General features: G+C 38.5%; 46 protein-coding genes and 2 tRNA genes. 40 read left to right on the top strand and 8 right to left on the bottom strand.

The window, feature by feature from the left end; translation table 11 throughout:
* The 24 genes from AC973_RS03980 to AC973_RS03865 all read left to right on the top strand — a co-directional run.
* Nucleotides 1-564 (top strand): ATPase, T2SS/T4P/T4SS family (locus AC973_RS03980; RefSeq protein ID WP_048727587.1); only part of this gene is annotated, 564 nt, incomplete at its 5' end.
* On the top strand, nt 503-1582 hold the full coding sequence (gene comGB, locus AC973_RS03975; protein ID WP_048727560.1) for a competence type IV pilus assembly protein ComGB: 1080 nt from the start codon (nt 503-505) through the stop codon (nt 1580-1582). The genes AC973_RS03980 and comGB, both read left to right, overlap by 62 nt.
* Before the next feature lie 12 nt (nt 1583-1594).
* Nucleotides 1595-1912, top strand: a complete 318-nt coding sequence (gene comGC, locus AC973_RS03970; RefSeq protein WP_048727556.1) for a competence type IV pilus major pilin ComGC — start codon at nt 1595-1597, stop codon at nt 1910-1912.
* A gap of 39 nt (nt 1913-1951) precedes the next feature.
* Nucleotides 1952-2401, top strand: a complete 450-nt coding sequence (locus AC973_RS03965; RefSeq protein ID WP_048727553.1) for a prepilin-type N-terminal cleavage/methylation domain-containing protein — start codon at nt 1952-1954, stop codon at nt 2399-2401.
* Nucleotides 2367-2687 carry a hypothetical protein gene (locus AC973_RS03960; RefSeq protein WP_048727550.1) on the top strand — a complete coding sequence of 107 codons (321 nt, stop codon included), beginning with the start codon at nt 2367-2369 and terminating at the stop codon, nt 2685-2687. The genes AC973_RS03965 and AC973_RS03960 overlap by 35 nt, the downstream gene beginning before the upstream one ends.
* A 43-nt stretch (nt 2688-2730) precedes the next feature.
* Complete coding sequence (locus AC973_RS03955) at nt 2731-3183, top strand: hypothetical protein (RefSeq protein ID WP_225968927.1); 453 nt, start codon at nt 2731-2733, stop codon at nt 3181-3183.
* A 2-nt stretch (nt 3184-3185) separates the two neighbouring features.
* The gene (locus AC973_RS03950) at nt 3186-3809 is read left to right on the top strand and encodes a hypothetical protein (protein WP_048727544.1); all 624 of its coding nucleotides are present in this window, start codon (nt 3186-3188) and stop codon (nt 3807-3809) included.
* 158 nt (nt 3810-3967) lie between these two features.
* Entirely contained in the window at nt 3968-5047 is a 1080-nt protein-coding gene (locus tag AC973_RS03945) for a M24 family metallopeptidase (RefSeq protein ID WP_107069892.1), read from the top strand.
* Nucleotides 5048-5145: 98 nt separating this feature from the next.
* Nucleotides 5146-5706, top strand: a complete 561-nt coding sequence (gene efp / locus AC973_RS03940) for an elongation factor P (protein ID WP_016897019.1) — start codon at nt 5146-5148, stop codon at nt 5704-5706.
* A gap of 23 nt (nt 5707-5729) precedes the next feature.
* Nucleotides 5730-6104 (top strand): Asp23/Gls24 family envelope stress response protein, encoded by a 375-nt coding sequence (locus tag AC973_RS03935; protein ID WP_026466155.1) that lies wholly within the window; start codon nt 5730-5732, stop codon nt 6102-6104.
* A 21-nt stretch (nt 6105-6125) separates the two neighbouring features.
* Nucleotides 6126-6767, top strand: coding sequence for a transcription antitermination factor NusB (nusB, locus tag AC973_RS03930; protein ID WP_048727540.1), 642 nt, complete (start codon nt 6126-6128; stop codon nt 6765-6767).
* A 160-nt stretch (nt 6768-6927) separates the two neighbouring features.
* Nucleotides 6928-7779 (top strand): bifunctional 5,10-methylenetetrahydrofolate dehydrogenase/5,10-methenyltetrahydrofolate cyclohydrolase, encoded by an 852-nt coding sequence (locus AC973_RS03925; RefSeq protein ID WP_048727538.1) that lies wholly within the window; start codon nt 6928-6930, stop codon nt 7777-7779.
* The gene (gene xseA / locus AC973_RS03920) at nt 7772-9133 is read left to right on the top strand and encodes an exodeoxyribonuclease VII large subunit (protein ID WP_048727536.1); all 1362 of its coding nucleotides are present in this window, start codon (nt 7772-7774) and stop codon (nt 9131-9133) included. Before AC973_RS03925 ends, xseA begins: the two co-directional genes overlap by 8 nt.
* On the top strand, nt 9134-9379 hold the full coding sequence (locus AC973_RS03915) for an exodeoxyribonuclease VII small subunit (protein WP_026466152.1): 246 nt from the start codon (nt 9134-9136) through the stop codon (nt 9377-9379).
* A complete protein-coding gene (locus AC973_RS03910; protein ID WP_048727533.1) occupies nt 9379-10272 on the top strand; it encodes a polyprenyl synthetase family protein in 894 nt (297 codons plus the stop codon). The genes AC973_RS03915 and AC973_RS03910 overlap by 1 nt, the downstream gene beginning before the upstream one ends.
* A gap of 20 nt (nt 10273-10292) precedes the next feature.
* On the top strand, nt 10293-11108 hold the full coding sequence (locus tag AC973_RS03905) for a TlyA family RNA methyltransferase (RefSeq protein ID WP_048727530.1): 816 nt from the start codon (nt 10293-10295) through the stop codon (nt 11106-11108).
* Between the two features lie 39 nt (nt 11109-11147).
* Nucleotides 11148-12842, top strand: coding sequence for a DNA repair protein RecN (gene recN / locus AC973_RS03900; RefSeq protein WP_048727527.1), 1695 nt, complete (start codon nt 11148-11150; stop codon nt 12840-12842).
* Nucleotides 12843-12861: 19 nt separating this feature from the next.
* Entirely contained in the window at nt 12862-13812 is a 951-nt protein-coding gene (gene miaA / locus AC973_RS03895) for a tRNA (adenosine(37)-N6)-dimethylallyltransferase MiaA (protein WP_048727522.1), read from the top strand.
* Nucleotides 13813-13841: 29 nt separating this feature from the next.
* On the top strand, nt 13842-15074 hold the full coding sequence (hflX, locus tag AC973_RS03890; protein WP_016897029.1) for a GTPase HflX: 1233 nt from the start codon (nt 13842-13844) through the stop codon (nt 15072-15074).
* A 69-nt stretch (nt 15075-15143) separates the two neighbouring features.
* A tRNA-Arg gene (locus AC973_RS03885) sits at nt 15144-15217 on the top strand.
* A gap of 629 nt (nt 15218-15846) precedes the next feature.
* Nucleotides 15847-16575 (top strand): hypothetical protein, encoded by a 729-nt coding sequence (locus AC973_RS03880; RefSeq protein WP_048727519.1) that lies wholly within the window; start codon nt 15847-15849, stop codon nt 16573-16575.
* Between the two features lie 172 nt (nt 16576-16747).
* On the top strand, nt 16748-17728 hold the full coding sequence (locus AC973_RS03875) for a YihY/virulence factor BrkB family protein (protein WP_048727517.1): 981 nt from the start codon (nt 16748-16750) through the stop codon (nt 17726-17728).
* A gap of 14 nt (nt 17729-17742) precedes the next feature.
* Nucleotides 17743-19032 (top strand): FtsW/RodA/SpoVE family cell cycle protein, encoded by a 1290-nt coding sequence (locus AC973_RS03870; protein ID WP_048727515.1) that lies wholly within the window; start codon nt 17743-17745, stop codon nt 19030-19032.
* A 28-nt stretch (nt 19033-19060) separates the two neighbouring features.
* Nucleotides 19061-19420 carry a glycine cleavage system protein H gene (locus AC973_RS03865; RefSeq protein ID WP_048727512.1) on the top strand — a complete coding sequence of 120 codons (360 nt, stop codon included), beginning with the start codon at nt 19061-19063 and terminating at the stop codon, nt 19418-19420.
* An 86-nt stretch (nt 19421-19506) separates the two neighbouring features.
* Here the strand turns inward: AC973_RS03865 and AC973_RS03860 are convergent, their stop codons facing one another.
* Nucleotides 19507-20043, bottom strand: a complete 537-nt coding sequence (locus AC973_RS03860) for a TetR/AcrR family transcriptional regulator (protein ID WP_048727510.1) — start codon at nt 20041-20043, stop codon at nt 19507-19509.
* A gap of 161 nt (nt 20044-20204) precedes the next feature.
* On the opposite strand from AC973_RS03860, the gene AC973_RS03855 reads away from it, so the two are divergent.
* The gene (locus AC973_RS03855; protein WP_048727508.1) at nt 20205-22541 is read left to right on the top strand and encodes an ATP-binding cassette domain-containing protein; all 2337 of its coding nucleotides are present in this window, start codon (nt 20205-20207) and stop codon (nt 22539-22541) included.
* Between the two features lie 423 nt (nt 22542-22964).
* Here AC973_RS03855 and AC973_RS03850 read toward each other — a convergent pair whose 3' ends face one another.
* Nucleotides 22965-23726, bottom strand: coding sequence for a gamma-glutamyl-gamma-aminobutyrate hydrolase family protein (locus AC973_RS03850; RefSeq protein WP_048727507.1), 762 nt, complete (start codon nt 23724-23726; stop codon nt 22965-22967).
* A 199-nt stretch (nt 23727-23925) separates the two neighbouring features.
* Here AC973_RS03850 and AC973_RS03845 point away from each other — a divergent pair, with 199 nt between their 5' ends.
* From AC973_RS03845 to AC973_RS03835, 3 genes are all read left to right on the top strand, one after another.
* Complete coding sequence (locus AC973_RS03845) at nt 23926-25002, top strand: iron-containing alcohol dehydrogenase family protein (protein WP_165702984.1); 1077 nt, start codon at nt 23926-23928, stop codon at nt 25000-25002.
* A 419-nt stretch (nt 25003-25421) separates the two neighbouring features.
* Nucleotides 25422-27122 (top strand): arginine--tRNA ligase, encoded by a 1701-nt coding sequence (gene argS / locus AC973_RS03840; RefSeq protein WP_048727505.1) that lies wholly within the window; start codon nt 25422-25424, stop codon nt 27120-27122.
* A 325-nt stretch (nt 27123-27447) separates the two neighbouring features.
* Entirely contained in the window at nt 27448-28746 is a 1299-nt protein-coding gene (locus AC973_RS03835; protein ID WP_048727503.1) for a uracil-xanthine permease family protein, read from the top strand.
* A gap of 87 nt (nt 28747-28833) precedes the next feature.
* Here AC973_RS03835 and AC973_RS03830 read toward each other — a convergent pair whose 3' ends face one another.
* Nucleotides 28834-30045 (bottom strand): O-antigen ligase family protein, encoded by a 1212-nt coding sequence (locus AC973_RS03830; protein WP_225968926.1) that lies wholly within the window; start codon nt 30043-30045, stop codon nt 28834-28836.
* 205 nt (nt 30046-30250) lie between these two features.
* On the opposite strand from AC973_RS03830, the gene AC973_RS03825 reads away from it, so the two are divergent.
* Nucleotides 30251-30958 (top strand): hypothetical protein, encoded by a 708-nt coding sequence (locus AC973_RS03825; RefSeq protein WP_048727501.1) that lies wholly within the window; start codon nt 30251-30253, stop codon nt 30956-30958.
* Nucleotides 30937-32289, top strand: a complete 1353-nt coding sequence (gorA, locus tag AC973_RS03820; protein WP_048727499.1) for a glutathione-disulfide reductase — start codon at nt 30937-30939, stop codon at nt 32287-32289. Before AC973_RS03825 ends, gorA begins: the two co-directional genes overlap by 22 nt.
* Nucleotides 32290-32405: 116 nt before the next feature.
* On the opposite strand, the gene AC973_RS03815 is transcribed toward gorA, so the two are convergent.
* From AC973_RS03815 to AC973_RS03805, 3 genes are all read right to left on the bottom strand, one after another.
* Entirely contained in the window at nt 32406-32753 is a 348-nt protein-coding gene (locus AC973_RS03815; RefSeq protein WP_016897042.1) for a hypothetical protein, read from the bottom strand.
* Nucleotides 32731-34044: a DUF1576 domain-containing protein gene (locus AC973_RS03810; protein WP_048727497.1), complete on the bottom strand. Its 1314-nt coding sequence runs from the start codon at nt 34042-34044 to the stop codon at nt 32731-32733. Before AC973_RS03810 ends, AC973_RS03815 begins: the two co-directional genes overlap by 23 nt.
* Before the next feature lie 199 nt (nt 34045-34243).
* A complete protein-coding gene (locus tag AC973_RS03805) occupies nt 34244-36958 on the bottom strand; it encodes a cation-translocating P-type ATPase (RefSeq protein WP_048727495.1) in 2715 nt (904 codons plus the stop codon).
* Nucleotides 36959-37307: 349 nt separating this feature from the next.
* Between AC973_RS03805 and AC973_RS03800 the strand changes: the two genes are divergently transcribed.
* From AC973_RS03800 to AC973_RS03790, 3 genes are all read left to right on the top strand, one after another.
* Nucleotides 37308-39455, top strand: a complete 2148-nt coding sequence (locus AC973_RS03800) for a Tex family protein (RefSeq protein ID WP_048727493.1) — start codon at nt 37308-37310, stop codon at nt 39453-39455.
* A gap of 363 nt (nt 39456-39818) precedes the next feature.
* Nucleotides 39819-41030 carry an ABC transporter substrate-binding protein gene (locus AC973_RS03795; protein WP_048727491.1) on the top strand — a complete coding sequence of 404 codons (1212 nt, stop codon included), beginning with the start codon at nt 39819-39821 and terminating at the stop codon, nt 41028-41030.
* Nucleotides 41031-41114: 84 nt separating this feature from the next.
* Nucleotides 41115-41750 (top strand): CBS domain-containing protein, encoded by a 636-nt coding sequence (locus AC973_RS03790; RefSeq protein WP_016897047.1) that lies wholly within the window; start codon nt 41115-41117, stop codon nt 41748-41750.
* Nucleotides 41751-41927: 177 nt separating this feature from the next.
* Here AC973_RS03790 and AC973_RS03785 read toward each other — a convergent pair.
* Nucleotides 41928-42010, bottom strand: a tRNA-Leu gene (locus AC973_RS03785).
* Nucleotides 42011-42042: 32 nt separating this feature from the next.
* Nucleotides 42043-43020 (bottom strand): YIP1 family protein, encoded by a 978-nt coding sequence (locus tag AC973_RS03780; RefSeq protein ID WP_048727489.1) that lies wholly within the window; start codon nt 43018-43020, stop codon nt 42043-42045.
* A 148-nt stretch (nt 43021-43168) separates the two neighbouring features.
* On the opposite strand from AC973_RS03780, the gene AC973_RS03775 reads away from it, so the two are divergent.
* From AC973_RS03775 to glgA, 7 genes are all read left to right on the top strand, one after another.
* Nucleotides 43169-43606 carry a DUF1801 domain-containing protein gene (locus tag AC973_RS03775; RefSeq protein ID WP_048727487.1) on the top strand — a complete coding sequence of 146 codons (438 nt, stop codon included), beginning with the start codon at nt 43169-43171 and terminating at the stop codon, nt 43604-43606.
* A 113-nt stretch (nt 43607-43719) separates the two neighbouring features.
* Nucleotides 43720-44094, top strand: a complete 375-nt coding sequence (locus AC973_RS03770) for a VOC family protein (protein WP_016897050.1) — start codon at nt 43720-43722, stop codon at nt 44092-44094.
* A 344-nt stretch (nt 44095-44438) separates the two neighbouring features.
* The gene (locus AC973_RS03765) at nt 44439-45725 is read left to right on the top strand and encodes an alkaline phosphatase family protein (protein WP_048727485.1); all 1287 of its coding nucleotides are present in this window, start codon (nt 44439-44441) and stop codon (nt 45723-45725) included.
* Between the two features lie 97 nt (nt 45726-45822).
* The gene (gene glgB / locus AC973_RS03760) at nt 45823-47718 is read left to right on the top strand and encodes a 1,4-alpha-glucan branching protein GlgB (protein WP_048727579.1); all 1896 of its coding nucleotides are present in this window, start codon (nt 45823-45825) and stop codon (nt 47716-47718) included.
* Between the two features lie 68 nt (nt 47719-47786).
* On the top strand, nt 47787-48950 hold the full coding sequence (locus AC973_RS03755; RefSeq protein WP_270371694.1) for a glucose-1-phosphate adenylyltransferase: 1164 nt from the start codon (nt 47787-47789) through the stop codon (nt 48948-48950).
* Between the two features lies 1 nt (nt 48951).
* On the top strand, nt 48952-50151 hold the full coding sequence (gene glgD, locus AC973_RS03750) for a glucose-1-phosphate adenylyltransferase subunit GlgD (RefSeq protein WP_048727482.1): 1200 nt from the start codon (nt 48952-48954) through the stop codon (nt 50149-50151).
* A 34-nt stretch (nt 50152-50185) separates the two neighbouring features.
* Nucleotides 50186-51622: a glycogen synthase GlgA gene (glgA, locus tag AC973_RS03745; RefSeq protein ID WP_048727481.1), complete on the top strand. Its 1437-nt coding sequence runs from the start codon at nt 50186-50188 to the stop codon at nt 51620-51622.
* Nucleotides 51623-51751: the final 129 nt, after the last annotated feature.

Here is a 51751-nt window from a genome sequence, read left to right as displayed (position 1 = left end):
TTTATGATAATGGAGATTCCTCTTTTTTTGAAGTCATCAGTCCTATATATTGTAGAGCCAATTAAAGAACCTACTTTCTTACAAACAGAAGTCAATGAAAAGGCGGATATTACTTATGACCGTTTGCTGACCGCTAGTTTGCGTCACCATCCGGATATTATTCTAATTGGCGAAATCAGAAGTGAAGAAACAGCGAAAATGGTGATTCGCGCATCACTGACTGGTCATCTGGTATTAGCCACCGTTCATGCTAAAAATACTTTTGGTGTAATTGGACGCTTGAAAGAATTAGGCATCACTAACGAACAATTGGTCCAAACCTTACTATTAGTTGTTGCCCAAAGGTTGGTTCCTCGTGTCCCTGATTCAGAAATTGTTGCGACTGAGAAATTAGCCTTATTTGAGTTACTACAGGGTGACCAGCTGAGTAGTTTCATTTTAAATCAAAGCTATCCAAATGATTTTAAATCACTAAATCTACTATTAAAGGAGGCTTATGATCATGGCTACATCACCCAGTCCAGCATGGAAGAATATCAACTGGAAACAATTAGCGAAAACTGAAATTACTAGCACTTGGCAACCGCAATTACAGGCGACTGTACTTTTATACATCGCAGAAATGCTTCAAGAAGGGTTTCCTATGCTTGAAATATTTTCTTTTTTAAAGACTATTTTTCCTAAGCAAGAAGTGACTTTTGGCAAAATGGCGACCGGTTTCTCAGCTGGTCAGTATTTTTATCAAGTTATACATGAAATGAAAATTAAGGGTAATGTAGCTTATCAAATTCAAGTGGCAGAAGCTTATGGCAATTTTGGTTTAGGGCTAGAAACGATTGCTAAGTACATTCAAGAACGTGATCAACAGATGCAAAAGCTAAAAGGGGTAATGCTTTATCCAATTGCTTTAATTGTGTTGATGATTGGCATGTTATTTGGCTTGCGCATATTTCTTTTGCCACAATTAGCTTCTATGTCAATGGGTGAGGGACAGGGATTACTGAGCTATTTATTGATTTTCTTGCAAAAGCTGCATTGGATAATGATAGGGTTCTCAATTTTGTTGTTAGTTATACTCATCATCTATCTTATATGGAAGAAGCGGACTAACCCATTAGTAAGGGCAAGGTTATATGTCAAATTACCAGTGGTTGGAAAATTATTTAGATTATATTACACCCAGTTTTTTGCTTACGAATTTAGCCAACTATTTAAAATAGGCTATTCAGTACGGCAAATCACTGAGTCGTTAATTAAACAAGATGAAGTTGCATTCTTACAAGCTTTCGGTGAATACTTAGACGAAAGATATTATCAAGGAGTGTCATTTGCAGATAGTTTAACAGCTGCCGATGTGTTCACCCGTGAATTTCCAGCAATAGTTATTCAGGGGGAATTATTAAATCAATTGGCGATTAAGACAAGGTTATATAGTCAGAGGGTTCTAAGACTTTTGTATCAAACGATTGATCGACAGATAAAAATAGCTCAATCCATTTTGTTTTTGAGTGTCGCAATCTGTGTGGTCATGGTCTACTTAATTTTAATGTTACCAATGTTAACTATGCTAGAAACAATCTAAGGAGGAATTATTATGAAAGAAATGTTGCTTAAGTTCATTCAAAAGTGTCGTAGAAAAAAAGGGTTTACGCTTATAGAAATGGTTCTGGTCCTATTTATTGTGGCAGCCTTGTTACTGCTAATTATACCAAACGTGTCCAAGCAAACACAAAATGTAGAAACTAAAACTAACGCTGCTTTAATCGAAACTGTTGAAACGCAGATGGAATTATATTTACTAGAACATGATGAAGCAAGTGTCACGGCGGAAGTACTAGCAAACGAAGGCTATATCACCACTGATCAATTAGAAAAATATAATGCCATTCCAGCTGGAACTGTTACCCCTTAGGAATTATTAACATCACCATTTTAAGAGGAGTAGATTTTGATGAAAAAACATAAAAAGAAGTCAGGATTTACTCTTCTAGAAATGATACTTGTTTTATTTGCGCTGTCATTATCATTAATACTTGCGGTCCCATATGCAAAAGACGCTATTATCCGCTATGAATCAAAAGTAATGATGCGTAATGTCATGCAACACTTTGAATACGTGCATAAAATGACAATAGTTAGGAAAGGTATTCATTTTGTGACTTTTTCAGGTAATACAGTGGAATTTCGAGCTGATCTATTACGACCTTCACCAGTAGATACGACGTTTGTGTTTCCAAAAGAATCTAAGTTTGTCCATTATAAAAGATTTGAATTTTCTACGTCAGGAACTGTTGGGCCACAAACGATAACCTTAAGAACACCAACGAAGGATTATGCAATTGTTTATCAATTTTCTGGAGGGCGTTATGTTATTGAAGAAAAAAAGCCAGTTGATCCATAATTCCAATAGTAAAAAGGGGAAACAAGGGTTTATGTTCATCGAATCTATTATTGGACTGTCTTTAATAGGGGCTATGGTCTACCTCCTTGTCATAAACCAGCAGGTGCAACTTGAAAACCTAAGGCGAAGTGAAAGGGCCTTAAGTCAAAGTCGTGAACAGTTTCATCAATTAAATGCTGTTCAATTTGGGGCAAGTATACATGAAGGGATAGAAATCAATCTGGAAAAAGGCAAATTGGAGGATCAACGGGATGGTCATTTCACAGAATTTAAGATTCAAGAATAAATTAAATAGGCGAAAGTTAAAGCTGACTAAGTTAAATCTAACTATGTCAAATATGATTAATACAAGATCAGGATTTACCTTATTGGAAATGATTTACGGACTATTTTTCTATGCCCTAATTCAAATTACCTTTTTGGCTGTGATGGGAACAGAGATGAATATATATAACAGATATGAAGCAATGGCCTACGATGACTTTGATATCTTCTCCAACCAATTTTTGACAGATCATACACAAACGGAACTAGTTAGATATACTGCAGATACCCTTTCTCTCAAAGAAAATAATAAGGTCGGTATTTACCGGTACTATAAAGATAGCAATGGGAACTCCTGGATTAGATATTCTTTAAACGGAGGATACGAGCCACAAATTCCAAACGCTACAGGTCTCACGATCCAAGAATTAGATCATGGGAACTTCCTGTTTAAAGTGAGGCTATTCGATGGTAAGGATTATAAAATCCTTTTACCTTTAGTAAAGAAGGGTAAATAATAATGAAGAAAAGTGGTTTTGTCTTATTTACCGCATTAATGTATATGTCGATCCTAACCTTCATCTATTTAGTTAACTTAAATATGTACAGTAGCCAAGTTAAAATGAATGAAGAAATTAAAATATCCTATCAAGCACAAATCATGTCTCGCCTGGCGGTGGAGAAAGTGATCGCTGAGAAGGAGAAAGTAGTGACTAGCCAAATAAGTTCAAAGGATCAGCCGTCAGAGCCTTCAGATAGTAAAGAATTGGATACATCCCATTCTAAAGAAGAAAGTGATGTAAAACCTTTGCCGAATGAAAGCAGTGTAATCATAAATAATCCTGATCAAGCTAGTGTTTCAGAGATTCAGCCAGATGCTACCGTTGGATCGAGCAATCAAGAGGATATAGAAAATAACGAAGCAGCTGTTAATTCAGCAACTTCAGATCAAGTAAATGAAGTTGCGGCTGCCACTCAATCGTCAATACCATGGACAGATGGTAATTGGACTATGACCTTTAACCAGGGACATGTGTCAGTTGAATTAAAAAATAAGGTCTTTAGCACGACTGTATTCATTGTAGAAAACGGACGGCAATATAAATATAATAATGTCCCTTATGATCAAAGAACTCGGGAGTAAGTAGCTGTGGGTAATGGGTAAAAAGTGAGCAAGAATGTTGATAAAGAGCACTATGGATAAAGCTAAGTTTCATTGAAGACTGATATATGCTATACTAATTGGGCTATAAAAAGTGACTCTATTTAGAGAGATAGATTAGTCAATATGAGGTGAAAAGTTTGGAAAAGAGAATAAGTGCTTTGCAAGAAAGCATGGCAGCTGAAGGTATTAATGCATACTATGTCACTGACCCATTTAATTTAAGATATATTTCTGGTTTTACTGGCACAAGTGGTACAGCATTAATTACAGCAAATAATGCGTACTTCATCACAGATTTTAGATATCGGGAACAAGCGAAAGCACAGTGTGCTGGCTATGAAATTATCATTGCTGGCGGATCTGCAGCGCATACTAGTCCATTGCGATTCGTTCAATCCGCAGTGGTTAACGAAAATCTAGGTCAACTTGGTTATGAAGAAGAATATATGACAGTTGCTAAATTTGATGAGTTAGAAGATATCGTTTCTGCTCGCTTAATCCCAGCATCTGGAATGATTGAAGCCTTACGTCAAACCAAAGACCAAGAAGAAATTACGACAATTCAACGAGCATGTGAAATTGCAGATGCAGCTTTCGAGCATATCTTAGGCTTTATTCAAGTCGGTATGACTGAAATCCAAGTTGCAAATGAATTAGATTTCTTTATGAGAAGCCAAGGGGCAAGTGGTGTTTCTTTTGAAACAATTGTTGCATCAGGTTATCGTTCTGCAATGCCACATGGCGTGGCCTCTGATAAAGTGATTGAAGCAGGCGATATCGTGACTATGGACTATGGTTGCTACTATAAGGGGTATGTTTCTGACATCACAAGGACTATCGCTGTTGGAGAACCATCAAGCAAGATGAAAGAAATCTATGATGTTGTTTTCCAAGCAAACCAGCTGGTGAATGAGCAAGCGAAAGCTGGCATGACTGGTGAAGAAATGGATGCTATTGCACGTGATTTTATTGCTAGTCATGGTTATGGGGATGACTTTGGACACTCACTTGGACATTCTATTGGTTTAGATATTCATGAGTCACCAAATGCAAGTATGCATAATAAACAACCACTAAAAGAGTACACTGTTATTACAAATGAGCCAGGCATCTACTTAGAGGGTATTGGTGGGGTTCGTATTGAAGATGACATCATTTTGACAGAAGATGGGAATAAAGTCCTTACACATTCTCCACGTCACTTGATTATCGTGTAATTTTACGTAGATGATAGAATGCATCCGTCTTTTTGAGCCAGGATGCATTTTAATGTGTTATAATTTTGGTATGATTAAATTTTTTAGGAGATGTAAATATGATTACAACAAACGATTTTAAAACAGGCTTAACTATTCAAGATAATGGTAACTTATTCCGTGTTGTTGAGTTTCAACATGTTAAACCAGGTAAAGGGTCTGCTTTCGTGCGTTCAAAATTAAAAAACTTACGTACAGGTGCATTATTAGATAAGACTTGGCGTGCAGGTGAAAAAGTAGAAACTGCTCATATCGAAAACCGTGACATGCAATACTTATACGCTGATGGCGATACTCACGTATTCATGGATAACGAAACTTATGAACAAACTGAAATTCCTGCTAACCAAATCCAAGACGAATTAAAATTCATGTTAGAAAACATGGAAGTTAAAATCATCACTTTTGGTGCTGAGGTATTAGGTGTTGAATTGCCTAAGACAGTTGAATTAGTTGTTAAAGAAACAGAACCTGGTATCAAAGGTGATACTGCTTCAGGTGGTTCTAAACCTGCTACTATGGAAACAGGTGTAGTTGTTAACGTACCATTCTTTGTTAACGCTGGTGACAAATTAGTAATCAATACTTCTAACGGTGGAGAGTACATTTCACGCGCGTAATTTGAGATAAGGAGTGAACGACAATGGCTGATAAAATTGAAGCATACAAGCATAATCAAGTGCAAGCTACCGGTGCAATTGAAATTGCTCCTCAAGTAATCGAAAATATTGCCGCAGCGACGGCCTTGCAAAGCAAAGGTGTTCGAGCAATTAAACGTGCTAACAAGACAATTCAAGATGTTTTCCAACGCGATGCCGGAGTAATTCTTTATCAAAATAATCGAAATGAAATGGTATTAGATATGTCTGTAGAATTATATTTTGGGACTGCTGTAATTGCAGTTGCACAAAATATTCAATCACAGGTAATTGACCAAGTGAAGTACATGACAGATATTACGATTGATGTCGTAAACGTACATGTAACAAACTTGTATATGGAAAAAGCAAGTAAATAAATCGTATTAAGGGGAACAAGTATGAAATTAGGGTTATCACAAATTAGAGAACTCGCTGTATTAATATCTTATGAACAAGAGTTCAATCCACAACTTTCTTTGGAAAGTGCCTTCAATCATATCCTACAAAACCACAAGAAATTGGGTCAAAAGGTGAATTTTGAGGAATTAACTGAAGAAGAATTTATTGAGTATGAAAATCATGCAATCAAGTTGAAAGATAGTATTGAGAATTTTTCAGCTAAAAATCATTTTGATAAATTACCGGATGTTACTGAAGATGTGACTGTTCCCGCTTATTTACGTACATTAGTAGAAGGTGTTAAAGCAAATCGCTTTGAGATTGACCAAATGATCGATAACCATATCCATGGTAATTGGTCAGTGCAACGACTAGAATTAGTGAATCTACAAATTCTACGAGTAGCTGTGTTCGAATTACTATTTACCGATGAAGAAACGGTTCCCCGCGTAGTAGCGGTTAATGAAGCAATTGAATTAGCTAAATTATATTCGGACGACCGTGCACGTAAATTTATTAACGGGATCTTATCAAACGTCCTAGCTGAATTAAAAGCCAACGCGAATGGCGATGTTAAACCAGTAGAAACTGTTGATATTGATACTATTGAAGAGGGCGAAACAGACTTAGACATTGAATAGTCAGCTGAATAATCGTTTTGTGTGCAAGAGACCGGGACCTGAGTCCCGGTTTTTTAAATGTATATAGGTATAATTTAATTATATTGCCACTACAATACTGTTAATATGGCTCAACTTTCGATATACTTGTTACATTACATTATGGATAAGGTGGGCAATTATGATAGAAATTCGTTCCAAAGAATATGTTAAAGTTCAAACTGAGTTATTGAAACAAAGAGTAAGTGAATTAAAAGATAAAGGCATTCACCCTAAAATAGTCATTATTCTTTGTGGTGATGATGAAGCGAGTGCATCATATGCACGAACTAAAACTAGATTTGCTGACAAAATCGGCGTGGCAAACGAATTAATTTCTTGCCCAAGTAATACAACAACAGAAGAATTGTTGGCGGTTATCCAACAATATAATGAAGATGAAACAGTACAAGGTATCATGATTGAGATGCCTTTACCAAAACAAATTGACGTACAAAAAATTAATATTGCGATTGATCCAGATAAAGATTTAGATGCCATTCACCCAGTACATTTAGGAAACCTATTAGCCGGTAATCAAAGTCGGGTACCGAATACACCACTTTCTGCTATCACCTTGATGGACGAAGTAAATACGACTTTTAGAGGGAAACGCGCTGTTATGATTGGCCGGTCTACAATCGTTGGAAAACCACTAGCAGATTTGATGTTACAACGTGGGGCTACGGTAACGGTTGCCCACAGTCAAACGGAAAATATGGCTGAATTAACGCGGTCTGCTGATATTATTTGTGTTGCCGTTGGTATTCCGAAATTTTTAACAGAAGATATGGTTTCACCAGGTACAACTGTAATTGATATCGGGACTACATATGATGAAAATGGTAAAGTTACTGGTGACGTAGATTTTGAAAATGTCGCTGAGAAAACCCATGCCATTACACCGGTGCCAGGCGGTGTTGGACCAGTCACCAAATTAATGGTATTTAAACAGATGATTGATAGATTAGAGGAAGTGACAGGTATTGTCTGATAAGAATTATTTAACCGTTAGCCAGTTAACGCAATATATTGCAACCAAGTTTGAAAAGGACCCTTATTTACATCAGGTCTACGTAACAGGTGAAGTATCAAATTTTAGAAAACGCGCTAAGCATCAGTATTTCTCCTTAAAGGATGATCATGCAGTATTATCTGGGGTCATGTTTGCCAATGCTTTTAACCAGATGAAATTCGATTTAGAAGACGGAATGAAAGTCTTAGCAATCGGTCGTATCGGTGTTTTTAATGCGACTGGGCGTTACCAGTTGTATATTGACCACCTTGAGCCAGATGGTGTGGGTGCTCTTTACCAACGCTATGAGCAATTAAAGAAACAGTTAACTGAAGAAGGCCTTTTTCATTTTGATCCGAAGCCGATTCCAAGATTTCCAAAAAATATCGCAGTCATTACTTCGCCATCAGGTGCTGTAATTAGAGATATCATTACAACCGTTAAGCGTCGGTACCCGATCGTGCAATTGACCTTGTACCCAACCGCAGTCCAAGGCAAGCATGCTGCCGACGAACTGGTGAAGAATTTAGAACGGGTGTCCGCACACGGTGACTATGACACAGTGATTATCGGCCGTGGTGGTGGATCGATTGAGGACTTGTGGCCTTTCAACGAGGAGAAGGTCGTTCGTGCCGTCCGCAAAATGGACATTCCTATTATTTCATCAGTCGGCCATGAAACGGATACAACCCTCGTTGACTTTGCCAGCGATCAAAGAGCAGCCACACCAACAGCTGCTGCAGAAATTGCTACACCGGTATTGTCAGAGGAGTTGATTCGCATTCAAGAATTGCAAGCGCGATTATATCGAGCACAAGTTAATCGTATACAATATTTAAATCAGCGATTACTAGAATACCAAAATGCTTATATATTCCGCCAACCATTGCGGTTATATGAAGGCCACCAATTAAAATTAAAGAACCTACAGGCACAACTGGTTCAGTCGCAAGAAAGCCACTTGAAATCTCAAAAAGTTGCCGTACAGCACTTAGACCAAAGGTTAAACCAATCTTCTCCTGCAATTACTTTAGGCAATTACCGTACAAAATTACAATACATGCAGCGCCAATTGATTAATAGCCAAAGCCAACAGGTAAGGTCTAAGGAATATCAATTGCAAAAAGCGATGTCACAACTGGATCTTTTATCACCCCTAAAAAGGATGAGCAAAGGTTTTGCTTATGTGACAAGTAAACAAGAACCAGTAGATTCCATTACAAAAGTGAATATTGGTGATCCACTAGCCATTCAATTAGCAGATGGCCGTATTACCGCGCAAATTACTGGAACAGACAAGAAACAATTTTCTAAATTAAAAGGAGAATCATAAATGGCTATCGATACCTCAAAATTATCGTTTGAAGAAGCGTTAGAAAAACTAGAAGCAATTGTCAATCAATTACAATCTGGCGATATCAAATTAGAAGAATCAATGGACGCTTTTCAAGACGGCATGATTCTAAGCAAATATTGCAGCCAAACTTTAGAAAACGCTGAAGAAACAATGACAAAATTGATGACAGAAAGTGGTCAATTAGAAGCATTTGAAGAACCAACGAGTCAAGGTGACCAATAATGGATGCAACTTTTTTTATGGAAAACCAATTACTAGCCTTAGACGAAGCTATTCTGAAGTCTGTTGACCAATTCGGTCACGCCCAGCCTGGTCAATTGAAAGAATCAATGGTTTATTCATTAAATACAGGTGGCAAACGCATTCGACCAATGTTATTGTTGGCTACTTTAAAAGCGCTGAATGCTGACATTGAAACAGGGTTAAATACAGCTATTGCCTTAGAGTATATCCATACGTATTCTTTAATTCACGATGACCTACCAGCAATGGACAATGATGATTACCGCCGGGGTAAACCGACTAACCATAAAGCCTTTGATGAAGCGACAGCTATTCTTGCTGGCGACTCATTGCTAACGGATGCATTTGCTTTAATTGCAGCTGACTCAAAAATCGAAAATACAGAAACAAAATTAAAATTAATTGCGGAATTGTCAAAGGCAGCCGGTTCTACCGGTATGATTGCCGGGCAAATCATGGATGTTGAGTCAGAAGGCAAGCAAATTAATTTGTATTCACTACAAAACATCCATAAGCGCAAAACTGGTGAATTGATCCGCTATGCTATTTTTGCAGGGGGACAAATCGCTGAGGCTTCGAGTGAAGTTGTTGCCTTATTAGATGACTTCGCTTGGACATATGGGATTGCTTACCAAATCCAAAATGACTTGCAAGAAGTGATGTGGACGGATCAAGCGCGAGGTAAATTGAACCATTCAGATGCAGATCTAGATAAAAATACTTACCCGTCAATAATGGGTACTAATGGTGCCTTGACGGCATTATCTGATAAAATAGAATCATGTAAAAGTATTTTAAATCAAATTCAGGCAATTCAACCAGCATTTGACGTAGAATTATTAGCTGGCTTCTTAAAATACTTAAAAATTTAATTGAAAAAAGGGGTGAATTAATGGAGAAAGAAAGAGCGGATATTTTAGTTGTTCGCCAAGGATTAGCGGATTCGCGTGAAAAGGCCAAACGATTTATTATGGCGGGACAAATTTACACTGAAAAGGCCTTACGGGTGGATAAACCGGGTGAAAAGTTACCGGTAACGACTCAATTGACTTTAAAAGGGGAAGATGTGCCATATGTATCTCGTGGGGGCTTTAAATTAGTTAAAGCCATGGAGTCTTTTGATATCGACTTTACCGAGAAGAAAGTGCTAGATATTGGCTCATCAACTGGTGGATTTACAGATGTTGCCTTACAAAATGGAGCCAGCATGTCTTACGCCCTAGACGTTGGAACCAATCAGCTTGACTGGAAACTACGTTCTGATGACCGAGTTGTGGTGATGGAACAAACAAATTTCCGTTATTCAAAGCCTGAAGACTTTGTAGCCGGACAACCAGATATCGCAACAATTGACGTATCCTTCATTTCATTAGATTTGATATTACCGCCTTTACGCCCTATTCTTCAAAGCGACGGACAAGTGGCTGCTTTAGTGAAACCACAGTTTGAAGCCGGTAAAGATAAAGTCGGTAAAAAAGGGATCGTTCGAGATAAGAAAGTCCATAGAGACGTGATTGAACATACTATGCAAACCGCAATTGGACTTGGTTACGATGTTTCAGGTTTAACCTATTCACCGATTACTGGTGGTACTGGGAATATTGAGTTTTTAATGCTACTAACGAATACAGAAGGTGAGCCTGGCCAAATTGATCCCGCAATAGATATTGATGCGGTCATCGAAGAGGCACATTCAGTATTTCATTAACGAGGGTATCTATAGGGTTAGATAAGGGGAGAGATGTAAATGCTTCAGCATCTTACAATTAAAAATTTTGCAATTATAGAAGATTTAACAATTGATTTTGATACAGGCATGACTGTCCTAACTGGTGAAACAGGTGCCGGGAAGTCCATTATTATTGATGCTGTTGGCTTGTTAGTCGGTGGTCGTGGATCAACAGACTTCATTCGCTATGGTAGCGATAAATTTGACCTTCGAGGGATCTTTTACATGCCTGATTTATCTGAAGAAGGTCGCAATATGTTGGCTGATAATGACATTCCTTTCGATGATGCCCAATTAATGATTGTCCGCCAGTTAGATATCAATGGGAAAAATACAATCAAAGTTAATGGTGTATCCATGACTGTTAGCATGCTCAAAGCTTTAGGTACGCACATTGTAGATATCCATGGGCAAAATGAGCACCAGTCTTTAATGAACACAAGCAATCATATTCATTTGCTAGACCATTTTGCTAAGCATGAAATAGCTCCTAAACTAGCTAGCTACCAAGAAGCTTATGTAACTTATCAAACTGCGAAAAAGCAATTGGATAGTCAAAATCTAAACGAGCAAGAAGCTGCCCAACGCGTTGATTTATTAAAATTCCAAATCAATGAAATTGAATCGGCGAATTTGCAAGCGGGTGAAGACCAAGCTTTAAATAGTGAACGTGATCAATTGCAAAATTTTCAAAAAATTGCTGATGCCTTAGGTGCCAGCAATAATTTGCTGTCTAATGCTGATTTGAATATTATCGATTTAGTCGGTCAGGTTATTGGTGAACTTGAAACCATACGTGACTTTGACACGACCTATAGTGATTTTTATGAACAAACAACGGGAACTTATTATGCCTTACAGGATTTGGCCTCAAGTATTTCAGACCAGGTAGATCAACTGCATTATGATCCGAATCGTTTGGATGACATTATTGAACGATTAGCTGTATATAAAAATCTGACTCGTAAATATGGGGACGATACTGAAGCCGTTCTAATCTATCTGGATAAGGCGAAGGAAGAGTTGAAGCAAATTGAAAACCGTGAGTCGAATCAACAAAAATTAAAGGATGCAGTAAAAAAAGCGCAAGCAAATGCATTAGCATTGGCAGAAGATTTATCTAAGAGTAGAAAATCTGCAACAGCAGGTTTAGTGACGGCCATTGAAGGACAGATGCAGGCGCTCTATATGGAGAAAGCCAAGTTCCGCGTGGATATGTTAACCCTGGATGAATTAGGACCCTATGGGATTGATGATGTCGCCTTTATGATCGCCACTAACCTTGGTGAGCCATTTAAGCCGCTTGTTAAGGTCGCATCAGGCGGGGAGTTATCTCGATTGATGTTAGCAATGAAAACTATTTTCCAAAATGCATCAGGGGTAACAGCAATTATCTTTGATGAGGTGGATACGGGGGTATCTGGACGTGTGGCTCAGGCTATTGCGACCAAAATGTTTGAAATTGCCCTTAAGGCTCAGGTATTATGTATCACGCATTTACCGCAAGTAGCCTCGATGGCAGACCACCAATTGTTCATCTCTAAAGATGAAAACAGCAACCGTACCTACACAAATGTACGATTACTAACAAATGAAGAACGGATAGACGAAGTCGCAAGAATGCTGACGGGCTCTAATATTACGGCAGTTGCAAAGCAAGCAGCGGCTGAACAAATTGAAGAGGACCGACAATTTAAAGCGAACCTTCGCTAATAACAGGAGGAGTGGGTGGATGAAGCCTAAGATGATAGTAATAGCTGGGCCTACGGGTGTAGGGAAGACCAGTTTATCTTTAAAATTAGCCACAGCATTTAATGGTGAAATTATTAACGGTGATTCCATGCAAATCTACCAAAATTTAAATATTGGAACGGCGACCCCGACTGAAAGTGAGCAAGCTGTGGCAGTGCATCATTTAGTTTCCTATGTTAGAGTGGACGAAGAATATTCAGTTTCCCGCTTTAAAAAGGACGCTACGTCGGCTATGGAGGCGATTTTAGCAAAAGGAAAAGTCCCTATATTAGTTGGGGGGACGGGTTTATACCTAGAATCCTTTATATATGACTTATCCTTAGGTGGTAAAGATTTGGAACATCCTGGATTTCGTGCGCAAATGGAAACGTTAGCGCAAATGGAAGGGAATGAAGCAGTCTACCAGAAATTGGTTGACTTAGACTCTAAAGCAGCAGACCAAATTCATCCCAATAATTTACGTAGAGTCATTCGGGCTTTAGAAGTTGGGACTTTTTCGGACCGGTTATTTTCAGACCAATCGGAAACGCATGCAAATCATGTGTCGCCTTATGATTTGTTGATTATCGCTTTGAATACGGACCGACAAGTCTTATACGAAAGAATCAATATGCGGGTCGATGATATGGTCAACCAAGGGCTTATTGAAGAAACGAAATGGTTGTTGGCGCAAAACTTAGCTGAGGATCAACAATCAATGAAAGCTATCGGCTATAAGGAATTATTCCCTTATATTCGAGGTGAAATGCCACTTGAATTAGCACTAGAAGATTTAAAGCAAAATTCAAGACGGTATGCCAAACGACAAATAACATGGATCAGAAATCGATTAACAGATGCGCATTGGCTAGATTTAGTGACGCATCCTGAGAATTTGCAGCAGGTATTAAAGCTAGTAGAAGATTTTTTGAATGCGACTAGTTTGCCTTAATTTAGATTTTCGGTTCAGAAGGAGGAAGTATGCAAAAAGTTTTATTAGCAGCAGTTCAGACACCTGACACCAGTGACCGACAATTTGATATGCAAATTGAAGAGTTAGAGGAGTTAGTGAATACGGCAGGGGGAGAAGTGGTTGGGCTCGTTTCACAAAAACGGGAAAGATTTGACGCCAGAACCCTAATTGGTAAGGGGAAAGTAGAAGAATTGGCCATGCATGCAGATGCAAATGAAGCTGATTTAATTATTTTCTATCAGCAATTAACGCCGTCACAAAATAACAACCTACAACAAGCAGTAGATTTTCCAGTGATTGACCGAATTCAATTAATTTTGGATATTTTCGCTATGCGGGCAACTTCAAAAGAAGGTAAGTTACAGGTTGCCTTAGCACAGAACGAATACCTATTACCGCGTTTAGCAGGTAATTATAATGCCCTATCTAGACTTGGTGGGGGGATTGGGACGAGAGGTCCTGGTGAAACGAAAATTGAGCAAGACCGTCGGGTTCTTCGTAACGAGATTCAACGCATCAAGGGTGAGTTGAAAGAAGTAGAGAAGCACCGTAGTCGGACTCGTGAGAACCGGGAAAAGGGCGCTATTTTCCAATTGGGCTTAATTGGCTATACCAATGCCGGCAAGTCAACAATTACAAACGCCTTGACCCAAGCGGATACCTTGGAAGAAAATCAATTATTTGCTACCTTAACACCTTTAACACGGGTATTTTCACTCAATAATCATTTCCAAATGTCCATAACGGATACGGTAGGATTTATTCAAGATTTACCACCACAAATTATCGACTCATTCCATTCAACATTGGAAGAAAGTCGTCAGGTGGATTTGATGTTGATTGTAATTGATGCGTCATCACCGTATGCAAGCGAGCAGGAAGCAGTCGTTCTAGATACCTTGAAGCAATTAGACATGTTGGATATCCCGCATTTATTCGTTTATAACAAAATGGATAAAGTGGCAAACACCCACCAAGCAATCTTGGCCTTTAATCAGCCAAACGTGCAGATTAGTGCCAAGTCTGAAGAAAGCATTGGAGATCTGTTGGCTGCCATCGTCAACGAATTGAAAGACCAATATGACGAAGTTGAGATCGCTGTTTCACCAAGTCAAATCGGTAATTGGATGGGACTGCAGGACCATACTTATTTTGAAAAGATGGAATTTGACGAAGTGTCTCAGCAATATGAAGTGCATTTATTTAAACCCAAATATTTACAATTGCCTAAGTCTGAGTAAAATGCACTTGACAGGCATTGCTATCTTGGTATAAACTTTAATAGTTGTCATCTAAACATGACGACTTTTGTTAGGATAGCTCAGCTGGATAGAGCAACGGTCTTCTAAACCGTAGGTCGTGGGTTCGAATCCCACTCTTAACACTAAATAAAAACCCTCACTACTTAGATAGTGAGGATTTTTTTGTTTCAGCATATTTATTTAGCTTAATCGTAAAGCCTAGCTTCATATTTTCGATTGGTAGTGCCCTTGTTTAAATCTTGAAATAGTTTGTTGGGGTCTACCAGTGTCTTTTGCAATTTTATTTCTATTTTCAGTTTCTAATAACTCTTTGATTATTTATAAGTTTGCTATATTTTGAAAATGAAAATGGCACGATACAAAGTAACATTTTGCTAGTTAGTATAGAATAAAATGGGCTGAGACACACGGATAAATAGGGCACTATACCAATTTTCGGGCTTTTTTATAGGCTCTTTTTTTCGTGAAATTATAAAAGTTACCTAAAAATACACCTATTTTCAGAATTCTCAACCAATCCTACAGTCCAATATCAGATCTAACTTTAAGATCTTTATTTATTTTCCTAGTCTCATCAATATGGCTATGCAGGGTGGTTTGCTATAATAAAAGTGTACTGGCAGGCCAAATTTTACTATAGTGTAATCTTCTATATATGAAATAGTTAACGTTTTGTAAAGATACGACATTTAAGGCTTGCAATTTGATTTGTTATGATAAAATACTTATAAGATAAATGGGAGGTAGGACCATGAAAAAAGTATATTCATTATTAGGTATTTCTCTATTAGCTTTATCATTAGCGGCTTGTGACAATGTCGATTCTGCATTGGGTATGTATTCAGATGAAACGTCATCAAGGGAAGAGAGTGCATCTTCTTCAACATCGTCTGAGAGTGCTTCTTTAAATGTGGTAGAATCTGACAGCACATCTTCAAGTAATGCTTCTGCGGATGCTGATTCAGAAGCATCAAGCGAAGATACTACAGCGTCAAGTGATGAAACAACACAATCTTCGGAAGAAGTTGTGGCGGATTCGTCGGTAGCGAGTGAAGCTGCAACTGCGCAAGCGATGACGACTGAAGAGATTGAATCTTCTATCATTGCAGCAGAAGCTGAAAAAACTTCACCGTCTTCAGAAGTAGTACCATCTAGCGAAGTGGAAGATCAAGGGGCTTACGCAAGTTCTAGTCAACCAGAAGGTAACCAAGGGGCTTTCGATAATACACGTGCGCGTGAATTATTGGCTGAAGCAGCACCTTTAATTTCTGCACATTCTCAAGGTGCATACCAATCTGACGAATATTTCTTCTTACCAACATTGGTAAATGAAGATTTAGCACAAGTAGATGTTTACCGTCAATCTCCTGATGGACAAGGACATACAAACCTGATTGCAACTTACCGTTATGATGCTTATTCAGGTACTTTAATGGTGATGGATGTTGTGAGTGGTACTTGGCAAAATACGGGACAATAGAATCGCTTAGTGCATACAAATAAATTTAAGGCTGGTGATTTTAATTGATGCTAAAGGGTATATAGCATTCGATTTCAACCACCAGTTTTTTATTTGCTTTAAATCAGGAAGAAAACTTGTTAAATACCCCTAAATTAAGTAGTATTAAGAGTAAAGAAGTGAGGTGGCAAGAGTGAAAGAAAAATTGAAAGATCGTATTATTCCAATGACTTTAGCCTCGGTTAATCAGGCCAATATCGCTGGTAGTGCTGCAGAAATGTCTTATTACTTTCTACTATCTCTGTTTCCACTATTAATGATGATTGCCAATATAATTCCGATGTTATCGTTTGATCCGGATTCAGTTGTTGGACTACTTGAAACGTTATTGCCTGACCAGGTGGAGCCTATTATTGTGCCTACTTTGGAGTCTTACCTAACATCAGACACTACAGGTGCGCTTTCAGTTTCCTTCATATTAATTCTATGGTCAGGGTCTACTGCTTTTGGAACAGTGCAAAATATTTTAAACCGAACTTACGGCATCACAGACAAGCCAAACTTTATCGTTTCTAGGCTGTTTTCATTTGCCATTGCCTTTGTATTAGTCTTGTTTGCGGTAGCTTTGAGTGTTCTCTTCGTATTTGGACAGACACTTTTAGAAGCGGTAAACCAATTTATAGACGTGCCGATGCAATTGTTTGATATTTTTACCAGTGTAAAATGGCCAATTTTATTGCTTGTTTTGATTATGGTATTTACTTTTATCTACCAATTCATTCCGCATCACAAGTATCCGATTAAGTTCGCGGTACCAGGAGCGATTGTAGCAACACTGCTTTCAGCTGTTCTATCGGGTGGATTTTCATTTTATGTGAATAATTTTGGTGGTTCGTCAGTTTCTAACGGGACTATTGGGGTATTCATTGTATTAATGATCTACCTTTGGTTAACATCTATCGTGCTGATTGCAGGTGCCATGATTAACCATATTATTTACCGTTTAAATAATGTGGAAGAGTTTATCGATTCGAGTCCAAATTACCATACAACAACATCTGCGAGTTTCCCTTTTATGGATAAAAAGACGATCGCATTAGGTACATTAAAGCGTCAACCAGGAGACATCATTATTGCAGATAATCCTGCGCGACCACAAGGAAATAGAGATTAAAGGGGCGCATTATTTTGGAAAAACGTTCGTCAAATCGGCGATTAAAGAAGAAACCAACGAGTAGAGTTGATATCACTATCGTCATATGCGTCATGTTGTTAGCTTTAGTGAGTATCGTGACTATTTTTTCAACGACATATTTACAATATGATTCAGGTTCTTATTCCCAAACTATTATGCAAATAGCTTGGTTTGCGGTCGGGGCCGTAGCAGCAGCTGTTGTGATGCAGCTTGACCGGGAAACCTTGTATCACTTTGCGCCGGTAGCATACGGATTAGGGCTAGTTTTACTCGTATTAGTATTGATTTTCTATGACCGTGAATTGGCCGTGACCAATGGGGCGCATTCATGGATTACCATTGGACCTTTATCCCTTCAACCATCCGAACTAATGAAGGTTGCCTATATCATCATGATGGCTTATTTAGTTCAAGGCTACAATGATGAAGGTCGTCGTCTTGGTGTTGAGGACATGGACATGATGGAACGGGTTAAATTTGATGGTCGATTTTTATTGAAAATTACGTTATGGACCATCCCGCCGGTTGCTTTAATCATTGCGCAGAATGACTTGGGGACAACCCTGGTATTCTTGATGATGTTTATCGGTGTCATATTCGTGTCAGGAATCACTTGGTATATTATTTTGCCGGCATTCCTATCATTTGCGGTTATCGCCTTAGTATTGATCATCTTAGTGGTTTACCAACGCGATTTACTATATGCATTAGGTTTCCAAGACTACCAATTCGCCCGTATCGATTCATGGTTAAACCCTTTCGGTAATTCGGCCAATGAGTCTTACCAATTAGCACAAAGTTTGAAGGCCATCGGTTCTGGGGGCATTCTTGGAAAAGGGCTTGGTCAATTCCAAGTTCACGTCCCAGTTCGAGAGTCGGATATGATTTTCTCTACTATCGGTGAAAACTTTGGTTTCCTAGGGTCAAGTTTTGTCGTCTTATTATACTTCATCTTAATATTCCAAATGATTTCAGTGGCCTTTAGAGCCCACGACGCCTTCTATGCGTCAATGGTTTCAGGGGTAGTCATGATGTTCACCTTCCATATCGTTGAAAATATTGGGATGTCCATCGGGCTTTTACCGCTGACAGGTATTCCATTACCGCTAATTTCGGCGGGTGGTACTGCCTTAATCACTAGTATGTCGAGTATTGGTTTAATACTGTCAATCAAATACAATGAGGGCTTGGACGATGAGCACTTAAGCAAGAATCCGGTTGTGAAAGCCATTCGCTGGGTCAACCGTTTAATCCCACAAGATTTGATTGATAAACTAACCTAATTTTTGAATAATTTTAGAGGTGAATTGCATGCATAAAGTTTATAGTAAAGAGGGCTTGTACCTTGAAGAGCAAGCTGACGGCACAGTTCGTATCGGCCTTTCTGCTTATGGGTCAGATGCAGTCGGTGAGGTTTCTTACTTCGCCTTCTTCAATGATCGTGAGCTAGTTGCGGGTGAGCCATTTTTCTCAGTTGAAGGGTCTAAAGCTGTCACAGACATGCTAGCACCAATCTCAGCAGATATTGTTTCGAAAAATGAATCATTAACGGACCAACCTGAATTGCTGAATGAAGATGACGAAAGCCTTAAATGGTTAGTAGTCGCAAAAAGCAATCAAGCAATCAAGTGGGCTGATTTTTTATCTGAAGATCAACCGATTGAAAACTAAATGAACATAAAAGAACTGGATCTCTTAGCCAAACACATGCGGCTTTAAGAGGTCCAGTTTTTTAGTATGCAGTAGTTGCTAAATTGCTACATCAATGAAAAGAAGTAGGCAATTTCTTCAAGAGTATATTTCTTATTGTACTCCTCAAATTTAGCCAAGAAATTGATCACGGCCGAGGCCTTCAAATCATTGGCTAATTCATCATATTTGCTAGGGATTTGCATTTGTCTCACACCGATAGGGAAATTTTCTTTAACCGACTTGGTCATTTTATGGACGAAAGAAGGGTCGCCATTTTCACCCAAAAGGATGCTTGACCGGGTTGTTTCTTTGGAAAATTTGTTCAAAATATGATAAAGCACCTCGTATTTACTTGTTTGAGCGAACAACTCTTCAACTTGACCAATGGCCTCGTTTTCTAAATTTTCGATAATTTCATTTTCGATTTCTTCTACCACGGCGTATTTATCATCAAAATAACGGTAGAAGGATGACCGGTTTAGGCCAGCTTCTTTGACAATATCTTGAATGGTGATGGTGGTGAAGGGTTGGTCTTCCATTAATGTTAGAAGGGATGATTTGATGTTTTCACGTGTGTGTAATGATTTATTGCTTATAGTCATTTGTTCGTCCTTTGCCAATTTTTAGGGTAAAATATACTTGTGCTATTGCAATGTTATCAAACTTTTATACAATAAGACACTTTGTCCTATTTTGTGCTAGCCATGAAAATGAATATACTATAAGCTATTAAAGCAGTAAAAATAAAAGGAGTCTTATATAAATGCTTGAATTAAAAAATCTCAAGAAAACGTATGAAGTGGGCGATACGGTAACGCATGCCTTAAATGATGTATCGTTAGCTTTTAGAAAACAAGAATTCGTTGCTATCTTAGGGCCTTCAGGTTCAGGGAAAACGACACTTTTAAATGTGATTGGTGGTTTAGACCAGTATGACTCTGGTGACATGGTGATCAACGGCCAGTCAACTAAAAACTTCAAAGACCTAGATTGGGACGCTTACAGGAATAATTCAATCGGATTCGTTTTCCAGTCATATAATATTATCAGCCACTTAGATGTCTTATCCAACGTGGAGTTAGGGATGACTTTATCTGGTGTGGCGAAAGAAGAGAAACGGGAAAAAGCGAAAAACGCCTTGATACGTGTGGGCTTAGAGGAACATATGCACAAGCAACCCAACCAATTATCGGGTGGACAAATGCAACGTGTGGCCATTGCGCGTGCCTTGGCCAATGACCCGGATGTCCTATTATGTGATGAGCCAACAGGGGCTTTGGATTCTGAAACAGGCCAACAAATTATGGGCTTGATTCAAGAATTAGCCAATGAAAAACTCGTGATAATGGTTACCCATGATAGCGAATTAGCCCACCAATACGCCAACCGTATCATCAATTTTAAAGATGGTGAAGTGGTTAATGATTCAAATCCATACGACAACAAGGATGCGGATGCAGTCTTGGATATGCGCCGTACTGGTATGTCTTATTTAACTGCTTTAAACCTATCTTTTAAAAATATTATGACCAAAAAAGGGCGAACCTTTATCACGTCCTTCGCTTCAAGTATTGGGATTATTTCAATTGCGGTTGTCCTATCTCTATCAAACGGTTTTCAAAAGCAAATTGATTCAACACAGGCCGAAACGAGTGCTCAATTCCCGGTAACCATATCACAAGTCGCCCAAGATGCCTCTAATTTCACGCTATCAACTGAAGAAGAAACGGAATACCCAGATGGCAATACCGTGATTGCCAACGAAGACCCAGCTTCAGCTGGTCAACATGAGAATGACATTACCACTGATTTAGTTGAGTACGTGAAAGACATCGACCCAGCCTTGACTGAGGCTTTAAACTATACTTATTCTGCCCAGTTGAACCTTTTACGCGATGTAGATGGGGAAGTTGAGCAAGTTGCCTTTTCTAATTACGCTCAAGATTCAGCTACCGGTGACGTCCAAAGTTTCTATGCGACATCATCAGGTATGGGGGCTTCCACCTTCCCAGAGGCTACCTCTGGCGATGAGAATGCCTTTTTAACGGAAAACTACGACGTGCTTGCAGGAGAATTACCATCTGAAGAAACGGATATTGTCCTAGTAGTTGACGCATACAACAAGGTCAACTTAAATGCCTTGAATAATCTAGGATTCGACTATGAAAATGGCGACGAAATTACCTTTGAAGACATCGTCGGTACCCAAGTAGTGGTCGCTTCAAACGACGCTTACTATCAAGAATTACCAACTGGTACATACATGCCAAACCAAGATTTAAATGCTGTTTACGATAACGAGAACAATCAGACATTACGCGTATCAGCTGTTATCCGGCCAAAAGAAGATGCCACTATGGCGATCTTAAATGAAGGGATCAACTATTCAAACGCTTTGACTGAAACAGTGATTGAAAATAATCAAAATTCAGCTATCGTTCAAGCACAAAATGATAGCGACAGTTCAGTTCTTACAGGCGAAAGTTTAGATGAAGCTGGTAAAGAACAAGTCTTAACTGCACTTGGCGCTAACGCAATCCCGTCATCTATCATGATTTACCCTAAAAACTTTGAAACGAAAGATGATGTTCTTGCCTATTTAGATGCATACAACGAAGGCAAATCTGAAGATGAGAAGATCCTTTATACAGATTTAGCGGGTACCATGACTGAATTAACTGGCGGTATTATGGACGCAACAACTTACGTTCTAGTTGCCTTTGCCGGTATCTCGTTAGTGACTTCAATGATTATGATTGGTATTATCACCTATACATCAGTCCTTGAACGTACTAAAGAAATAGGTGTCCTTAAAGCCTTAGGTGCTCGAAAAAAAGACATCACCCGTGTATTTGACTCTGAGACTTTAATCCTAGGTGTACTTTCTGGCTTAATTGGTGTCGGGACTGCTTACTTATTAACATTCCCAATCAATATGCTGATTGAATCCTTAACAGACCTTAAAAATGTAGCCATTTTAGACCCAGTACATGCCGTTGTCCTATTGATTATTTCAACTGTTTTAACAGTTATTGGGGGTCATATTCCAGCCCGGATGGCAGCGAAAAAAGACGCCGCTGAAGCCTTGCGCGCTGATTAATGTTGTTTGCTTAATCTTAAGTAATTGTTAGCAAAACTTCGGATACTATCTTACAAAAAAATAAACACATCACAAGAACCCCCTAAAGTAGGGACGCAAAAGCCGTCAACTTTAGGTAGGTTGGTTGATTGCCATTGGTGCAGGTATTATTGACTTATTGGTGACAGAATTAGATCAATATTTTCGTAAAAATAAAGTGAATAATTAACAAAAGTCATTTTAAATAAAAGAACTGCCGCTTTCTCTAAATTAGAGTGAGCAGGCAGTTCTTTTTTTGCAGCTTATCTTGCTATTGTATGCATTTACTTCTTTTATTGATTTTCTAGTTCAGCAGCAAAGTCTTCGTAGGTTTGATTAGCGTCGATACCTTGTTGACAGTACATTCAAAGCCAATTCACTAGAAAAAGAAAGCGTTTAATTTTATTAGAAATTGTGGAACCACTCAAATATTGGTAGCATATTGTCTTCAAGGTTATCTGTCATCATTTCCGGATGCCACTGTACCCCTAAAATATTATAGGTTGATTTGGACTTGTCCACTTCATAGGATTCTATGACCCCATCATTGGCCCAAGCCGTTGCCTTAAGTAGGGGTGATAGGTCTTCAATCACTTGGTGGTGATAGGTGTTAATCAGCAGTGTTTTTGGATTATCAAACAGATTGCTGATGATAGACTCTTTTTCCAATTGGATTGAGTGGTGTGGGAAGTGCATACGACTCCAATTCTGTATGTGCTGAACAGCATTTGCTTGACCGATGGGGTACTCGCTCAAGTCTTGATAGACGGTACCATTCAACAAAATGTTAATTAACTGGAAACCGCGGCAAATAGCTAATATCGGGATATTCTTTTTGGTGGCAGCTTCAAATAGCGCCCGTTCCCAACGATCTCGTGGGGGATAGACACTTTGTAATTTAGGTGAAGGCTCACGGCTGTATAGTAGAGGTGAAACGTCTTGGCCACCAGTAAATACAAGCCCGTCCAATTTGGCAACATACTGCTCTGCCAAAGCTAAGTCTTCTTGTAATGGGATAATAATTGGCATATGGCCAGCCATAGTTAATGATTTACTATAACCATGCGGACTATAATCACGCATGAATTCATCCCAATCATGATCAAGTGCATTGTGGTTCCCCGTAACGCCTATAATGCGTTTATATGTGGATACTTTATTATTCATACTGTCACTCCAAACTTTGATTTCCAATCTATTATACCAACAAACACTGGGGTAGGGTCAACTTAGACTACTTTTTCAAGATGATAGCGAATAAGGATAACAATTGATAGCTAATCGATACCCTGAAAAAGAGCTTAATTCTTCGAATATTACAATATTGAATGGTATATTAATTGCAATGAATTTAAGGAAGAAGGCAATGAATATGAGTATATCAGTGAATTTACCAAGCTTTACGATCGGGCCGGATGCCTATGACGATATTAAAAAATACGCAGGTTTTGCAGGAGAGAAAGTAGCCATCATAGGTGGAGAAACTGCTTTAGAAAAGGCTTTGCCAAGTTTGAAACCAGCGATTCAAGCAGCCGGTTTAACCATTACCGCCATTGAATGGTATGGGGGCGAAGCTTCTTATTCCAACATTGATCGCCTTGTCGCTTTAGACCAAGTTCAAGCAGCAGATATGATTTTTGCGGTCGGAGGCGGGCGTGCCATTGATACTGGTAAAACAGTTTCAGCTAAACTTGAAAAGCCAATTTTCACTTTCCCAACAATTGCCTCAAACTGTGCGCCAACTTCAGCCGTTTGCGTCTTATACAATGACGACCATGAATCAGCGGGTTCATACCGGTTACATGCACCGGCCGTCCATTCATTTGCCGACTCAACTATTATTGCTGAGGCACCTGAGCAATACATTTGGGCCGGAATCGGTGACGCGATTTCCAAAGAAGTGGAAGTATCTTTTTCAGCTGAAGGACGAGAATTAGCCTACAATAACACCATTGGTGTACATATTGTCCAGGGTGCTAACCAACGTGTCTTGAAAAATGGCTTAGCGGCACTTGAAGCTGCCAAAGCCCATCAGGAATCGCCTGCTATCGACAATATTTTATTTGAGATACTTGGGACAACTTCTTATACGTCAGTATTAGTAGATCACGACTATAACGGTCACTTTGCCCACTCATTCTACTACGGAGTAACTGTCTTACCTCAAGGGGAAAGACACTTGCACGGTGAAATCGTATCTTACGGGGTATTAATCGTTCTACAATTGGCTAAAAAATATGACGAATTGAAAGTAATTCGTGATTTCATGATTTCAGTGGGTTTACCAACGTCATTAAAAGCCTTAGAAATTGAAAGTGACGAAGATTTGAAAACGGTATTAGATAAGGCCTTTACCTTAGATCATATCCAAACATCACCATTTGAAATTAACCGTCAAATGGTTGAAGATGCTATTCAAGAAGTTGAAAAATTAAACCAATAATTTGATGCATCATCATTTATATAATCGAGTGTGGGCTGTGGCGAAGTGCTGCAGTCCTTATTTTGGATTTTTGAAGTGGTGAGGGCAGGGCGCAGGGCGGGTAAAGTAACTTTTGCAGTCGGTCCATAAAACATGATAGAATGATAGCGATGAATAAGAAGCTTTATGCATGTAGAGCCTTTTATATTTGGGGAAAAAGTGATACAATTGACTAATTGTAAAGCAGTTTTTTTACAAAGTGCCCGGTTCTTACCAGAAGGATTTTAATGTGTTTGATAGGTGGTTTAGAATAACCAAGTAAACTAGCAAGGGACATATAAATTCATGAATCGGCCTTCAATATATAAATCAAAATAAGAGGCAAGTTGGCATCTGACTAAGTTGATGATTTGTCTTATTTTTCGAGAGGAGAACACTTAATGGACTTAAAAAATCAAGTTGCCCAAGTCATTAAATCGAGCATTGAAACTGAATTGACTTTGGAACAAATTCAAAATCTATTAGAAGTACCAAAACATGAAGGACACGGGGATATCGCCTTCCCATGTTTTATTTTTGCTAAGGAATTGCGCAAAGCGCCTCAAGCCATTGCACAGGAAATTGCACCAAAAATTGAGGGAGAAATTGTAGACCGTGTTGAAGCAGTTGGCCCATACATCAACTTCTTCTTAAATCAAACATTGGTGACGCAAGCGATCCTAACTGAGATTTATGAAGCAGGTAACCACTTTGGTGAATTAGCCATTGGACACGGTGAAAATATCACCATCGATATGTCTAGTCCAAACATTGCGAAACCAATGTCAATGGGACACTTACGTTCAACTGTTATCGGGAATGCTATTGCCAACATCACAACAAAAGTTGGGTTCAATCCAGTACGTATCAATCACTTGGGTGACTGGGGAACGCAATTCGGTAAGTTGATTGTCGGTTACAAAAAATGGGGCTCTGAAGAAGCTGTTCGTGAAAACCCAATTCAAGAATTGTTGAAATACTATGTACAATTCCATGAAGAAGCAGAAAATGATGAAAGTCTTGAAGATGAAGGGCGCCTATGGTTTAAAAAACTAGAAGATGGCGATCCAGAAGCCTATGCATTATGGAAATGGTTTAAAGACGAATCATTAAAAGAATTCCAACGCATCTATGATATCCTTGGCATCGAATTTGATTCTTACAACGGGGAAGCATTCTACTCAGATAAAATGCCAGCTGTTATCGATGAATTAAATGACAAAGGCTTATTAAAGGTAGACCGCGGTGCAACAATCGTTGATTTAGAGGCTTATAACTTAAATCCGGCTTTAATAAAAAAATCTGATGGGGCGACTTTATATATCACACGTGATCTAGCAACAGCTTTATACCGTAAAGAAACTTACAACTTCGACCAATCACTTTACGTGGTTGGTAACGAACAAAGTAACCACTTCAAGCAATTAAAAGCTGTGTTAGAGTTAATGGGTTATGACTGGGCTGCAGACATTAATCACATTCCATTTGGTTTAATCACCCAAGACGGTAAGAAATTGTCTACTCGTAAAGGGAATGTTGTATTGTTAGAAGACGTATTAAACGATGCCATTGACTTGGCCTTCAAACAAATTAACGAGAAAAACCCTGACTTAGAAAATAAAGAAGAAGTTGCCCACCAAGTTGGTGTTGGTGCTGTTATTTTCCATGACTTGAAAAATGACCGCTTAAATAGCTTCGACTTCAACTTAGAAGAAGTTGTGCAATTTGAAGGGGAGACTGGCCCATATGTACAATATGCCAATGCGCGTGCCCACTCAATCTTGCGCAAAGGAAACTTTGAGCCAGCTAAGATCAGCGAAATGACAAACTTCAACCTAGATAGCGATGAAGCTTTCCAAGTATTGAAAGAATTGAACCGTTACCCAGATATCGTAGCTAGTGCATATGAAAAATACGAACCATCTGTTGTGGCTAAATACTTATTAGCCTTATCTCAACAATTCAACAAATACTATGCACATACACGTATCCTAACTGAAGATGATCAATTACAATCGCGTTTAGCATTAGTATATGCCTTAACACAAGTGTTAGAATCTGGTTTAGCTATCCTTGGCGTACAAGCACCAAGCCAAATGTAATTTTTTGGACGCGAGGTTGTTAAAACCGATTTAAAACAAAATATGTTTTCATAGGAGAAAGGTAGTCACTGCCTTTCTCCTTTTTATTGACTTTTAACTCATATTCTTCCAAGAATTCTCATCTACCTTTAAAAATTCTATACAAGTGTCTTGACTTTAAATATCAAACCCTTATAATAATGAAAGCATAAAATCCTGTGAAGCATTGAGGGCGGGACCCGATGTGTGACCACATAATATCAATTGTGTTCTTAGGTCAATTTGCGAATGGCCTTATTTTTTTGGGGAAAAATAGAGTAAAACAAATTTGAGGGAGATGTGATTTATGGCAATTAAAGCGAAACCACTTTTATTAGATGTAGAGGAAAAACCGTTGTTCGCGAAAGGTTTATTATTGAGTTTTCAACATATATTTGCAATGTTTGGAGCAACAGTATTGGTGCCAATTCTTTTAGGGATGCCTGTATCTGTTGCTCTTTTTGCGAGTGGGATTGGGACTTTAATTTATCAAGTTGCAACTAAAGCGAAAGTACCCGTTTACTTAGGGTCATCATTTGCTTATATTACAGCGATGCAAATTGCAATTCAACAAATGGGCGGAGATGTTTCAGCAGCCCAAACTGGTGTCATCATTTCTGGTATAGTCTACGTTCTTGTAGCGATTGCGATTCATTTCGCAGGTACTAACTGGATTGATAAATTATTACCGCCAATCGTTATTGGACCTATGATCATGGTAATTGGTTTAGGTTTATCATCAAGTGCGGTAGCCAATGCAGGTTTCGCAGAAGATGGAGATGTACGTAACATCGTCGTAGCTGTTGCGACCTTCTTGATCACAGCCCTAGTTCAAACTAGAGCGAAAGGCTTTTTCAAAATTATTCCGTTCTTAGTAGGGATTATTGGTGGTTATATTGTAGCGGTCCTATTGGGGATTGTAGATTTTACACCAGTTATAGAAGCGCAATGGTTTGAGTTGCCTGCTTTATACCTACCATTTGAGACATCTCTGTTTGAATCATATAATTTATACTTTGGTCCTGAAACATGGGCGATCGTACCTATTGTCTTGGTAACTATTTCAGAACATATTGGTGACCATACAGTATTAGGTAAAATTGTTGGCCGTAACTTCCTAAAAGATCCAGGTCTAAGCAGAACCTTAATCGGTGATGGGGTAGCCACTGCAGTGTCAGCCTTCATCGGTGGACCAGCGAATACGACATATGGTGAAAACACTGGGGTGATTGGTTTAACGCGTGTGGCTTCTGTATCAGTTATCCGAAACGCCGCTATTATCGCTATTATCTTAGCCTTCCTTGGTAAATTTACTGCCTTGATTTCAACGATTCCAAACGCTGTAGTCGGTGGGATGTCTATCTTACTTTACGGGATTATCGCAAGTAACGGTTTGAAAGTCATGATTGAAGAGCAAATCGACTTCAACCAAGTACGGAACTTAATTATTGCGTCAGCAATGTTGGTTATTGGTTTAGGTGGCGCGGTCTTAGACCTTGGTTACTTAACCTTCTCAGGAACTGCCTTATCAGCCATCGTTGGTATCGTATTAAACTTAATCTTACCTGCAGAAGTGACTTTCCAAGCAGATAGAGACATTAAATAATTAAATAAAAATTGTTAGCAAAACGGCGGTTGAGACTAAGCCATCTCAACCGCCGTTTTAGCATTTATTGTTTTTCAAATGTGTTAATTAGTCTCTAGAATAGTCTTTATCTTCGCCTTGTAATTCTGGGTTGGTTTCAACTTCGTGGTACATGTTATGGATAGACAGTACAACGAACAAGAATAAGAAGGCTGTTTGTAACCAGAAAATGGTCAAATCAAACATACCGTGCAGGATAACGATACTGCAGAAACTACAAATCAAGGCTAAACGTCGACGTAAAATCGGATATTGCCGCATTTGATGAATCTTCTTGCCTAATGAAATCAGCGAAGGTAACAATATACCTGTCCCAACGGCACCGTAGGAAAGAAGGGTGTCTAGAACAATATTATGGGCATGTTGAGTGTATTTGTCCCCATAGTCTTGCCAGACATTGAGATAAGTCAAAGGCCCTTGTCCAAACCAAAAGTTATCTCTTAAGCCTTTCAAGCCGATTTCCCAGATGACAAACCGGTCTTCAAAAGCAAATCCTAAGTCCTCAAATCTTGGAAGGAAACCCAATTTGATAGCGATCAGTGTGCCAATCGTGGCAGTTAGAAATGTCCCAACTGCTATCTTTTTATAACCTAATACGAAATAGAATACAAAGAGTGTCCCAATCACCACGAGTAGTGAGGTACGGGTCCCGGTATAGGTGATCGCGAATAGGTTGCATAAGGATATAAATAGGAAAACGAATTTCTTCCGGTATTTGGTCGTCCGCATCATTTTGTAGAGGCCGATGAAGAAGAAGAATTCTAGCATCATGGCATAGTAATTGGGGTTGGCAAATGTTGCTTCCGCCCGACCGTTGTGGATGCGGTTAATCTCTGGGGATATGAAACTGTAATCCCATTCTGGTACCCAATTTAAATATTCAAAGGTTGCGAATATAAAGATGATAAATGAGCCAATTAAGGCAATGTTCAACAATTCTTCAACGTAATAGGGTCGAATGACTTGCTGGTAATAGTTAAAATAGATAGCGATTGGTATAAAGGCAATCGAAATCCCTAATCCTGCCCAGTTTTGAAAGATAAATGAAATCACTGCTGAATACGCGATAAATATCCATATTGAGGTTGCCACTTCTCGCTTAATGTAGCGCGGGCCAAGTAGGCCTAACATGAATAAGAATATAAATATGACAGCGAAAGTGACTAAGGTCATATAAAATGGAAATAGGTTACTGATAAATAATATCGAGATCAGTAATGATTGAACTGGCCAGGTTAGTTGAGCTTCTGGTTTACTCACCAAAAGTACACCTCCCTAATGTAATCATAATTATCATTATAGCAACAATTCACGGGAAAAACACGGATAGGTCGCAATATTATCAGATTTTTAAGACCTTTAATTTGTGGTGCGGGCAAGGAGTAAATTCCTATTCTATAAGCACTATAATTAAAAGATAGGTTGAATAATGATATAATAAGTTATATTGATTGGAGGGACGGATATGGAAAAACTCATTTGGACCGGACTTGATGAAAAGGCCTTTAAACCTTACAAGTCTTGGATAAACAAAGGTAGTCCTGGTATCTGTGGCACCTATTGTGCTGCGGTATTAACACACTTTACAGTGCTTAGGGACACCAACCATTGGATGGCTAAACAGGACCTAATTAATGCCTTTAAAAAAGTTGTCGACGACTACCACCTACATAATGGGACTTTTTATTGGAATGTGGAAACAGGCTTAAATTCGGTATTCAATTTCGAAAATTACAGTGCGAAATCAGGCTTATTACCGGATATTGAAGTGCCTAAGTTAATTGATCAATACCAAGCACCAGTCATCGTTGGTACCTTAAAATATTTAGGTTCCGCCTATAAAAACCATTGGCTAATTGCCTATGCTTACGCTTATGACGAGCAAAATGATTTATATTTTAAAGTTTACGACAATCACGGTAAATACAATGCGGTCATTCCAGCTAAACAAACGAATGCCTATGTGTATTTAGAGCCGATCCAAGCAACGACAATAGAGCCGTCTACTGACGAAATAATAAATGAAGTGGACGATTTTACGAAAGATATTGCGATTGAAACCAATCAAGCGAGACAAATCTTTTTAAAACGACAAGCTAAAGAAGCTGAAGAACGTAAGAAAAAACAAATTTTTGGAAAAGAGTGGGATGAATGGAAAGATATGATTATATAAGTATCGGCGGTGGGAGTGCTGGTATCGCATCAGCAAACCGTGCCGCTGAATATGGAGCTAAAGCTTTAATTATCGAGAAAAGAGATGTTGGTGGTACCTGTGTAAATAGAGGTTGTGTACCTAAGAAGATTTCTTGGCATGGCACGATGCTCAGAGATCAGATCAACGAGTACGGTTCTGCATATGGCCTAAACTTCACTGAAGAAGGTCCAGTTGACTACCCTGTATTAAAAGCCAATAGAGATGCTTATATTGACCGCATTCACGGTGGTTATGCATCTGGTTTTAAATCTCGTGGGACCCATTATTTAGCGGGTGAAGCGAAATTTATCGACAACCACACAGTAGAGGTTGACGGCGTTCAATATACAGCGCCACATATCGCCATCGTTCCAGGTGGCCGTCCACGTTTAATTGACCTACCGGGTATTGATTTAGTAGATACTTCTGACGACTTTTTCGAATGGGAAACTTTACCAGAAAGCGTCTTAATCATCGGTGCAGGTTATGTGGCAACCGAATTTGCGGGCGTATTAAATGGCCTAGGTGTCAAAACAAGCCAAGCTGTTCGACATGACCGTCCTTTAAGAGGATACGATCAAGCAATTATCGAAGTCTTAGTTGATGAAATGAAGAAAACGGGCATTGAATTGCTGACTGAAAGCGATCCTGAATCCATTGAACAATTAGCTGATGGTTCACTTCGTGTAAACTTTAAAAATGGCCAACATGCTGACGCTGAAAAAGTGATTTATGCCATCGGACGTACACCAAACACAGATAATATCGGTTTGGAAAATACAGATGTTGAATTAACAAAATCAGGCCACATCAAAGTGGATGACTACCATAATACCAATGTGGAAGGCTTATATGCCTTTGGTGACGTTATCGGTAAAGTTGAATTAACACCGGTAGCGATTATGGCGGGTAGAACCTTATCGGATACCATTTTTAATGGTGCTGACCCGTACTTGTTAGACTATGACACAGTACCAACTGTCATCTTTACCCATCCAGCAATCGGATCTATTGGCTATTCAGAAGAGGCAGCTAAAGAAAAATTTGGTGCTGACAAGGTGAAAGTGTATACTTCAAACTTCACGCCAATGTATTCAGCAGTTTCAGAAAACCGCCAACCAGCCCGGTTGAAATTGATTACCCAAGGAGACGATGAAGTGGTTGTAGGTGTTCATGGGATTGGCTATGCCGTAGAAGAAATGATGCAAGGTTTTGCGGTTGGTGTTCGTTTAGGATTAACCAAGAAACAATTCGACCAAACAATTGCCATCCATCCTACAGGTGCTGAAGAATTCGTCACCATGCGCTAAATTTAATAGCATACAAAAAAAGCGTCCATCGGGGATCAAAAATCCTAATGGACGCTTTTCGTATGGATGTAAATAAATATAGATGCAAATATATTCATTTTCCTTGATTTAATTTTTTAGTGATATACGCGCTCTATATAGATTAGAAAGCCGGTCTCAGTTACGTCAAAGGTAACGTAGTCGATGGCTGCCGCTAAGATTTCTGTATTAAAAGTATCGTTTCGAATACCTAGTAAGTCTTCGTAATAATATTCAATTTCAGGCTGTCTTCTCGCATTCAAATCATCTAGCTGGTCGATGAATGATTGGGGTAGGTCAGCTTTTTTGCCATCGAACTTAATCACTGAAGTGGATTGTTTATCTGTCGCGATACATAGATCCATCTGATATTTGTTAATATTATATTCATCAAACAGGTTCATGAATTCCGACACTATTCGGTTAACTTTTGCGTATTCTCTCATGTTCTTCAATTCTCTCCTTAATGACATCTAGAATAGGGATTAAAAAGGCAGCGACAAACCCGCCAGAAAAGCCATTATTATAAAGGTTTAACCCGGCATGGGCATGACCCGTATTATTGACAACAGCAGCGTGTAGGGCACCAGCAATTAAGCCCGCGCCCCAACCGTAATGTCCGGCAATTGGCGCTAGGGTGGTACCGAATAGGGCTGCAAGTAATGCGCTCGTAGAATTCGGATTGTCGATATGCATGGCAATTTGCATCAAGTAAATCCCCGTCATAATCGGTATTACATTGAAAGGGTGCTTACCAAAAGCTGCAAAGCCCATAACAGTCAACACGCCACCTATAACAGCCCCCTCCAACTGACCGCCGACAACGTGGACATAGGCAATGGTAATCCCGCCAAGAATCCCCATATTCATCAGGGTAATCGAGGTACTAAATTCAATCACAAAATCCGAAATTAGTTGCCCAGAGGACCGTCGTATTTTCGTGAAGCCTTTAAATGAGTAATCATTCAGAACGAATCCAGCTAAAAATAGGATAAGTGAGAAAATGATGAAAAACCAGGTAACAATAGGACTAGAAAATTGCTTGGGTTGGATATCATAAGTCACTGGAAGTTCAAACACCCGCATGATGGACGTAATAATCAGCCCAATAACCCCAGCGGTAAAGCCGATATTGTACAAGTTGAACCCCTGATGGAACCGTAAGAAGGACGCTGAAACAGGATGGATGACAAATCCAATCGCCACTCCAGATAAAATCCCAATAGGCATCCCCACATAAATAGGTAAGCCTTGGCCGAAAGTGATTAATGAAACCACAGGGCTTAAGGCAGATGAAAAAAGAGCACCTAAAAGTAAGTTGGCAATCGGCGTATCCGAATATTTGCTATAAAGGAAGGTACCAATTAGAAATGGTATCGAATTATATAAGTTTTTCCCGAAGAAGGAAAAGCCCATAACTGTCAATATTGCAGCTAAAAGTGGACCAGTAATTTTAGGGGCGTTACGATGTATAAAAAAAGTATTGGCTAAAGTTAAAGTTCCTACGTTAAAAAAAGTTGCACCTATTCCACCAACTTCAAAATAATCCGTAATTAAATTACTAGGAGACAAGAGAATTGTCCAATAACCAGATATTAAAGTGCTAGGTGATTGCATAATTAATCCAAATAATATAAAAATGCTAGCTACTGTATAGAAGAATAAGGGTTTAATTTCAGTTTCACCAAAGAATAGAAATAAAAATCGTTGTAGTTGATTATTGATTGTATTGCGCATCTAAAACCACCTTTAATAGTATAATATATTTTATTTTTATTTAATCTTAGCAAGAATCTGGTAGGTAAACAAGCAAAAATTGCAAAGGTATATAATGAGATAAACTCAGGAAAAACAGATCTCATATGACAAAATGTAAAAGGGCTATGACGGAAGTGTCACAGCCCTTTGTAGCTTAAAAAGCAAATAGATAAAATTGTTATTTGTTTAATTCTGACCCCGCATCAAATTTTTCATCCCAACCAGTAGCACGGATAATAAATTTACCGATTTCTACGTAAAGTACTACAGAAGCAGCACCTAATAGAATTACAGTCCACATTTCCATAGCCATTGGGTCACCTAACAAGTGAACAGTACCGAAGGCGTCGTTTAGACCAGGTACGAATACAGTAATTAACATCAATACTGTTGAAGCTAATACTGCGATGTTTAACCACTTGTTGTCGAATGGATTTGAAGCGAATAGTGACTTGAATACTGACTTAGAGTTGTAAGCGTGGAACAATTGGATAAATGCTAATGTTAAGAAGGCCATAGCTTCTGCATCTTCCAATGGCACACCCATTTGGTAACGACCGTACCAGAATACAAATAATGTTACAGCACCTTCATAGATACCTTGATAAATAATTGATGGTAATACACCATTTGATAATAAGTTACCAGAACGTCCACGAGGTTTGTGTTCCATTACATCAGATTCCGCTGCCTCAAGACCTAAAGCAATTGCAGGGAATGTATCAGTTACTAAGTTGATCCATAAGATATGGATAGGTTCTAAGATTGTCCAACCAAGCATTGTTGCAACGAATAAAGTCATAACCTCACCCAAGTTAGCAGATAGTAAGAATTGAACTGCTTTTTGGATATTTGAGAATACTTTACGTCCTTCTTCGATGGCAGTGATGATTGTCGCAAAGTTGTCATCAGCAAGTACCATGTCAGAAGCACCTTTAGAAACTTCTGTACCGGTGATACCCATACCAATACCGATATCAGCTTGTTTCAATGAAGGCGCGTCATTAACACCGTCACCAGTCATCGCAACAACTTTATCGTGTGATTGCCATGCAGATACGATGCGAACTTTATGTTCTGGAGATACACGTGCGTAAACTGAATATTGTTCAACATTTGCTGCTAATTCTTCATCAGTTATTTCATTTAAGTGTGCACCAGTTGTAACTGCTTCTTCTTGACCTTCTTCAATGATACCTAAACGAGCTGCGATAGCTGCGGCAGTATCTTTGTGGTCACCAGTAATCATAACAGTACGGATACCCGCTTGTTTTGCAGTAGCGATAGAGGCTTTAGCTTCTGGACGCTCAGGGTCAATTTCACCAACCATACCAGCGAAGATTAAATCATGCTCTAAAGTTTCTGTGTTGAACTCACCAGGCAATTCATCAATGTAACGATAAGACATACCTAATACACGTAATGCTTGGATAGCCATACCGTGGTTAGCATTTAATAATTCCTTACGAGCAGCTTCATCTAATGGTAAGATTTCGCCGTTGTTCACGTAGTGTGTACATTTTTCAATAATAACGTCTGGCGCACCTTTGGTCATTGAAACGTATTTACCGTGTGATTGCTCTTCACCTAAAGTTTCGTGAACAGTAGTAGACATTTTACGATCTGAATCGAATGGTACTTCACCAACACGAGGTTGAACTTTGATTGTTTCACGTACATCGTAACCTTTGTCGAAACCGAATTGAATCATTGCAGTTTCAGTAGGGTCACCAGCTAATGAACCATCTTTAGCGATTGTAGAGTCATTGGCCATATTCATAACTCGGAAAACAGGTTCGTTATGGTCAATGTCTTCAGATGCATCGTGTAATTCACCATTGTAGTAAACTTTTTCGATAGTCATCTTGTTTTGAGTTAGGGTACCAGTTTTATCTGAACAGATAACTTCAGTACCCCCAAGTGTTTCAACAGCAGGTAACTTACGTACCAAGGCACGACGGTCGGCCATCTTTTGAGTACCTAATGCAAGGATAATAGTTGAGATAGCAGGTAGACCTTCTGGAAGTGCAGCAACGGCAATTGAGATTGCAGTTAATAGCATTGTGATCCAGTCAAATCCACGCAATAAACCTAGGAAGAAAATAACAACGGCAATAATAACAATTGCATAAGTTAGGAAACGAGTTAACCCGTTCATGTTTTCTTGTAATGGTGTTGTTTTACCTTCAGCGTTTTCTAACATCTCAGCGATGTTACCGACTTCAGTATCCATAGCTGTTGCAGTTACAACACCTTCACCACGTCCGTAAGTTACGTTAGTAGAAGAGAACCCCATATTTAAACGGTCACCGATACCAGCGTCACCTTCAACAGTGGCCGTATCTTTAGTAACTGGTACAGATTCACCAGTTAAAGCAGCTTCTTCAATTTGTAATGAACTTGCTTTGAATAGACGTAAGTCGGCAGGTACAACGTCACCAGCTTCAAGAATTACAATGTCACCAACAACGATATCTTTAGAATCGATTGCTTTAACTTCGCCATCACGACGAACGTTTGCTTTAGGTGAAGACATTTTCTTAAGAGAGTCAATAGCATCCTCAGCTTTATTTTCTTGAACAACACCCATGATTGCATTAATTAGTACAACCGCAAGAATAATAATTGCATCTACCATACCGTGAGAACCTTCTAAAATTAATGAAAGTGCTGCAGCGATTAATAAGATAATAATCATTAAATCTTTAAATTGATCCAAGAACTTTTGTAAGGTTGACTTGCGTTCACCTTCTTTAATTTCGTTCGGTCCGTTCTTCTCTAAGCGACTGGCAGCTTCAGCATCAGATAAACCTTCAGTAGAAGAATTTAATGATGTGAAGACTTGATCAGCATCTTGAGTGAAGAAAGACAGATTGTTCTTTTCTTCTGACATTAATCATCTCTCCATCCTTTAAATTATTATTCCTAAAGCAGGATCCAGAGGTTGTCTTTCAAAAAAAGACCTATGACTACTCCTCCAAGTAGAGAAGTAGCCATAAGTCTCATCTTTTAAGACGGCACCAGCAGATATCTGCCGTATATGTTGGCGCCGCCACGATACAATAATCGCTGATTACTCCCTCATGGAACTGTTTAAGTTAAGATAATTATATTTTATTTAAGATAGAATTGCAATAATTAACTGAAATTAAAATGCGCAAAGACTGTCTAAATTTGTTGAATGGCAAAAGCACCATTTTTGGGGTATAATGATTGTTCGTGAAAAAAGAAAGGTGTTGAATATGGAGTCATCTTACATTCAAATTATTAATCAAAGCTTACCATTTAATAAAAAGCAAATTGAAAATGTATTGGAATTGCTAGAAGAGGGCAATACCGTACCTTTTATTGCTCGTTATCGTAAGGAAGTAACGCAGTCATTGGACGAGGTTCAAATCAGAGAAATTGAACATGCTTACCAATATACGAAACAATTAGAGGAAAGAAAGGCATCAGTTCTTGCAAATATTGAAGAACAAGGAAAATTAACAGATGACCTAGCTAAAAAAATTAAACAAGCGACAGTTTTACAAACGGTTGAAGACCTTTATGCGCCGTACAAACAAAAACGTCGTACAAAGGCAACTATTGCCAAAGAGAATGGTTTAGAAGCTCTTGCCAAATGGTTATTTTCATCACCAGCAACTGGTAACGTCCAAGCGGAAGCTGAAAAATTCTTTAATGACGAAATTCAAGACACTAAAATGGCCTTGGATGGGGCACACGAAATTATGGCTGAATGGATTGCAGAAGATGCAGATATTCGTCTATGGTTACGTAAATATACATTAAAAGAAGGTAAATTAACCAGTCTAAAACGTAAAAATGCGGAAGATGAAAAAGCTATCTTCGAAATATATTACGATTTTAGCCAAAATATCCAAAACCTGAAACCTTATCAGGTATTAGCGATTAATCGGGCTGAAAAGTTGAAGATTTTAAATGTTTCTATTGAAGCTGATGAGTTTCCAATCATTGAACACTTGGTACACCGTTTTATCAAAGGCCACCCAGTGTCAACGCGCGAAATCCAAGCGGCTATTCAAGATTCATTAGATCGTTTCTTAAAACCTTCTATTGAAAGAGAATTGCGTTCTAAATTAACTGAGACAGCTGAAACACATGCAATTGCCACTTTTTCAACGAACTTAGGTAACTTATTAATGCAACCGCCGTTGAAAGGCCGTGTGGTTCTAGGATTAGACCCAGCATTTAGAACAGGTTGTAAGTTAGCTATTGTTGATGCAACTGGGAAAGTGTTAGCTAAAACCGTAATTTATCCGCATGCACCGGTCAACAAAAAAGAAGAAGCCAGCAAAAAATTTATCAAATTAATCAAGACTTACCAAGTAGAAATGGTTGCGATTGGTAACGGTACAGCAAGTCGTGAGTCTGAACAGTTTGTTGCTGAACAAATCCAAGACAATGACTTAGACTTGGTTTATAGCATTGTCAATGAAGCTGGCGCTTCAGTTTATTCCGCTAGTGAAATTGCCCGCGAAGAATTTCCTGAGTATAACGTTGAAGAACGTTCAGCCGTGTCTATCGCGCGTCGCTTGCAAGACCCATTAGCTGAATTGGTAAAAATAGAACCTAAAGCCATTGGTGTAGGGCAATACCAACATGATGTGTCTCAAAAAGAACTTGCTGAAAGTTTAGATTTCACTGTTGAAACTGTGGTTAACCGGGTTGGAGTCAACTTAAATACAGCTTCTGCTTCATTATTGAGCCATGTTGCCGGCTTATCGATGACAGTTGCTAAAAATATCGTTGAGTACCGAAACGAAAATGGTGTGTTTACTGACCACAAGCAATTAGGTAAGGTAAAGCGTTTAGGACCTAAAACTTATGAACAAGCAGTTGGTTTCATCCGTATTACGGGGGGCGACAACATTTTAGATAATACAGGTATACACCCTGAAAATTATAAGGAAGTTAAGGCAATTCTGAAAGACTTAGGTATTTCTTTAGAAGAACTACAAAGTGAAGAAGCCAGAAAAACAATTGCCAATTTCGATTTAGATTCCTTATCTGAAACATATGGTATTGGTAAAGCGACCTTAGTAGATATTCAAAAATCACTAATGACACCAGGACGTGACCCACGTGAAGACGTCGCTGCGCCAATTTTAAGATCTGATGTTCTTTCATTGAAAGATTTAAAAGTAGGGATGAAATTACAAGGTACAGTGCGTAATGTTGTGGATTTTGGTGCCTTTGTCGATGTTGGTGTCAAACAAGATGGTTTAGTCCATATTTCGAGAATGTCTACAAAATTCGTAAGCAATCCAAGTGATATCGTTTCTGTAGGTGATATTGTTGAAGTTTGGGTATCAGAAGTAGACGAGAAAAAAGGTCGAATTGGCTTAAGCATGCTTGAAATTAAATAAGCTTTCTTAAAATTAGAAAATAATTAAAATTAAATTAAAAAACACTTGATTATTCTGTTTTATTTGTTATATTTAAATTAACTTAAAGAGAGGAAGGTAGAAACAATGATGACTGTACATTCAAATATGCAAGCGGAATTTGTTTCTGCTTTGCCACATCAAAATTTATTATTATCATTAGCTAACTGAGGATTCTACCATATATTGTAGAGTCCTATTTCTCGTGAGATACGGGCTTTTAGCTAAGACGCCGGCCCGTTTGAATGAGTCGGCGTTTTTTATTTGCCTAAGTTGTTAGATGTAGCTCTTTGGTTGATGTATGGGTTGGAGACAATATTTACAAATAGATGGGAGAAATCTTTTATGAAAAACATGAAATTTACTAAAATGCTAACGACGATCTTTGCGGCTTCTATTATAGTAGCTGGTTGCTCACAAGCAACTACTGCTACTTCTAATAATTCAAATTCATCATCCTCTTCAGAGTTGTCAACCAGCGATTCAGATACGGTAAATATTGGCGGACTTTGGGAACTAACCGGTGCTACTGCGGCATATGGTGTGGTCCAAGATAATGCTGTCCAATTGGCCGTTGAACAAAGGAATGAAGAGGGCGGGATCGACGGTAAAGAAGTGAGCTATCAGTCATACGACAATCAAGGTGCACCAGAAGAAGCAGCTACAGGTATGACTTATTTAATTGAGCAAGGCAATTCAGTCGTCCTTGGACCGGCTACAGCGGCCTTAACTTTTGCTACCCAACCAGTGGCTGAAAATGCCCAAGTGCCATTTGTATCCGCAACGACTACAGTAGATAATGCAACTATTAACTCAGAAACGGGTGAGGTCTGGGAATACTTCTACCGGACAAGTTTTGAAATTTCTTTCCAAGGTGCTGCTATCGCTGAGTTTGCCAACCAAAATGACTATGAAACTGCCGCTGTACTGAAAGATAACTCGACTGATTATGGTCAAAACCTAACAGATATTTTCATTGAAAACTTTGACGGTGACGTGATCATTGACGAGTCATATATTTCTGGTGATACAGACTTCAGCTCAGTCCTAACAAATGTTAAATCTCAAAACCCTGATGTAATCTTTATTGCAGGTTACTACCAAGAAGCTGGTCCAATTATTAAACAAGCCAGAGAAATGGGTATCGATATTGCGATTGTTGGTCCTAATGGTTTGGGTAACCAAAATATTGTCGAACTAGCAGGTGCTGAAAATATGACCAATGTCTATTACGTAGCCCATTTCGTATATACAGAAGATGCTGACCAAGAAGTTCAAGACTTCTATAATGCTTATGTTGAAAAATTCGGTACTCAACCAGATATGTTCTCTGCAGTAGCATATGACGCTGCAAATATGGTGATGGACGCGATTGATGAAGCCGATTCTACAGACCCAACTGCCATCAAAGATGCTATTGGCGCAACGGAAGGATTTGAAGGTATCGCTTATGATATTACCTTCGATGAAGAACATAACGTATCTGCACCGGCTTATATTCAAGAAGTAGTTAACGGCGAACCAACAGAAAATGTTACAGTAATTGAACCAGAATAAGGTGAAAAATCTGTACTTTACTCAAGTAAATGATAAAATATATGTAAGCACTTAAAAAATATTGATAAATAGGGAGGGTTCTTCATGAAAATTAAACAATATATGAGTAAAGATGTGATCACTGTTTCACCGGAGACTTCTGTAACAGAAGCTGTGGCCAAAATGGAAAGTCACCAGATTCATAATCTGCCAGTTACAAAGAATGGTCAATTTGTTGGGTTAATTACACAAGACATTATTGATGCAAAATCTGCTTCAGATGCGACAAGTCTAAGTGTATACGAATTAAACTATATTCTTTCTCAAGCGGATGTTGAAAAATTCATGGACAAGAAAGCAGCAACTGCCACTACTGAGTGGATGGTAGAAGAGGCAGCGGAATATATGCGTACGAATAACCTTCGCGTGTTACCAATTGTTGATGAAAATAAAAAAGTTCAAGGGATTGTAACTTATAAAGATATATTCAAAGCCTTAATTGACTTATCTGGTTATACACCAGGTGATGAAGGTAGCCGTATCGTCGTAAAAGTTGTCGAAGATAGAGTAGGAGTCCTTTCAGATATTACGAAAGTCCTTGCTGACGCGAGTGTAAGTGTATCGCATATCTTTGTGAATGATGAAGATGGTATTGAAATTACAATTCAAGTTCACGCTGGCCAAGGTGATAATGCTAAAGCAGCTATTGAAACAGCTGGTTATGAAGTTGTCACACTATAATGTTATATAGAAGAAAAGTGGTTCAGCTATAACATCTGGACCGCTTTTTGTATAAATTAAGTCGACATTTTTCGACGATATTTATCTTATTCAGTAGAGTTTTTCATCCAAAAAAAACAGCCAAAGTCCTTTTAAATTAGGGTGTCTGGCTGTTTTTTTATTCATAAAAAGTACATATGCGGCTAACAAGATTTGAACTTGCACGAGAATACTCTCACTGCCCCCTCAAGGCAGCGCGTCTGCCGTTCCGCCATAGCCGCGAACCTAGACTTCTAATGAAGTCTAGTGAAAATTAATAGATTAAACCAACTAAGAAAATGATTGCTAAGAAGAATAGTAGTAAAACACCCAAAATAGTGTAGAAGGCTTTTGATTTGCTAACATTACCTGATTGCAAGAAATGTATCGTCATGGTAATGATCAATAAGGCAATTTGCATTAAAGTCAATAATAGCACAATAATCATGAAAATCAATGGCGCTAGTAATGAGCTTAAGAAACAAATGATAGCGACAACTACTGAGATACTATTCATACCGAAGAAATGGGTCAGCCATACATTATTACTCATTTTTTCGGATTCATTATTCCGATTGAATAGGTGAATAATTGCTGGTAATAACCACAGGCAAATAATTAGAAAGACGAATGTTTTTAGACCAAAGCGCCAAGCAACAAATTCAAAATTCAAGTTTGGTAAGACAGATAAATCCGCAAACCATTCGTAATGAGAAACGAGGTAATTGGCAAGGGAAGTAATAGATACAGTATTTAATATTGCAAGTAGCAATAAGCTTGTAATACCGTGGTTTGGATTCTTATTTAATTCGTTAGTGGTAGGTGATTGTATTGGTTTTTTGATATAGGACAAGAGATAAGCTATGTAAGAAGTGAGACGGTTACCATCTTGTTTGTTTTGACGGCGACTAGGACCACTTTTATCAGTAGCTTTTGTCTTTTTATTGTTTTTGACAAAAGAAAATAATGGTTTTTTAGCCTTCTTCTCGTCTTTATTGTCACCATTGCTATCAGAAGAGTCGGTATTGCCATTCGCATAAGCTGCATTTTGAATTGGAGAGGTTTGGTACTCTTCGTAAGCCTCATGGTGGTCGTCTTCATCATCATATACTGTATCCGCAAATGAAGCTGCAGGAATTTCAATCGTATCATGTAAGTCGTCATCCGATTCACGATGGGTAAAAATATAGTCACAATTTGGACAAATTTTTGTATCTGCTAGAATTGTCGACTGACAGTTTGGACATATCATAGTTATCGTTGCTCCTCATCTATTCATCACAATTTCCCTTCAATATTTACGGGTTTAAAAGTGTGATTTACTTCAATCCATGATAGCATAGTTTTATAGAGGACAGTACAATTACCAAGAATTTTAGTGTTTTTTTAAGGAGTAAAATATGACCTATCAACAAAAAACTTTACCAACAAAAGCTGATCCCAAAGAACATATAGAAGCATTAGATGTGTCGAAAACAAAAAAAGAAGATGGGTTAAAGCTATTAAAGATTTTCACCGAAGAAACAGGGGAAGAACCGGTTATGTGGGGGCCATCGATCATAGGCTATGGTATTTACGAATATACGACCACTTCTGGCATCGAAGGCGTTTGGCCAATGACTGGATTTTCAATCCAAAAAGCACGATTTTCTCTGTACCTAAAATTTGATAAGGAAATTTCGCAACAATTTTTAGATAGAATTGGTAAGTATAAGGCGGGTGTTTCTTGTGTTTATGTCAATAAATTAGCTGATATTGATGAAGGGGTACTGAGAGAGTTTATTCGCGAAGGATATCAATATATGAAAAGTCACTTCAAGACAATCGATAGAATATAAAATTATTTGCATTTTTTTATCTTAAATAGGAGATATCGTTTAACCTTTTAAACTATCTTTGATAAAATATAACTATACATTAAAAAATTGAAATCGAAATGGAGATGGGATCAATGAAAATGGCACATACTTGTTATCGTGTGAAAGATTTAGAAGCTTCAAAAGCATTCTATAAAGAAGCATTTGGTTTTGAAATTGCAGAAGAAAAAGATTTTCCAGAACACGAATTTACATTGACTTATTTATCTTTACCAGGTGATGATTATGAGTTAGAGTTGACTTATAACTACGGTTCAGAGGCTTATGACTTAGGAAATGGCTATGGTCATGTTGCGATCGCTGTAGAAGATTTAGAAGCGCTTCATGCATCGCAAAGCGAGAAAGGTTTAGATGTTACTGACCTTAAACAATTACCAGGGGATACCAAACCAAGATACTTCTTTGTGACTGATCCAGATGGCTACAAAATTGAAGTGATTCGGTTATAATAACTAAATTCAAAGTCTTTAACGATTAAAGCTTTATCCGACAAAAAAGGATTGTTTTCTAAGTGATTTCATGTTAGAATTGCAATATGCGATGAGGCGACACGCACAGCATATTGTAAGTCTGTGCATGTAGTTAAAGAAAGTACACGATGAAAATCACCACGGGAAGTGGGTACTTGGTCAAAAGCTGGTGTGAACAGCTTAGACCCTAGTCTTGGAAAGCGAGGACATTTTTTGTTCTCGCTTTTTTTATTTATCTAAAAATGAAAGCTTTTTCATTTCACTAAAATTAATTTTTAAGTTATAATAAAGGGTACAGCAATAATATCAGGGGGATTTAATTAATGCCGAGTAAGAAGTTAGTCATAGTAAGTTTAGATGCTTTTGGAACGGAGGATTTAGCATATGCCTTAACGTTGCCAAACTTCAAAAAGTACCGTCAAGAAGCAGCGTTAGTAGAGGCAGTTGAATCAGTTTACCCATCCCTAACCTATATGTGTCATACCTCAATTGTGACTGGTCAATACCCCAAGGATCACGGCATTATAAACAACACACTCTTACAGCCAAACCGAATTTCTCCTGATTGGCACTGGTACACAAAATATATTAAAACACCAACCTTATTCGATATCGCGAGTGAAAATGGTTTGAGTGTTTCAACAATCCTTTGGCCTGTTACCGGTAAAAGTAAATCAATTGATTATAATATTGCAGAAATTTTCGCAAACCGGAAATGGCACTCTCAAGTTGCGGTATCCCTATTAGCATCATCAGTTAAATACCTCATTGAAAAGAATCATAAATTTGGTCATTTACGGTCAGGGATTAAACAACCAGAATTAGACGACTTTGTAACTGCAGTAGCAGTGGATACTATTGAAAATGAACAACCAGATGTGATGGCAATCCACCTTGTTGACCTTGATTCTACACGACATGGTTTTGGCGTGAAATCACCTGAAGCTAAGGCGGCCATTGAGCGAATGGACGCACATTTAGGCCAATTATTTCATGCGATTGAAACAACGCCTGCCTATAAAGAAGCCCATATCGTCTTATTAGGTGATCACTATCAAATTGATACCCAAGTCGTTATAAGACCGAATCATCTATTTAAAGAAGCTGGATTAATTCAAACAAAAGCACAAAATGAAATTCAAGATTATAAAGTCTATGCAAAAGCGGCGGACGGGTCTTGCTATATCTATGTGAAAGATCATGATGCATTCACAATGGTACAACTTAAAGAAATACTAGCACCTTTAAAACCATACATCGAAACCTTTTATAATCGCGATGAGGCGGTCGCTTTAGGTGCAGACCCTGAATGTTTTGCCTTAATCGAAGCAAGCGAAGGTTATTACTTTGAAAGTGATATTGAACGACCAATAATGGAAGATACCAATAAACATATTCCAGGCGTCAAGCTATTAAAAGCGAGTCACGGCTATAGTCCCAAAAAAGAAAAGTATACGACAATGTTTATGGCAAAAGGCCCTAAGATTAGAGCTGGTGAAACTTTAGCCAGTGGGCGTTTGGTAGATGAAGGCCCAACAATGCTAGCCATGTTAGATTTAGCATTTAAAACGCCAGTAGAAGGAAAAGTTTTAGGTCAAATTTTTAGATAGCAAATAATATTATTTGTTATTAAGTAAGGAGGAAGTTATTTTGTCTAAAGGAAAAGAAGCAAACTCATCAATCCAGGATAGAAGCTTGGTCGATGAAATGTATTATTTTAATATTGGCAATCATTTTGAAGCGTTTAAATTTCTGGGAGCTAAGAAACAAGTTAATAATGACCAAGATGGCTACCAGTTTACTGTATGGGCACCGAACGCCAAGTGTGTTTACTTGGAAGGAGATTTTTCCGATTGGGCAGAACTGCGAATGGATAAGGTTGCTGATACCGGTGCATGGACTATTTTTATGCAAGATGCAAAAGAATGGGACCTTTATAAATTTGTCATTGAAGATCATGATGGCGTTAAACGAGAAAAGCAAGATCCCTTTGCCTTTGCTGGTGAAGTGCCACCAAAGAACGCCTCTGTGATACAAAACATCCCAACTTACGAGTGGCACGATCAAGAATGGATCAAAGAAAGACAGCAATCCAATATGTTTGCTAGTCCGATAAATATTTATGAAGTGCATATGTCATCTTGGAATAGACACGAAGATGGTTCGGCCTATACTTTTGCTGACCTACAAGCAGAATTGATTCCTTACGTTAAAAAAATGGGCTATACCCATATTGAATTTATGCCTTTAATGGAGCACCCATTAGAAGCCTCTTGGGGTTATCAAATTTCGGGTTATTTCTCTATTGCTGGTCGTTTTGGTCATGATTTTGGGCCATTAATGTCCTTCGTAGATGCCTGTCACCAGGCAGGGATTGGGGTCATCGTTGACTGGGTACCAGGTCACTTTGTGGTAAATGATGATGCTTTAGCTAACTATGATGGCACAGCAACTTTTGAATACCAAGATCCTAATCGTGCTGAAAACGTACGTTGGGGGACTAAAAACTTCGATTTAGGGCGTAGGCAGGTCCAGTCATTCTTAATTTCCAGTGCTGTATTTTGGCTCGAAACTTTCCATTTTGATGGTATCCGAGTTGATGCAGTTTCAAATATGTTGTATTTGGATTATGACATTGGACCATGGGTGCCGAATAAATACGGACATAACGTTAATCTGGAAGGGCTTGAATTTTTACGGAAACTCAATACAGAAATTCTTTTCAGAGACCCATCTTACTTAATGATTGCTGAAGAATCTACCGCTTGGAGCGGGGTAACGAAACCGACTAGCCAAGGTGGTCTAGGATTTAACTTTAAATGGAATATGGGATGGATGAATGACACCTTGAAATTCTTCGGGATTGATGCCTTAGGTAGAAGCTCTAACTACAAGTTAATTAATTTTACTTTCATGTACATGCATGATGAGAATTTTGTTTTACCTTTCTCTCACGATGAAGTTGTACACGGTAAGCAGTCTTTACTAGGCAAGATGCCGAATCATAACCGCTATGAGATGTTTGCAAACTTGCGTGTCCTTGAAGGTTACCGACTTCTATATCCTGGTAAAAAATTATCCTTCATGGGTAATGAAATTGGTCAATTCTTGGAATGGCGTTTCTATGAAGGGTTGGAATGGTCATCTCTAGATCGTGAGTATAACACTGAATTCCAATCTTACGTTGCTGAATTGAACCAGCTTTATAAAGAGACGCCTGCACTTCACGAGCAAGATAACCAAAAAGCTGGTATTACTATTATCGAAGCTGATGATGATCAAGAAACCACCTTATCATTTATACGCCATGGTAAAGCAGCGGATGCCTTGTTGGTATGTGCCTTCAATTTTGCACCTGTTGAACGTAGTCACTATCGAATCGGTGTACCGTATGCAGGTACTTATCAAGTGGTCTTAAATAGCGAGATGAAGACATTTGGTGGTAATTGGGTGAGTCAAACCACAAACTTTGAAACAGTGGCGGTCCCACATAAAGGCCAACCATATTCACTTGAAATCAATCTACCATCTCTAGCAGCAATAGCCTTTGAACCAGTAAATATCAAACTAACGCCTGAAACAACAAGAAATAAAAACCATTAAAGGGGTTGGTTTGTTACTACAGTTTTCGTTGAAATGTCATGCTCCCATCATATTTGGGTGGGTGCCTTATGAAAAAAGGGGGAAGGGAGTTTATCTCCGCTACTATGTTAAATAATGAAATGATTGCTATGATTCTTGCCGGTGGTAAAGGTACTCGTTTAGGAAAGTTAACAAAAAGTATTGCTAAGCCAGCTGTTCCTTTTGGTGGTAAATATCGAATTATTGATTTTACCTTGAGTAACTGTATGAACTCTGGGATTACAACTGTTGGTGTCGTGACACAATATGAACCGATGATTTTGAATGACCATATTGGGAATGGTGATTCTTGGGACTTAGATACACGCGATGGTGGTGCCTTCGTATTACAACCTTATTCTTCTAGTGATGGAGAAAAATGGTTTAATGGTACGGCAAATGCCATTTATCAAAATGTGTCTTTTATTGATAGTAAAAATCCTGAATATGTATTAATTCTTTCAGGAGACCATATTTATAAAATGGACTATGCACCGATGTTATCAGCGCATAAGGCAAATGGCGCCGATTGTACTGTTGCCGTTAAACCAGTACCTATGAATGAGGCTTCTCGTTTTGGTATCATGAACACCGATGACGAAGGAAAAATCGTTGAGTTTGAAGAAAAACCAGAAAATCCAAAGAGTAATTTAGCTTCAATGGGAATTTACATTTTTACATGGGACAAATTACGTGAATACTTAACGCAAGACCCTGAAGGCATGGAAGACTTTGGTCAAAATGTTATTCCTGCTTATTTAAATAATGATGAGAAACTGTTTGCTTATTCATTCGATGGTTACTGGAAAGACGTAGGTACAATCGACTCATTATGGGAAGCAAATATGGAAGTGCTTGATCAAGAACATCCATTACAAATCCGCGACAAGGGTTGGCCAATTTTCTCAAGAAATACGATAACCACACCACAATTCTTATCGACAGAATCTGTAGTTGAAAATGCCATGATTTGTGATGGTTGTATTATACGTGGCAGTATTAAAAACTCAATCCTTTCTCCAAATGTATTAGTTGGGAAAGATTCGATAATTGCTAACTCAATCATTATGAAGGGATCAAGTATTGGTAAAAATGTCAAAATTGAATACGCGATTTTAGGTGAGGATGCCGTTGTTTCTGATGGGTCTGAAGTCATTGGTACCCCTGATAATATCGCCGTTATTGGTTATGAAGAAGTAGTTGGAGGTAATTAATATGGTTAAAAATAGAGTTACAGCTATCTTAAATTTGAATGAATCGACAACTGATTTAATGCCTTTAACAGACAATAGACCAATTGCCAACTTACCATTCGCTTGTCGTTACCGTATCCTAGACTTCTATTTATCAAGTTTATCGCACGCAGGTGTGCGTTCTGCCGCTTTATTTATGGCTGAAACTGGTCGTTCTGTATATGACCATATCCGTTCAGGTAAGGCCTGGAACTTTGATAATTACACTGGTGGGATTTTTACCTTCTCACAAATGAACCATAAACGTGCTTTATATGAAGCAGCGAGTCGTAAAGGCCCCTTCTATGATGACCATCACTTATTTATTGAACGGTCAAATGCAGAGTATGTATTTGTTTCAGGTGCCAAAATAGTAGCCAATGTCCATCTAGATGAAGTGATTGAAAAATTTGATGGTTGCGATGCTGATATCGTTCGTGTTTACGCTGAAGTACCGCGTGAACTTATTGAATACCATCCAAACGAATACATCATTCATTTAGATGATGACCAAAATGTTGAGAGCCTTTCTAAAGAAGGGATTACACCGATTTCTCAAGCAACTATTAATTATGATATGAACATGGCACTGGTTCGAACAGACAAGTTGCTTGAAATGATTGACCGCGCCGAAGAAAATAACTATTACAAAGAGTTAGATGACGTTATCATTGAATACATGGACGACTATAAAACAGTTGGTTATCTTTATGAAGGATACGTCGGTAACGTAGATTCTGTAAAATCTTACTATGATGTCAGCATGCAAATGCTAAACGGTGAATACTTTACCCAACTATTCCAAGATGATCAACCTATCATAACAAAAGCACATAATGGTTCGCCAACTTATTATGGTAGCCATGCAGATGTCATTAATGCACAAATTGGTACAGGTTGCCAAATTTATGGTGAAGTGGAACATTCTCATATCTTCCGTAACGTGGAAGTGGAGCCAAATGCTAAGGTAGAAGATTCTATCATTTTCCAAAGTGCGAAGATTGGTAAGGGTGCAAGCGTAAAATATGCTATTTTAGACAAAAAAGTTGAGGTAGCACCAGGTGCAGTGATCACTGGAACACCGGAGGAACCTGTTGTGATTCCAAAAGGGACCTATGTCGCTGCATCAGACGAGACATTCCAACACCCAGCTTATAAGTTTAAAAAGGTCAAAGGATTTTAAGTAGTAGATAAAGAGACGAGAGAAGGGTGATTATATGAAAGTTTTATTTGTCGCCGCTGAGGGTGCGCCGTTCTTCAAAACGGGTGGACTTGGTGATGTTGCCTATGCCTTGCCAAAGGAATTGCGCAAACAAGGTGTTGACATCAGAGTAGTATTGCCGTATTACACGCAAATGCCTGAAAGATTCAAGGAGCAACTGATTGAAATCACCCATTTTAGAGTTGAATTAGGTTATAAATCAGCCTATGTAGGGGTAAAGACGCTAACACTTGGTGGCGTTCAGTATTACTTTATTGATAATTTAGCGTATTTTGACCGAGACCAATTGTACGGCCAAAATGACGATGGAGAACGGTTTGGATTTTTTGATATCGCAGTGATTGAAATGATGGAAAAAGTGGATTTTATACCAGACATCATTCATGTAAATGACTGGCAAACAGCCATGATTCCTGCCTTATTAGTGGATCGATACCATTGGGTAGATAGCTACCGAAATATCCGCAAAGTACTAACTATCCATAACATTCGTTTCCAAGGTTGGCAAAATGAATCTGTCTTAAAAGATATTTTTAACACCACCTATGCTTTATACCATGAAAATGGGGTTAAAAAGGAAGGCCAAGTAAACTATCTTAAGGGCGGTATTAATTTCTCTGACAAGGTAACAACGGTTAGTCCGAATTATGCCCGCGAAATTCAAACACCTGAATTTGGTGAAAAACTAGACGGTGAATTACGTTATAATGCTTGGAAGTTATCAGGCATCATTAATGGGATAGATTATGAACAAAACAATCCAGAGACGGATCCTAATTTAGTTGAAAATTATGATGCAGCAACAGTTCAAACTGGTAAAGCAGCCAATAAACGAGCCTTACAGGAACGAGTTGGCCTAAGTGTAGACCCGGATGTTGCTTTACTTGGGGTAGTTACCAGATTGACTGATCAAAAGGGTATGCAGTTGTTACAAGAAAAAGCTGAATATCTACTCACGAATTTCAATATTCAAATTGTTGTGTTGGGTACCGGTGATGAAGCGTTTGAGAACTCATTCCGTTATTTTGAATGGAAGTATCCTGGGGAATTCTGCGCGTATATCGATTTTGATGTCGAATTAGCCCAGCAAATTTATGCAGGTTCTGATATGTTCTTGATGCCTAGTGCATTTGAACCGTGTGGCTTATCACAAATGATTGCCATGCGTTACGGTACTATACCAATTGTCCATGAAACAGGTGGCTTATCAGATACCGTTCAATCATACAATCAATATACTGGTGAAGGTAACGGCTTCTCATTTAACATCTTTACTGGGGATGTTTTCGCCCATATTATCCAATATGCCTTGGATATTTACGAAAACCAACCGGATGTATGGTTCCAATTGATTCACCAAGCCATGGCGACAGACTTTAGCTGGACTGAACCGGCTAAGGAGTATATCCGTTTATATGAAGACTTGTTATAATTTCGGAAAATGATTTAAGCTTGCTAGCCAATTATTTTGGTAAATTGAATATCTTCTTTACATAAGACGATTACTGAGGTTGAGACACATAGGTTTCAACCTCTTTTCCTATTGTATAGAGCCTCATTT

It is taken from the genome of Carnobacterium sp. 1290_CSPC, assembly GCF_001053265.1.
In the GTDB taxonomy this organism is placed as follows: Bacteria; Bacillota; Bacilli; order Lactobacillales; family Aerococcaceae; genus Aerococcus; species Aerococcus urinaeequi.
Note: the sequence above shows the minus strand (reverse complement) of the source record. Positions and strands in the feature narration are given on the sequence as shown.

Coding starts and splice junctions, on each gene's coding strand:
- AC973_RS03805 (WP_048727495.1), bottom strand. CDS start 36,958: ATGTCAGAAGAAAAGAACAATCTGTCTTTCTTCACTCAAGATGCTGAT.
- AC973_RS03905 (WP_048727530.1), top strand. CDS start 10,293: ATGGAGAAAGAAAGAGCGGATATTTTAGTTGTTCGCCAAGGATTAGCG.
- AC973_RS03815 (WP_016897042.1), bottom strand. CDS start 32,753: ATGAGAGAATACGCAAAAGTTAACCGAATAGTGTCGGAATTCATGAAC.
- AC973_RS03835 (WP_048727503.1), top strand. CDS start 27,448: ATGGCAATTAAAGCGAAACCACTTTTATTAGATGTAGAGGAAAAACCG.
- gorA (WP_048727499.1), top strand. CDS start 30,937: ATGGAAAGATATGATTATATAAGTATCGGCGGTGGGAGTGCTGGTATC.
- AC973_RS03965 (WP_048727553.1), top strand. CDS start 1,952: ATGAAAAAACATAAAAAGAAGTCAGGATTTACTCTTCTAGAAATGATA.
- AC973_RS03855 (WP_048727508.1), top strand. CDS start 20,205: ATGCTTGAATTAAAAAATCTCAAGAAAACGTATGAAGTGGGCGATACG.
- argS (WP_048727505.1), top strand. CDS start 25,422: ATGGACTTAAAAAATCAAGTTGCCCAAGTCATTAAATCGAGCATTGAA.
- hflX (WP_016897029.1), top strand. CDS start 13,842: ATGCAAAAAGTTTTATTAGCAGCAGTTCAGACACCTGACACCAGTGAC.
- efp (WP_016897019.1), top strand. CDS start 5,146: ATGATTACAACAAACGATTTTAAAACAGGCTTAACTATTCAAGATAAT.
- recN (WP_048727527.1), top strand. CDS start 11,148: ATGCTTCAGCATCTTACAATTAAAAATTTTGCAATTATAGAAGATTTA.
- AC973_RS03880 (WP_048727519.1), top strand. CDS start 15,847: ATGAAAAAAGTATATTCATTATTAGGTATTTCTCTATTAGCTTTATCA.
- AC973_RS03935 (WP_026466155.1), top strand. CDS start 5,730: ATGGCTGATAAAATTGAAGCATACAAGCATAATCAAGTGCAAGCTACC.
- AC973_RS03780 (WP_048727489.1), bottom strand. CDS start 43,020: ATGATATGTCCAAACTGTCAGTCGACAATTCTAGCAGATACAAAAATT.
- AC973_RS03915 (WP_026466152.1), top strand. CDS start 9,134: ATGGCTATCGATACCTCAAAATTATCGTTTGAAGAAGCGTTAGAAAAA.
- comGB (WP_048727560.1), top strand. CDS start 503: ATGGCTACATCACCCAGTCCAGCATGGAAGAATATCAACTGGAAACAA.
- nusB (WP_048727540.1), top strand. CDS start 6,126: ATGAAATTAGGGTTATCACAAATTAGAGAACTCGCTGTATTAATATCT.
- AC973_RS03810 (WP_048727497.1), bottom strand. CDS start 34,044: ATGCGCAATACAATCAATAATCAACTACAACGATTTTTATTTCTATTC.
- miaA (WP_048727522.1), top strand. CDS start 12,862: ATGAAGCCTAAGATGATAGTAATAGCTGGGCCTACGGGTGTAGGGAAG.
- AC973_RS03775 (WP_048727487.1), top strand. CDS start 43,169: ATGACCTATCAACAAAAAACTTTACCAACAAAAGCTGATCCCAAAGAA.
- AC973_RS03765 (WP_048727485.1), top strand. CDS start 44,439: ATGCCGAGTAAGAAGTTAGTCATAGTAAGTTTAGATGCTTTTGGAACG.
- AC973_RS03925 (WP_048727538.1), top strand. CDS start 6,928: ATGATAGAAATTCGTTCCAAAGAATATGTTAAAGTTCAAACTGAGTTA.
- glgD (WP_048727482.1), top strand. CDS start 48,952: ATGGTTAAAAATAGAGTTACAGCTATCTTAAATTTGAATGAATCGACA.
- AC973_RS03790 (WP_016897047.1), top strand. CDS start 41,115: ATGAAAATTAAACAATATATGAGTAAAGATGTGATCACTGTTTCACCG.
- glgA (WP_048727481.1), top strand. CDS start 50,186: ATGAAAGTTTTATTTGTCGCCGCTGAGGGTGCGCCGTTCTTCAAAACG.
- glgB (WP_048727579.1), top strand. CDS start 45,823: ATGTATTATTTTAATATTGGCAATCATTTTGAAGCGTTTAAATTTCTG.
- AC973_RS03800 (WP_048727493.1), top strand. CDS start 37,308: ATGGAGTCATCTTACATTCAAATTATTAATCAAAGCTTACCATTTAAT.
- AC973_RS03865 (WP_048727512.1), top strand. CDS start 19,061: ATGCATAAAGTTTATAGTAAAGAGGGCTTGTACCTTGAAGAGCAAGCT.
- AC973_RS03950 (WP_048727544.1), top strand. CDS start 3,186: ATGAAGAAAAGTGGTTTTGTCTTATTTACCGCATTAATGTATATGTCG.
- AC973_RS03845 (WP_165702984.1), top strand. CDS start 23,926: ATGAATATGAGTATATCAGTGAATTTACCAAGCTTTACGATCGGGCCG.
- AC973_RS03825 (WP_048727501.1), top strand. CDS start 30,251: ATGGAAAAACTCATTTGGACCGGACTTGATGAAAAGGCCTTTAAACCT.
- AC973_RS03955 (WP_225968927.1), top strand. CDS start 2,731: ATGTCAAATATGATTAATACAAGATCAGGATTTACCTTATTGGAAATG.
- AC973_RS03910 (WP_048727533.1), top strand. CDS start 9,379: ATGGATGCAACTTTTTTTATGGAAAACCAATTACTAGCCTTAGACGAA.
- AC973_RS03850 (WP_048727507.1), bottom strand. CDS start 23,726: ATGAATAATAAAGTATCCACATATAAACGCATTATAGGCGTTACGGGG.
- comGC (WP_048727556.1), top strand. CDS start 1,595: ATGAAAGAAATGTTGCTTAAGTTCATTCAAAAGTGTCGTAGAAAAAAA.
- AC973_RS03795 (WP_048727491.1), top strand. CDS start 39,819: ATGAAAAACATGAAATTTACTAAAATGCTAACGACGATCTTTGCGGCT.
- AC973_RS03960 (WP_048727550.1), top strand. CDS start 2,367: ATGTTATTGAAGAAAAAAAGCCAGTTGATCCATAATTCCAATAGTAAA.
- AC973_RS03860 (WP_048727510.1), bottom strand. CDS start 20,043: ATGACTATAAGCAATAAATCATTACACACACGTGAAAACATCAAATCA.
- AC973_RS03755 (WP_270371694.1), top strand. CDS start 47,787: ATGAAAAAAGGGGGAAGGGAGTTTATCTCCGCTACTATGTTAAATAAT.
- AC973_RS03770 (WP_016897050.1), top strand. CDS start 43,720: ATGAAAATGGCACATACTTGTTATCGTGTGAAAGATTTAGAAGCTTCA.